Below are 57,671 nucleotides of genomic sequence, written 5' to 3' on the forward strand. Positions count from 1 at the left end.
TAGATCGAGGTCCATGTCGTTCACCTTCGTTCTCGGTGCTAATGACGGGTACAGCGGCCTGCCTGAAAGGTAGAGCACAGCGCAGTGAATCCGCGTGTCCCTGCCACTTACAGTCTCTTCGGGGACAGCCAGACCGGGGTGGTGAAACTTTGAGCGGCACGACACCGCGAGGACTACCATCACTCCCATGCGCGGGAATCCCTTGGGGCTTTACCTCACGGCGAAGCGCGCCCAGATTCGCCCTGTCGACGTGGGATTACCTTCCGGCGACACGCACCGTCGAGTTCAAGGCCTTCGTCGCGAAGAAGTCGCTGCACTTTCCGGCGTGAGCGCCCAGTATTACCTGCGGCTAGAGCAGGGCACGGACGATCACCCCTCCGCTCAAGTACTCGAAGCGATCGCGCGCGCTCTGCGGCTAGATCCCGCGTCGACCGATCACTTGTATCACCTAGCGCACAGCGCGCTCCCTGAGTTTGGCAGCCAGGCGGACGGTGAGATCGACGAAAGTGTACGGTGGCTTCTCGAGTCGTGGACAACGACGCCAGCCATCGTTCACAACCGTCACCTTGATGTCTTAGCCTCCAACTCGAGCGCTCGCGCATTGTCGGCCGAATTCGCCGAAGGCACTAATCTGCTGATCACGTTATTGCTCAGTCCTGCCCAACGGGAGTTTTACGAGAACTGGGAGGGGATCGCTGAGGGTGCCATAGCGTTTTTCCGAGCCCTCGTCGGCCCGGACACGGATGATCCACGACTCCAGCACATCGTCGATGAGCTGTCAGGGACGAGCGAGTTATTTCGGCGGGTATGGGCTCGGGGAGACGTCCGTTTCGCGTCTGCGGGGATCCACCGAATACGGCATCCCGCGATTGGTGCGCTTGAACTTCATCACCAGAATCTGGTTCTGACCGGAGGGCGCCGACAGTCGCTGTTCATTTACCACGCAGCACCCGGATCACCCTCTCAGCGCTCCCTCGCTTTGTTGAGTACAGGAATGTCTTAGCGTCGCGGGAGGATCTCGGCCCAGATTGGGGGCGTGACGCGTTGGGAATCTTGGCTTATCCTCGGGGCAGTTGAAAGTGTCCGTCTGGCTATGAAAGGTCTCGCAGCCAGATCACCTGAGGAGTCCTCGGGGCCTACCGAAGAATTCGCGTACACCACTCTGGTGAGGTCACGCAGATGCAAACGACGCAGAGATGACGACTCGCGTCGCTCCGCGCCCTGGCTGGCCCGGAGAGAGCGACTCCAGGTCGATGAACGTGCGGTCGCGTCGTGTTCGTGGGGGCCCGCGCACTGGCGCCAAGCACGCCATGCCCAGGAGCCGTTCGGTCGCTCTCAGGGGGCGTCATGCCCAACCGGTGACGTTCCGATGGGGCGCGCTTCGTGCGGCGTTTGCGATCGTGCTCGCAGCTTCCGGGGCTTTTGGGGTTGTCGCTCTGCCGAGTCACGGACTTTCTTCGGCGTTCGCAAGCACGTCCGGCGATCAGGAGTTGAGCGGCGCGCAGTCACTCACCGTCGGCGATTGGACTCGGCCGGAGTTTGACCGCGACACCTATTCGGCGACGAGCATGGCCGAGCTTCTCGCAGCGCGAGCGGCGGCTGCGGCGGCTGCGGCCGCTGAGGCTGCAGCCGCAGCCGCCGAAGCGGCGATAGCCGCCATGGAGAGCGCGAAGCTTGAGTCGGCTGTTTCGCAGGACACGCCAACACGGGACTCGGAGAGCCTCTCCGATCCGTATGACAGTGAGCTGAGCGCATTTCTCGTCGGCAGGTCGACGTCGTGGACTCGGCCGGTTGACGCTCCCATTTCCTCTCCGTACGGGCCCCGGGACATCATCTGCAACCCGGCGGGGTGTTCGAACGCGTTTCATGACGGTGTCGATTTCGGTGCAGCTTGCGGAACACCGGTTGCGGCTGTTTCGGCGGGACGCGTCGTCTTCGCTGGTCCTGCCGGTGGGTACGGCAATCGAGTGATCGTCGACCACGGTTCAGGGATCGAGTCAATCTATGGACACATTGGAGGGGACTCATACGCCGTCGCCGTCGGCGATCTCATCGAGACGGGCACGGTCGTGGGGGAGGTTGGAGTCACCGGCGTCACGACGGGGTGCCACCTGGACCTGAAGATTCGTGTGAACGGCGAATATCTCTCACCCCTGCACTACCTCCTCGCCCGGGGCGTCACGGTGTAGCGTCGGCGGTGTCTTCTTTGGGTGCGGAACCGGCGTGAGGCCGACTCCGCACCCGACGAGTGGCGGTAACGGATCAGAAGATGCGCATCCCGATCTCCGCTGGCGCATCGAGGAGGCCCTCAATCTCGTCGTCCAGCTTGACCAGAGTGAGCGAGAAGCCGGCCATGTCGAGCGAGGTGCAATATTCGCCGACGTAGCTCTTCGCCACGGTGATGCCCTTCTCGGCCAATTGCTTGTGCGCGTGACGGTAGGCGATATAGAGCTCGCTGATCGGGGTTCCTCCGAGACCATTGATCATGAGTGCGACGCGGTCGCCGCTCTCGAACGGCAGGTCACCGACGACAGGCTCGAGCAGGGTGTCGACGAGTTCGTCGCCGGGCATGATCTTCGCGCGCCTGCGACCCGGCTCACCGTGAATGCCGACGCCGATCTCGATCTCATCGTCGCCCAACTCGAAGAGGGGTGAACCCTTTGCTGGTGGCGTGCACGCGGTGAGCGCGAGTCCCATGGTGCGGGTCATCGAGTTGACCTTCTCGCCGATCCGCATGACCTCGTCGAGGTCGGCGCCCGCCTCCGACGCGGCACCGACCGCCTTGATCACGAAGAAGTTTCCGGCGACCCCGCGGCGGCCTACTGTCCACGTGGAGTCCTGCACAGCGACATCGTCGTCGATGAACAGGGTCTTCACGTTGACGCCGTCGGCGAGGCTCATTTCCTGCGCCATGTCGAACGCCATACGGTCACCCGTGTAGTTGTTGACGAGCAGAAGCACACCTTTTGACGAGTTCACGAGCTTGGTGGTCTCATAGACGTAGTCCATCGGGGGTGCCGAGAAGACGTCACCCGGACATGCCGCGTCGAGCATGCCCTTACCGACCGCCATGACGTGCGCGGGTTCGTGACCGGAACCAGACCCCTGAACGATCGATACTTTGTCGTCTCGCGGAGCATCCGTTCTCATGATGAGGTTGTATTCGGGGACATACCGGAGCGAGTCAGGGTTGGCCAGGGCGAGGCCCTCGAGCATCTCGGGGACGAAACGCTGCGGATCATTGACAATTTTTTTCATTCGTTCTTCTCCACTGTTGTTCGGGTGTTGCATCGGTGGGTCAGCGTGGGCCGCCCCGGGAATCCCAATTCGAGGCGATGGCCTCCAGAATGACGGCAACGGCCACGGCTCCCGCATCGGGCGAGCCGATGCTGCGCTCGCCGGTGTAAGAGGCGCGACCTCGACGAGCGATCATCGGCGTGGTGGCTTCAGCAGCGGCGCGGGCAGCTTCCGCCGCCGCTGACACGATTTCGGAAGTGGTGGTTCCTGCGATGAGTTCTGCCTCGATCGCATCGGTGAGTGGGGCGAGAGCATCAAGGAGTGTCTTGTCGCCAAGCTCGGCGTTGCCGCGCGCCATAATGCCAGTGATAGCGCTCCGGAGCATGGCGACCGCGTCGTCTCCGGTGATGTCTGTTTTCCCTTTAGCGACGGCCGCGGCCCGCAGGAATGCCGTGCCCCAAATTGGGCCGGATGTCCCACCGATCCGCCCGGTGATCGTGATGGCAACTTTCGAGAGGAAGGTGCTGATATCGGTGCGGTCGTAGGAGTCCCAGTCCTTCAGCACGATTTCAAATCCTCGGGCCAGTGAGTAGCCGAAGTCGCCGTCGCCAACGACGGCGTCGAGATCGCCGAAGTATTTCTCGTTGTCGACGGCCGTTTGTGCGATGGTGCGAACAACAAATTCGACGTCGGACATGTTCGTCATTGGTTCTCCTGAGTCGAGCGGGCCGTATGCGAAAGAATTGCGGTGAGGTCATCGAGAGAGACCTGGCTGCTCGGACTGATGCCCAGAGGGTCGGCGAGAACACGGGCCGGTTCGTCCCGGTCCCCGAGCGAACTGACGACCAAGGCAGCGCCCGTGAAGTCCTCATTCTCGGTGTAGGCGCTGACCGTGACGACCGTGGCCAGGCCAGCGTCGACGGCTGCCCTCATTCCGTTCGCGCTGTCTTCGACGACGATGGTGTCAGTGGACGAGGCACCGAGCTCGGAAAGGGCGAGTAGGTAGATGTCAGGGGCTGGCTTCTTGTGCGGCACGATGTCGCCAGCGAAGACGGAGAAACGGGCGGCGGCGTCGGGGCCCACCGCGTGCTCAAGCACGGCGCGGACTGATGCCTCAGCAGAGGTGGACGCTACCGCGAGCCTCCAGCCGGCTGATGCCGCCTCCTCGGCGATTCGAGAGATGCCGGGACGGCCGGGGAGCGCTCCGGTAGCCACGAGTTCGGTGTAGATCTCCGTTTTGCGGCGGTGCCAGCGAGCAAGCATGTCTCGCTGGCCATCCTCGTCGGTGGGAAGGTTGTGTGCGGCGACGAACTCGGGAGTCAACAGGCTCGCCATTCGTTCCTTGCCCCCGCCGATGAGTACCTTTTCTGCATACTCCGCGTCACTCCAGGTCACCGGCAGCCCAAACTCCGCGAACGTGCGGTTGAACGCGGGGAGGTGGCCGTTTCGCTCGGTGTCGGCCAGGACACCGTCGCAGTCGAAGATCAGGAACGGCACAATTACCACGCCTTTCCGGCGCTGCCGAACGTTGAGGCGAGGCCGGTGGTCAAATCGACGATGTGCTTCCGGACGTCCGCAAAGAGCGACGGCGGGTCCCACTTGTCACGCTGCTCAGCACTCTTCAGGAACGCAAGGCTGGACGTCATGAACTCGATCTTGAGCGCCGTTGAGATGTTGACCTTGGCGCAACCACGGGAGATGAGATCGGAGAACTGCTCGTCAGTCATCCCACTGCCGCCATGAAGCGCGATCGGTGTCGAGGTCGCTTCGACGAGGTCAGTCACGCGCTGAAAGTCCAGGTCCGGTGTCACGGAGTACACGCCGTGGGCGTTTCCGATGGAGGGCGCGAACACGTCGACACCGGTCGTCTCGATGAAGTCGACAGCTATTTCGAGGCTCTGGCGTCGAGTGGCTGTGTCCACTCCGATGCCGTCCTCGACACCCTGGATGGCCTCGATCTCTCCTTCGACGTGAGCGCCGTACCTGCGCGCTTCCGCCACGACCTCCACGGTTTGTCGTTTGTTCTCCTCGACCGGCATGGTGGAGGCGTCAAAGAGAACTGAGTTCCATCCGCGGGCGAGGCAGTCGCTGATGACTTGCCTTTCCGGGCAATGGTCGAGATGCAGTGTCACTGGCACGTCGATGTTTCGCGTCATCGACTCCCACATTGCGAACAGCACATCTACACCGATCGCTTTGACGGTCTTCACCGACGTTTGGACGATCACCGGTGACCGTGCTTCCACAGCCCCGGCAAGCACCGCTTCGAGAGTCAGGTCGTTCACGATGTTGATCGCGGGCACACCATATTTCTCGGCGAAAGCCCGATCCACGATCTCCTTCAGAGACACGACTGGCATGGCAACCTCCTTGACGCCCGGTTCCCTGAGCGTAGGCACCCGGGGGGAATTACCAATAGAAGGGCTTTCCCTACCCTGCGGTAGGGAATCCCCTCCGTGTCAGGATCGAGCGGCCAACCCGGCCAGCATCGTACGGTTCCGGGCGCCTGTCTTCCGAAGGATCGAACCGACGTGCTTCTCCACCGTTTTCACCGAGATGGACAGTTCCGTAGCGATCCGTTTATCTGGAAAGCCCTGTTCGACCAGCGCCCGGACTTCCCGTTCCCGGGCGGTGAGAGCATCCGCAATGGTGCGCGACCTCGGCGCGGACGTCAACGAGCTGAGGAATCCAGCCGGAATGAGGGAATCGCCCCGGGCCGCCGCAACGAGAGCACGCGCAAGCGCTCCGGCTTCCGTGTCGTTCTCGACGAAGCCGACAGCGCCGATTTGAGCGGCAGCGCGCACGCGATCGTCGGCGAAGGAATCGATGAGTAGAACGACGGCGACATGGTGGTCGATGGCCCGGAGGTATGACGTGAGCTGGGTGCCATCGATGCGGGGGAGCGCCAGATTCCCGAGCACGACATGCGGGTGGACCAGCTGGTAGGCGTCGACAGCATCCATGGCACTGGCGACTTCGCCCACCACCTGGATGTCAGGTTCGATCTGGCTGAGCATGCGAACAAGGCCCGCGCGCACAACAGCCCGTTCATGGACGATGAGTACGCGCCATCGAGAGCGCGACGTGTCGAGAGCCGCACCGGCCGCGTATGGCACCTCGGCGCGGATCCTGGTGCCCCACTCAGGTGTCGAGTCGACGACCAACGTGCCCCCGAGCAAGTGAGCGCGCGCGGCGAGACCCTGCAGGCCAAACCCACGAGTCGATCGAGCAGAGGGGTCGGTGGTCGAAGCCACATCGAAACCGACACCGTCGTCGTCGATCATCACCGAGACCTGCAGGGAACCATAAACCAGCCCGACCCGCACTGACCGCGCGCGGGCGTGCTCAACGACATTCGTGAGGGCTTCCTGCACGATTCGGAAAAGCTGGCGCGCCGTCTCCGGTGCGAGTGTTTGCGGTTCACCAGCAACCACCAGTCGTGTGTTCATTGTCGCCGTCGATTGCACCCACGCGAGCTCAAGTGCCACCGCCTCCTGCAGCGAGCGACCCTCCAACAGCGACGGGCCCAGCCCGAGTACGGTGCGCCGAGTTTCGACCAACGCAGAACGGGCCGCTGTGCGAGCGGAGCGTAGCGCGGTCGACGGGTCGCGAGCACCGCTCACCTCCCGTTCGGCGGCGTCGAGTTGCAGCAGCACGGTGGCAAGGCCACGGCCGACCGTGTCGTGGACATCACGAACCACGCGCTCTCGCTCCGCCATTCTCGCCGCGTCGCTTTCCTTCTCGGCGGCGCGGGCATGCAGCCGCGCGTTCGTCATGGCGATAGCGGCATGGGTGGCGAAGAGCTCCACGAGCCGCGCGTCGTCGGCCGAGAACTGCCTCCCCGGCTCCGAGCTGAAAACAACGCACGTCCCGATAATTGTGCCGTCCCAGCGAATCGGGACGCCGATGACCCCGTGCAGCCGACCGCGATCCTCCGCGCGAATGTGACCGCCGTGCACATCGGCGTACTCGGCGAACTGCACCGCGCGCCGCGCCCGAACGACCTCACCGGTCACACCCTCGTCAAGTGGAAAGGTTCTCCCCGAGAGACAACCCACGCCGATGTCGACCTCCTTGCGGTACGTTCCCGCGACCTCGTCGACCGTGCAGATCGATCCGTTCTCGCAGCCGAGCAGTGTGAGTGTGTGGCGCAGAATGCGTTCCAGCAGCGGAGCAAGGGCGAATCGCCCGGCCAGATCAGTGGCGAGGGCCGCCAGCGAGGTGAATCGCGCGTCGTTCTGCGCCGACACCGAAGTGCCCGATGTGGTGGTCATGTGCTCGATCCTCAGTGATTGAGTGCGGTGAACCCCTCGACCAGCCCATCATGGCCCGTCGAACGACTACGCGCCAGCATCGCGCTTCCGTCACCGCTGGCCGTCGTTCGACGGAACCAGCCGAAGCGTTGTGGCCGGTGCCTTCGGTCCGACGACCGTATTCACAATGCGCGGCCCGTATCTGTCGTATTTCTCGTGGTACGCCGCGTCGATATCTGATGAAACGGATGCCTCGGCATCGTTAAAGAGGACGTCTCTTTCCAGCGCTCCGGCGCGTATCCGTCCCGATCCGCTCCTCTTCGCGCGGACGAACCACGGGTTGCTCGCACCGTACGCCGAACGAACGTACACGTCATTCCCGGCCCGAACCACCCAAATGGTGACGAACGGGCGAAGGGTTCCGTCGGGCCGCCTCGAGGTGATCTGCAACTCATCTGCGGCGGCGAGCTGGGCAAGCTCGTCCTCGGTCCACTCAGTCATGGGTATTTCCGCCTTTCTCACGAGAGCCTCACGCTACGCCGGACAAGGCAGCGACGGGAGTGCTTGGCATGACCGGCCACGCCGCAGGCTACGGCCGACGGCGGTTACAACTTGATTGCGTGCGCATGGCGAATTCCGGCGGTGAGTTAGTCTCGGTGTATCGTCGCCGTGAACGTGACCCGAATAAGGAATGAACCATGCGTAGAAAATCCCTCGTCGCACCCCTGGCTCTCGCTGCAGCTGCGGCCTTCGTGCTGACCGGTTGTGTGAACAACGAAGAAGCTCCCACCGGTGGATCATCCGCTGGCGGCTCGGTCAGCGCAGACGACAAGCTCGCTGCGCTCCTGCCCGACGACGTCGCGAAGTCCGGCGTGCTCAAGATTGGCGTTGACGCCAGCTACGCCCCCAACGAATTCGAAGCAGACGACGGATCGGTCACCGGCTGGGACGCAGAGCTGGCTGAAGCGGTTGCTGCCAAGCTCGGCCTCAAGGTTGAGTGGGAGAAGTCCCTCTTCGACGCGATCCTTCCGAAGGTCGCAGGTGGAACCCTTGACCTCGGCTGGTCGAGCTTCACCGACAACCCCGAGCGCCAGGCTCAGGTCGACTTCGTCGACTACTACAACGCCGGTCTGCAGTTCGCCAAGGGTAAGGACGCCGAAGACCTCACCGAGTGGTGTGGGGTCACCGTCGCGATCCAGGCGTCGACCACGTCCGAACAGTACCTGCAGGACGCCAGCGACGCGTGCGTAGCTGAAGGTAAAGCGGCGGTCGACATGCTGAAGTCGGACGGCCAGGATGAGGCGACGAACAATGCGGTCCTCGGTCGCGCCGACTACCTGCTCGGTGACTCGCCCATCATTCAGTACGGCGTCGCACAGTCGGAGGACAAGCTTGTTCTCAGCGGTGACGTCTTTGACGCGGCACCGTACGGTGTGGTGATCGAGAAGGACGGCGACCTCCTTGAAGCCATCCAGGCGGCCATGCAGGCACTCATCGACGACGGAACCTACGAAGACATCCTCGCTGAGTGGGGTGTCGAGGGTGGAGCCGTCGACGAGGCAACGATCAACGCCGGCTAACGATCATGGACCCTGCAACAGAACCGATTAAGGCGGTCAAGCTCCGGCACCCGGTGCGCACGGCGTTTGCCGTCGTCATCGTGCTGCTCGTGGCCCTGTTCGTCTGGGATGCCGCGACGCGAGAGGCCTATCAATGGCCTCTTGTGGGGCAGTACCTGTTAGACCGTCGGATCAGCCAGGCGGCTGGCGTCACTCTCGCCTTGACCGTGCTTGCGATGATCCTGGCCATCGTGATGGGGCTCGTCCTGGCTGTCATGCGGCTCAGCGACAATCCGGTTCTGAAAGCCGTGTCCTGGTTCTACCTCTGGCTGTTCCGTGGCACCCCGGTGTACGTGCAGTTGGTGTTCTGGGGACTGCTCGGAACGATTTACCGCTCGGTCACGATCGGCATCCCGTTCACGAGTGTTGAGTTCTTCACGGTGTCGCCGTTCTCCGCCATCGATTTGTTCTGGCTCGCCGTGCTCGGTCTCGCCTTCAACGAGGCCGCGTACATGGCCGAGATCGTGCGGGGCGGAATCCTCAGCGTCCCCCGTGGCCAGGACGAGGCGGCACGTGCTCTGGGCATGAGCTGGCGGCAAACGATGCTGCGCATCGTTGTTCCGCAGTCGATGCGCGTCATCATCCCGCCGACCGGCAACGAGGTCATCTCGATGCTGAAGACGACGTCGCTCGTCACGGCGCTCGGTTTCTCGCTCGAGCTGTACGCGCGCACCCGGGCCATCTCGGCACAGATCTACGCGACAGTTCCACTGCTCATCGTTGCCAGTATCTGGTACCTGCTCGTCACGAGCATCCTGATGGTGGGGCAGTACTACCTTGAGCGCTACTACGGTCGCGGAGTAGCGCCACAGCGGGCACCTGAGAACGACCCTGACGTTGCCGACGCGGCAGGCGTCGACCCAACGACCGGATTGAGCGGCGATGAGATTGAGGCTGTCGCACCGCCGAAGAGGGAGCACCAATGACCGACGTCCCTATGGTCCACGCCGATCACATCGTCAAGAGCTATGGCTCACACCAGGTGCTCAAGGACGTGTCGGTGACCGTCAACCGCGGTGAAGTTGCCTGCCTGATCGGTCCGAGCGGTTCGGGCAAGTCAACGTTCCTCCGCTGCATTAACCACCTGGAGTCGATCAACGGTGGCCGCCTGTCTGTCGACGGCGAGCTGATGGGCTATCGCCAGCGCGGTGAGAAGCTCTACGAGATGTCACCGGCTGAGGTGTCCCGGCAGCGGGCGGACATCGGCATGGTGTTCCAGTCGTTCAACCTGTTTCCGCACATGACCGTGCTCGAGAACATCATTGAGGCGCCGACGCAGGTCAAGGGCATCAAGAAGGCCGCGGCGGTTGCCACAGCCATGGAGCTTCTCGACCGTGTCGGGTTGGCGCACAAGGCCAAGGCCTACCCGTCGCACCTCTCCGGAGGCCAGCAGCAGCGCGTCGCGATTGCGCGGGCACTTGCGATGAGCCCCAAGCTCATGCTGTTTGATGAGCCAACCAGCGCACTTGACCCCGAGCTCGTCGGCGAAGTGCTCGACGTGATGAAGGGTCTTGCGCGCTCCGGCATGACGATGATCGTTGTGACGCACGAGATCGGCTTCGCGCGCGAGGTCGGCGACTCGCTGTTCTTCATGGACGGTGGTGTCATCGTCGAGTCGGGTGACCCTCGTGAAGTGCTGACCAGTCCGAAGCACGAACGGACGCAATCGTTTCTCTCGAAGGTGCTGTAAGCATCCGTTCGAGAAGAAATGGTGCTGGCCGACTTAGCCGGCCAGCACCTTTCGGATGCGTTGCAACGACACCGTTTCGTTGGCACCGATGTTTTGCGCGAAGAGGCTGAGGCGCAGCTCTTCGATCATCCAGCGCGCATGAACGATGTGTGGGGCGGCAAACCGAGCGGGCGGCAATGTGCCCCCGGCTGCCTCGTAGAGCGCTGTTGCGGCCTGGACTTCGTTCATCCAGACACGGTCGCGGTTCGGGTTGTCGGCCAGCTTCTCCACGCGGTGCGTGATGCCGTTGAGGTAGCGGGGAACCTGCGCCAGCCGCTGCATTCCGGTTCGGGAAACGAAGCCGGGGTACACCAGGGCGGAAAGCTGCTGGGTGGCGTCTGACAACGCGGGGAGCAGGGCAAGGCTCGTTGCTTTCTTCACCGCTTTCTCGGCCGTTCGCGCCGCGGTCAGGACCTTGGCGACGAGCGACGCCGTGTCGAACATGGTGTTCATCATCGCCCCGGAGATGCGGTCTCGCACGGTCTCAAACTCGGCGCGCATGAAGATTGAGCCGTCAGGCTTCACCCGGAAAAGCACATCGTCGATGCAGGCCGCGAGGCAGTCATCGAACAACGCCTGCGTGGTCGGGTACGGGCTCGTGGCGAGGGTGAGCTTCTCTGCTGAGGTGAGGTGCTGCTGCACGTAGGACACCGGCGAGGGGAGGGCGAGGAGCAGCAGGCGTCGGATTCCGTCTGGCATGGCCTGTGCCTGGTCCTGTTCGGTGGCCATGATGCGGATAGCGACGGAACTGCCTTCGTCGACGAGCGCCGGATAGCCGCGAATCATGTTGCCCGCCTGTCGGGTGTCGACGTAGCGCGGCAGTTCGTCGAAGTCCCAGCGGGTGATGCCCGATCGCTCGAGCGCGTTCGGTGTGGCTTCGGCGATCTGCGCGACGCTCTGGCGGGTGCGGGCCTTCAGCCGGTGCTGCAGCTCCGTGAGGTCTTTGCCGTTCGCCACGTGGCGGCCCTTTTCATCGACCACCCGGAAGGTGACCTTCAGGTGGTCGGGGATGCGCGACAGGTCGAAGTCGCTCGCCTCGATCTGCATGTAGGAGAGCCGTTTCACAGCCATGGCGAGATGCGCGGTGAGCGTGTCTGCGTTGGTCGCCTCGGGCTCGGGAGGACCCGAAGGAAGCTCGGCCAGGAGGCGCCGGGCCCAGTCCGCAGCGGGGACGATGTTGCGCCGGATCGCCTTGGGAAGCGACTTGATCAGTGCCGTGATGAGTTCGTGCCGAAGGCCGGGAACCTGCCAGTCAAACCCGGCAGGGGAGAGGCGGGGAAGCAGCGCGAGCGGGACCTGTACGGTCACTCCGTCATCCTCGGCGCCCGGCTCGAACCGGTAGCGCAGGCTGAGCTTCTGGTCGCCCTGGCGCCAGATCGGCGGGAACTCGGTCTCGTCGACGTCGGGTGCATCGTCGGGAAGAAGATCCTCCTGGCGCATGGTGAGCAGGTCGGGGGTGTTCTGCTTCGCCTTACGCCACCACCCCTCGAAGGTTCGAGTCGAGAACACGTCGGCGGGGATCCGAGAGTTGTAGAAGTCGAAGACAGCCTCATCATCGAACAGGATGTCGCGGCGGCGGGTGCGCTCCTCGAGCTCGGCCAATTCCTTGCGAAGCTTTTTGTTGGCCCGGTCGAACGCTTGCGGGGAGTCCCATTCACCCTCGACGAGCGCGTGGCGGATGAATAATTCACGCGAGAGCTCGGGATCGATCTTCGAGTACTGCACCCGACGGCGGGGGATGATCGCCAGGCCGTAGAGCATCACTTTCTCCCACGCCACGACGGAACCCTGCTGCTTCTCCCAGTGCGGCTCGGAGTAGCTGCGCTTGACCAGGTCGCCGGCGATCTGTTCCGCCCAGGCGGGGTCAATCGATGCCGTTGTCCGCGCGAAGAGCCGAGACGTTTCGACGAGCTCAGCAGCCATGATGGCGTTCGGTTGCTTCTTCGCGAGGGCCGAACCCGGGAAAATGACAAATCTGGTCTGCCGCGCACCGATGTAGTCGCCCTTGCGGGGAGGACCAGGCCGGTTCGCAGCTTTACTGCCGCGCGCAGAGTTCGCCGCTGCCTGGGCCGCGTCCTTGATTCCGATATGCGAAAGAAGTCCGGCGAGTAGAGACCGGTGGATGCCGTCTGGGTTTGTCGTCCGCTCGCTGAGAGTCAGGCCGAGAGGTTTGGAGAGCTGGCGAAGCTGACGGAAGACGTCTTGCCATTCGCGGATACGCAAGTAATTGAGGAACTCGTTCTTGCACAGTCGACGGAATGCGCTTGAGCCCAGTTCCTTCTGCTTCTCTTCGATGTAGTTCCACAGGTTGAGCAGTGAGAGGAAGTCACTGGTCGGATCCGTGAATCGCGCGTGCTTCTCGTCGGCCTGCTGGCGTTTCTCCAGGGGGCGTTCGCGCGGATCCTGAATGGTGAGCGCCGCAACGATCGCCATGACCTCGCGCGACACGTTGTGCTTCTTTGATTCGATGACCATTCGCGCGAAGCGCGGGTCGATCGGAAGCCGGGCGAGGTCTCGCCCGATCCGGGTGAGACGGGGGGTGGCGCTTGGTTGCGCGTCGATGGCGCCAAGCTCGCGGAGGAGGTCAAGTCCGTCTTTGATTCCTCGTGAATCCGGCGGCTGAACGAACGGGAAAGCGGCGATGTCGCCGAGACCCAGCGACACCATTTGCAGGATCACGGCGGCAAGGTTTGTGCGCAGGATTTCCGGCTCGGTGAACTCGGGACGGGCAAGGAAATCCTCTTCCGAGTACAACCGAATGGCGATGCCCTCGCTGGTGCGCCCCGATCGACCGGAGCGCTGGTTCGCTGACGCCTGCGAGATCGCCTCGATCGGAAGTCGCTGGACCTTTGAGCGCACACTGTATCGGGAAATGCGCGCCGTTCCCGCGTCAACGACGTACTTGATCCCCGGTACGGTCAAGCTCGTCTCGGCCACGTTGGTGGCGAGAATGATGCGTCGCCGCACGCCAGCCTTGGTGCTGGGTTGGAAGACCCTGTGCTGGTCAGCGGAGCTGAGGCGACCGTAGAGGGGCAGGATCTCGGTGACACCGGCTCCGCCTTGGGCGTACCTGGCGTTCAGAGCGTCGGCCGTGTCACGAATCTCCGTCTCACCGCTGAGGAAGACGAGAACATCTCCCATCGACTCTCGGGCCAGCTCGTCGAGAGCGGCCGTGATGCCGTCGATCGGGTCCAGATCGGGCTGGGTGGGTTCGTCGCCATCATCGGCTTCATCGTCGTCACCGACTTTGTCCGCAACGAGGGGGCGGTAGCGAATCTCGACAGGGAATGTCCGACCGGAGACCTCGACGATCGGTGCGCCTCCGAAGTGACGCGAGAAGCTCTCCGGATCGATGGTCGCCGACGTGATGACGACCTTGAGGTCGGGACGTTTCGGCAGCAACTGCTTGAGGTAACCCAGGAGGAAATCGATGTTGAGGCTGCGTTCGTGCGCCTCATCGATGATGATGGTGTCGTACCCGCGCAAAAGGCGATCCCTGTGGATCGCATTGAGCAGAATACCGTCGGTCATCAGCTTGACCTTGGTGTCTTTGCTGGCCTGGTCGGTGAACCGGACCTGATAGCCAACCACGCCACCAAGTTCAACGCCGAGTTCTTCCGCAATGCGTTCAGCGATGGTGCGCGCCGCCAAACGCCGGGGCTGCGTGTGAGCGATTGACTCGCGTCCCAGTTCGAGGAGGATCTTCGGCAACTGGGTAGTCTTTCCCGAACCCGTCGCGCCGGCAACAATAACAACCTGGTTGTCCCGGAGAACTTCGGAGATCTCGTCCTTCATCTGGCTGACGGGCAGCTCGGGAGGGTAAGAGATCGTAAAAGACATAGCCCTCTATCGTAAGACACCGTGCACTGAGTTGTCCGAGCGCGGCGCAGTTCGTTCTCCGGTTCCGCTGAGGGCGAAGTGGTGGGGTGAAGGTTGGTTGTGCTTCCCGCCAAATGGTTAGCTGGAGTAATGGCACATCGAGGACCTGTCGAGTTCGAAACTGAACGTCGTTGACTTCGAACTGACCGAGCACGAGGTTGCCGCTATCCCGGCCCTTGAGCGCGATGGCCGCGTCGGCTCCCACCCGAGCGACGTGAACTAACAGAGGATGACTTCTATGGCAACGCCCGACACTTTTGATTCCGGCACCGACACCTTCACTGCCGACTGGGCCAGCTGGCACGAAGCGCGTGAACGCGGTACCGCATCGCCCTTCGGGCTGGCATCGCTCGTCGCGACGCACTGGCTGACCGGAGCGCCGGAACCTCTTGATGGCGTGTTTGGCACCTGGCACGCCGGCCTCGACGGGATCGTCGGAGAGGGCCATGAACTGGATGGGCTCACCGTTCTCCAAGGCGGCCGACCGGTGCGAGTGATCAGCGGCAGCACGGTCACGCTGACGAGCGGCCAGGACATCGAGTGGGGAGACCGTCGGTTGCGGTACTTTGAACGCGATGGAGCCCTTGCCCTGCGGATCCTCGACCCGGACGCCCCCACTCGCACACGACTTCGCGGTATCGACGTGTTCGCGCCTGACCCGTCGTGGGTGGTTGAGGGCAGCTTCAGCCCGGCCGCACAGGATTCGCGGATGGAAATCACCGCGATCGACGGACACGTGTCTGACGACACCCCCGCGGGCACGGTCGCCCTGGCATTCCCTGACGGGCTGGAAACGCTGACTGTCGTCTCCGAGCGCGGTGCGTTACATGCCGTGTTCGCCGATGAAACGAGCGGGGACGAGACCTATCGGTTCCGCTTCCTCGACATGCCGGCACCCGACGAGGACGGCCGTGTGAGGGTCGACTTCAACCGAGCGTACGTGCCGCCGTGCGTCTTCAGCGACTTCTACGTGTGCCCGCTCCCGCCCGCGGGCAACCGGCTGAGCCGACCGATCCGCGCCGGCGAGAAGAACGTAGTTCTCGAACCCTGATTGCCCATCCGTTACGCCGTGTTGCACCCCGACCGAGGGATGCCACGAAACCGGCGTAGCGTCGCAGCATGGTCGAGAACGCAGAACAGCAGCCGCTCCGGGTCGTTGCCGTATCCGGAAGCCTCCACGCGCCGTCGAAGACAAGTGCGCTCGTGCACGCGATCCTCGCTCGGATCGCCGAAGCGCAACCGGTCTCTGCGCATGTCATCGAGTTGAGTGAGATTGGGCCCGCATTTGCGGGAGCGCTGACCCGTGATCAGGTCGCTCCGAGCGTCGAGACCGAGCTTCGGCGCATCGAGGACGCTGACCTCTTGATCGTGGCCAGCCCGGTCTACCGTGGGTCGTTCACCGGCCTGTTCAAGCACCTCTTCGATTTCGTCGGTCAATACTCGCTCGTCGACAAGCCCGTGCTCGTCGCAGCCACCGGGGGAGGAGAACGCCACGCACTCATCCTCGAGCACCAGTTCCGTCCACTGTTCGGGTTCTTCCAGGCGCTGACCCTTCCGATTGGCGTCTACGCCTCAAACACGGACTTCACCGAGTACACGCTGACCAGCGAATCCGTCCGACAGCGGATCGACCTCGCCGTCGTGCGCGGGCTGCCGTTCGTGCGCAACCGAGTGCGAGACGCAGACACCGTTTCCGACTACGTGGGGGCATGGTAAGCGGGCGGCTTCCCCACGTAGGCTGAAGTATGGTCAACCGTCTCGCTTCAGCCATGAGCCCGTATCTTCGCGCCCACCGGGACAACCCGGTCGACTGGCGCGAGTGGGGGCAGGACGCGTTCGATGAGGCCAAGGCCCGCGACGTGCCGGTCTTCATCTCCATCGGATACGCCACCTGCCACTGGTGCCACGTGATGGCGCGCGAGTCGTTCAGCGATCCGGCCATCGCCGAGTTCCTCAACACAAATATGGTCAGCATCAAGGTTGACCGGGAGGAGCATCCCGCCGTTGACGCGAGCTACCTCGCCCAGGCGAGTGCCTTCACACAGCAGCTGGGCTGGCCACTGAGCATCTTCGCCACCCCGGGTGGTGCCGCCTTCTTTGCCGGAACCTATTTTCCGCCCGCGCCGGTCTCCGGGCATCCGTCATTTCATCAGGTTTTAGATGCGGTGATGGATGCCTGGACGAACCGTCGTGACGCCGCCAACGCGAACGCTGCGGCGATTGGCGCTGCCGTCACGGCGGTGGCTGAGCAGGTTTCGAACTCAGACCTTCCGTCTGCCGAACAGATCGCGACCGCCGTCGCGACGCTGGCTTCGTTCGAGGACCGTGAGTTCGGCGGGTTCGGCGGCGCACCGAAATTCCCGGTTGCCCCCATCCTGAGCTTTCTCCTCACGACGCCCACCGGGGCACCGCTGGGTGCTCGAACCTTGGAGACGCTGAGCCGATCGCCACTCGTCGACCCGGTTGATGGTGGATTCTTCCGGTACGGAACCCAGCGCGACTGGTCAGAACCACACTACGAGCGCATGCTCTATGACAACGCGCTGCTGCTCGAGGGGTACAGCGAGGCGTACCGTCAGGATCCGACGCGGGAGTGGGCTGCGATGACGGCTGACGGTATCGCTCGGTTCCTCACCGGCACACTCCAATTGCCGACCGGTGGGTTCGCGAGTGCGCAGGACTCGGAATCAACCATTGATGGTGTCCGGTCGGAGGGCGGCTACTACGCACGCGACGCTGAGGGTCGTGCCGGGCTCACGCCTCCGGCCCTGGACGAGAAAGTTCTCACGGGCTGGAACGGCCTCGCCATTCGCGCGCTGACCCGCGCCAGCGTGATCTTCGACCGGGCCGACTACCTGGAGTCCGCTCGGTGGGCCGCGGATTATCTGCTCGAGAACCACCGCAACGCCGACGACACCCTCGTGCGCGCATCGGTGGCCGAACGCAAGTCGACCGCGCGGGCCACGCTGGAGGACTACGGAATGCTCGCAGACGCCCTGCTCGAGCTTTCCCTGGCGACGGGTGAACTCGCCTACGCGCAGACCGCCCGCTTGCTCGTTGACGCGACGCTGGATGCTGGAACCCCGCTCGCTGTCTTCGGCGAACCGGGCGGTGGCGACCCGGTACTCACTGGGCAGGGCATCGCGCTCTCGGGTGACCCATCCGAAGGGGCATACCCCTCTGGCCTCAGCGCGACGGCAACGGCTGCCTGGCGGCTCTACCTGGTCACCGGCGCTCGCCGGTATGCCGAGGCGGCCGAGGCTGCACTCGCCCCGATCGGGCAGCTCGCTGTGGCGAACCCGATGTCATTCGGCGCATCGCTGCAGCTGATGGCCTCGATGGCTCGCGCCGGGAAACAGCTCGTGGTCGTGGCACCCGACGGCATCGATACGCCTGTGCCCGACAGCGTTCGACACAGTGCAGCGGACGTGGTCACAGTGGTGTCCGAGCGGCAGGCCCGCGAGTTCACCGCAGCGGGCTTCGAGCTGTTCGAGGCGCGGCTGCCCGTGAACGGCAAGCGCATGGCCTACGCCTGTGAGGCCTTCACCTGTCAGTTGCCGACCCCGGTGTAGCCGAGGCGTGCGAGTCAGCACTCGATGACGTTGACCGCGAGTCCGCCCTCGCTCGTTTCCTTGTACTTGCTCGACATGTCGACGCCGGTCTGCCGCATGGTCTCAATAACCGCGTCGAGTGACACGAGGTGGCTGCCGTCCCCGTGCAGCGCCAGGCGGGCCGCGCTCACAGCGGTTGACGACGCGATGGCGTTCCGCTCGATGCACGGCACCTGAACCAGCCCGCCGACCGGGTCGCAGGTCAGTCCCAGGTGGTGCTCCATCGCAATTTCGGCCGCGTTCTCCACCTGGCTGGTTGTGCCGCCGAGCACACTGCACAGCGCACCGGCCGCCATGGCGCACGCCGATCCCACTTCCGCCTGGCAGCCGCCCACCGCGCCCGAGATCGAGGCGTTGGCCTTGAACAGCGAGCCGATCGCGGTTGCCGTCAGCAAGAATCGCCGGATGCCATCTGCTGACGCCCCGGGAACGAAACGCAGGTAGTACGACGCTACTGCCGGAATGATGCCCGCAGCACCGTTGGTCGGTGCGGTCACCACTCGACCGCCGGCCGCGTTTTCCTCGTTGACCGCCAGGGCAAACGAGTGCAGCCACTCGGTGGGCAATTCGCGCCCGCTCTCGGCCTCGGCGAGCTCGAGGTGTTCCCGAACCGCTGCGGCACGCCGCTTCACGCGGAGCCCACCCGGGAGAATGCCGGACGCCGCGAGGCCGTTGGTGACCGATTCGTTCATGGCGGCCCAAATGGCGTCGAGCCCGCGGTCGACCTCGTCCGGGCTCCGTACGGACTCTTCGTTGCGACGGGCCACTTCGTCAATGCGCAGCCCATCGCGATCGCAGATCTCAAGGAGCGCAGCGCCGGTGGGAAAGGGGAGCGGATAGGTGATGACAGGCCGCTCGGCGGAGTCCTCGCCGTCGCGTCGGATGAAACCGCCCCCGATCGAGTAGTAGGTCTCGGCGACGAGGGGCTCGGCAGTCGTGCCGCTCCAGGCGGCGAGCGTCATGGCGTTGGGATGGCCGGGAAGTCGGGTGCGCGGTTCGAAGCTGATGTCACCCTGTTCGAAGGCAATGGCCCGTTCTCCGCCGAGAAGAAGTGTCGACCCTGGCGTCAGCCCCGACCACGACCCGTGAACCGCCGTCGGGTCGCACGTCTCCGGTGACAGGCCCTGCAGCCCGGCGACGACAGCGTCCGGAGTACCGTGCCCGATACCGGTCGAGCCGAGCGACCCATAGAGCACGCAGGTGACCCGGTCGATGGCGCCGAGGAGGCCCGCAGCGGTGAGGCGGGAGGTAAAGGCGAGGGCGGCGCGCATCGGTCCGACGGTGTGCGAACTTGAGGGCCCAATACCGATCGAGAAGAGCTCGAACGCTGAAACGTAGGCCGTCATGGGAACACTCCTTGCTCGATGCTGTCCTGCCACTATAGGCAGAGTCAGCGCGAGTCGAGCAGGATCTCGCGTCCACGCGCGTGCGCTCGCAACGTTCGTGCGAAAACGCTCAGTTAGAGCGGGTTAACTGCGATTCAGGTGAGTTGCTTCTTCGACGAAATCTGGCCGGTGTCGAACCCAAAGAGGTTGAGGCCGCCGTGGAAGCGGGCGTGCTCGACCTTGATGCAGCGGTCCATCACCACGGTGAGGCCGTGCTCTTCGCCGTAGCGAGCGGCCTCTTCGTTCCAGATACCGAGTTGTACCCACACGGTCTTCGCTCCCACGGCGAGCACGTCGTCGATCACAGACGGGATGTCGCTGGCCTTGCGGAACACGTCGACGATGTCGGGTACCTCGGGCAGCGAAGCCAGGTCGGGGTAGGCCTTCTGGCCGAGAATCTCAGTGGCGTTGGGGTTGACGAAGTAGACCCGGTATTTGCTCGACTGCTGCAGGTAGGTGCCGACGAAGTAGCTCGAGCGGGCCGGGTTTGGCGAGGCGCCGACGATCGCAACCGACTTCGCAGTCCGGAGAATGTTGAGTCGCGCTTTCGCGTCTGGTCCTACCCAGGTGCGCTGGGACTTGAGCAGCTTGGCGAGGGGCGAGTCCGATGGCAGTGAGCAGGTGAGCCCGTTCTGAAGCTGGGTGGTGACGAGTTCTGACATGGCTTAAACCTCCACTGCCTGGGCGAGTGCCTGGTCCAGATCGTAGATGATGTCGTCCGCATCTTCGATCCCCACACTCAACCGAACCACACCGGGGAGGACGCCCGCGTCGAGCAGCTGCTGTTCGGTGAGCTGCGCGTGGGTCGTCGACGCCGGGTGGATGATGAGAGTTTTGGTGTCACCGATATTGGCGACGTGGCTCGCGAGATCGACCGATTCGATGAGCTTTTGCCCGACCTCGCGACCGCCCTTCACGACAAAGCTGAACACGCTGCCGGGGCCCTTGGGAAGGTACTTCTCGGCGCGGGCGTGGTGCGGGTGCGAGTCGAGCCCGGCCCAGTAGACGGCCTCGATGCGCGGGTCCTGCTCGAGCCAGGTGGCGACGATCCGGGCGTTGTCGACGTGCGCCTGCATGCGGTAGGACAGTGTCTCGACCCCTTGCGCCAGCGTGGCCGCGGCCGTTGCCGCGAGCGAGGGGCCGATGTCGCGGAGCTGCTCGGCGCGGAGTCGGGTGAGGAACGCGTACTCGCCGAAGTTGCCCGACCACTCGAGTCCGCCGTAGCTCGGAACACTCTGTCCGAACAGCGGGAACTTGTCGCTGTGCCAGTCGAAACGGCCGCTCTCGACGACCACGCCACCGAGCGTGGTGCCGTGCCCGCCGAGGAATTTGGTGGCCGAGTGGGTGACGATGTCGGCGCCCCACTCAATCGGCCGGTTGAGGTAGGGAGTGGCAATGGTTGAGTCGATGACGAGCGGGATGCCGTGTGCGTGGGCGACGTCGGCGAGGGCCTCAATGTCGGCGATTTCGCCGGACGGGTTGGCGACGGTCTCGGCGAAGATCAGCTTGGTCTTGTCGGTGATTGCGGCCGCGTAGTCCTCGGCGTTGGCCGACTGCACAAACGTGGTCTCGACGCCGAACCGGCGGAGGGTGACATCAAGCTGGGTGATCGAGCCACCGTAGAGGTTCGCGGAGGCCACGATGTGGTCACCTGACCCGACCAGGCTGGCAAAGGTGATGTACTGCGCCGAGAGGCCCGATGCCGTCGCGACGGCGCCGAGGCCACCCTCGAGGCTGGCCACGCGTTCTTCGAAACTCGCCACTGTCGGGTTGGCCAGCCGCGAATAGATGTTGCCGTACTTTTGCAATGCGAAGCGGGCAGCGGCATCCGCTGTGTCATCAAAGACAAATGCCGTCGACTGGTAAATCGGAAGCGCACGCGCTCCGGTCGCCGGGTCAGGGATGTTGCCCGCGTGAATTGCACGCGTGCGGAAGCCGTATTCGCGATCTGCCATGGCCTCACGCTACCGGGTTGCTCGCGGCGCTCCGGCCGAGTGTCGTAACACAACGCAACGAGGGTGCGGGCTCAGGAGAACAGGTGTACGGCGCCGAGCGCGAGCGCCGCGATGAGCACCCACGACAGGAGCCCGACGGCGAGCGCGCGCCAGCCCGTTGAAACCAGTCGCTTGAGCTGGACGGCCGTTCCGAGGCCGAAGAGAGCCAGTGCGAGCAGGGCGGTCTGGAGCCCATCGAGGACGCCGAGTACCGGCTGCGGAATGTCGAGGAAGGTGCGCAGCAGGATCGCGGTGAGAAAGCCGACGACGAACAGGGGAACGAGGGGCGGCTTCGTGCCGGTGGTCGCCGCGGCGAACCGGCGGCGCTCAACCACGGCGGCAACGGCGACCATGGGGGCGAGCATCACCACGCGGGTGAGCTTGACGACGAGGGCGACCGCGAGCGCACTTCCACCGGCGATCTGGGCGGTGGCAACGACCTGCCCGACATCGTGCACGCTCGCACCGACCCAGTGACCGTATTGGACAGTGTCCAAGGTGAGCGGATGCCAGAGGGCTGGCAGGACAGCGATGGCGAGCGTTCCGCAGAGGGTCACCAGGGCGACCGGTTGCGCCTGTTCCGACCGACCGGCTCGGACGACGCCCGACATCGCGCCGATGGCGCTTGCCCCGCAGATGGCGAAGCCCGTTGCGATGAGCAGCGGTTCGTGTCCGGGGAGGCGGAACGCTCGACCGAGCAGCCAGGTGCCGCCGAAAGTGACCAGCACGATGGCGACGGTCGAGAGGAAGACGCCCCAGCCGAGCGAGGCGACGTCGAACAGGGAGAGTTTGAATCCGAGCAGCACGACGCCGATGCGCATGAGCCGGCGGGAGGCCAGGGCGAGCCCGGGGGCAAGGACACCGCTGAGCAACGGTTGGGCCGCGGGGATCTGGGCGACCACGATGCCGAGTACAACGGCGGCTGTGAGCAGCGGAACGGCTGGAACGAGCGTTGAGATCGCCCAGGCGACTGCGGCGGCTCCGGCGGCGGCCGCGACCCCGGGAAGCCAGGCCGGGCGGGTCAGACCCATGACGGTAACCAGGAGTGAAGTGTCCAGAACCAGAACGGCACGGTGGTCGCGCTCCAGAGCGGGTACCAGAACACGCTCAGGGCGCTGGCCAGAACAAGGAACACAGCGGTGAGGGCTACGCCACGGGTGCGTTCATAGCGTGGGTCGGTGCGGCTGCCGAGGACGAGCCCAATAACGAAGGTCAGAGCGAGCACGAGGTAGGGCTCGAACGCGATGGTATAAAACTGGAACACCGTGCGCTCGGTGTACATCAGCCAGGGCAGGTAACCGGCGGCGACACCCATGAGGATGAGGCCGATCTGCCACTGTCTGGTGCGCACGAGCCGGTAGACGAGATAGAGCATGGCGGCGACCGCTGCCCACCAGATCAGCGGGTTCGCGATCGAGGTAATGGCCTGCGAGCACGGCGCGAGTGCGCAGCCTGCTGTGCCGGTGGCGGGTGAGTCGTACCACATGCTCGTCGGGCGCAGCATCGCGAGCCAGCCGAGCGGATTGGCGGAGTACGGGTGGGGTGCGGCCAGGCCGACGTGGAAGTTATAGATCGACTGCTGGTAGAAGAAGAAACTCTGCCACACCGACGGCACCCAGGAGAAGAAACCGGTCCAGGCGTTGCCCGCTTGTTCGGCCCAGTGTCGGTAGTAGCCGTTGTCGGTCACAAACCAGCCGGTCCAGCTGGCCAGGTAGACGACGATGGCGACCGGGACGAACAGGAGGAAGGTGGCCGGTCCCTGCTTGAGGACGGCTGCCGAGAACCAGGCGTCGAGCCCCAACCGCCGCCGGGCCAGGGCGTCGACGACGATGAGGTAGAGCCCGAATGCTGCGAGGAAGTAGAACCCCGACCACTTCACTCCGGCCGCGAGGCCAAACGCCAGCCCAGCAGCGATCAGCCACGGCCTCGCCCAGATCACCGGGCCCCAGTCGGATGCTCGGCCGCGCTGCCGCTGCTCGGCCAGGCGCTCGCCGAGTCGGTGTTCGTGCCAGCTGCGGTCGGCGAGAACGCAGGCAAAACCGAGCAGGGTGAAGAACATGAGGGAGTTGTCGAGGATCGCCACGCGCGACATCACGATCGCGTGCCCGTCGATGGCGAAGATGAACCCGGCGATGACGGCCAAGAGTGTTGAGGCGAAGAGTTTGCGGGCCACCAGGGTGAGCACCAGGACGGCGAGGGTGCCGATCACCGCCGTTGAGATGCGCCAGCCGAAGCTGTCGGTGGCGCCGAAGGCCGCGAGGCCCAGGGCGATGAGCCACTTGCCGAGCGGCGGGTGAACCACATAGGCCGGGTCGGTGAGGTAGCCGTTTACCTGGCCAGCGTTGAAGTCCGGGTCGGACTCGGCGGGCCAGGATGACTCGTAACCGTGCTGCAGCAGGGTCCAGGCATCCTTGACGTAAAAGGTCTCGTCAAAGACCAGGGCGTGCGGTGTGCTGAGGTTCCACATCCGCAGGACAGCGGCCAGGAGGGTCACAAGTAGCGGTCCACCCCAGTACCAGAGCCGGCGACGGGCCGGGGTGGAGAGCAGTCGGCCCCACCAGTCGTCGAGTCTCGAGCCGCGAGGTTCGAGGTCGGCCGGGCTCTGGGTCGCCGCGCCACTCACCAGTTGGGAGAAACTTTCACGGGAAGGCACGGGCACCCTGCAATGCTAGCGACCCGGGTGCGGCGGAGCGCTGCCGGGCGGCGTCGCCGGTGAGGCTGGCCGCGAGTGGGAGACTGACAGCATGATCATTTTGGCGGCAACACCCATCGGAAACCTCGGGGATGCGTCGACGCGACTCATCGACGCGCTGAGCACGGCCGAGGTGGTTGCGGCCGAAGACACGCGAACCACCATCAAGTTGCTCAAAGGTCTCGGCATCACACACAAGCCCCGCCTGCTCAGCCTGCACGACCACAATGAGCGGGAGAAGTCGGCCGAGCTGGTCGAGTTCGCTCGGGACGCCGACCTGCTGGTGCTCAGCGACGCCGGCATGCCGACGGTCTCCGATCCCGGCTACCACCTCGTGGTTGCTGCGGTCGACGCCGGTGTTGCGGTCACCGTTATCCCCGGTCCGAGCGCCGTGATCACGGCGCTCGCCGTATCCGGCCTTCCGACGGACAGGTTCAGCTTTGAGGGATTCCTCCCTCGAAAGCAGGGCGACCGCCTGGCCACCCTGGCCTCACTCGAACACGAGCGCCGGACGATGGTGTTCTTTGAATCTCCCAATCGGTTGGCGTCCTCTCTCGCGGACGTGGCATCCGTTCTGGGAAACGATCGTCGTACGGTTGTCTGCCGGGAGCTGACGAAGATGTTCGAAGAGGTCAAGCGGGGTACCGCAGCAGAACTGGCGGAGTGGGCGTCGGAGGGAGTGCGCGGGGAGATCTGCATCGTCGTCGCCGGAGCTGAGAAACGCGAGTTCAGTTTGCAGGACGGTGTTGTCGAAGTGCTGGAGCGGGTAACGGCGGGGGAGCGGTTGAAGGATGCCGCTGGCTCGGTTTCGGAGGCGACCGGGCTGAGCAAGCGCGAGCTGTACCAGGCCGCGCTTGCCGCGAAGAAGTAGCAGCGTCGTCTCGTAACCGGGCGGGAGAGGTGCGGCGGCGGCCATAAGATTGACAGCATGGCCAGCGGTAACTCTTTCTACATCACGACGCCCATCTTCTACGTGAACGATGCGCCCCACATCGGGCACGCATACACGGAGGTGGCTGCTGACGTTGTTGCGCGCTGGCACCGGCAGGCCGGGGATGACACCTGGTCGCTCACCGGAACCGATGAGCACGGTGAAAAGATCCTGCGCACGGCAACGGCCAACGGTACGACCCCGAAGAAGTGGGCGGACAAGCTGGTGACCGAGGCGTGGAAACCGCTGCTCGAGACCATCAACATCGCGAACGACGACTTCATCCGCACCACCGATGAGCGGCACGAGTCGAGCGTGCAGTTGTTCCTGCAGCGCCTCTACGACGACGGCTACATCTACTCGGGCGAATATGAAGCGCTGTACTGCGTGGGCTGTGAAGAGTTCAAGCCGCAGTCGGAGATCGTAAACGGCACGGGGCCGTTTGAAGGCCAGAAGGTGTGCGCGATCCACTCCAAGCCGCTCGAGCTGCTCAAGGAGAAGAACTACTTCTTCCGGATGAGTGACTTCACCGAGCGCCTGCTCGCCCTCTACGAGGAGCGTCCTGACTTCGTGCAGCCGGAATCGGCCCGCAATGAGGTCATCCAGTTCGTGCGGCAGGGGCTCAGCGACCTCTCGATCTCGAGGTCCAGCTTCGACTGGGGCGTCAAGGTGCCGTGGGACGACAGCCACGTCGTTTACGTCTGGTTCGACGCGCTGCTCAACTACATCACCGCGGTCGGCTATGGCCAGGACGAATCGAACTTTGACCGGCGCTGGCCGGCCACGCACATTGTGGGCAAAGACATCCTCCGCTTCCACGCGGTCATCTGGCCCGCCATGCTCATGGCTGCCGGGCTCGAGGTGCCCAAGCAGGTCTTCGGCCACGGCTGGCTGCTCGTCGGCGGCGAGAAGATGTCGAAGTCGAAGCTCACGGGCATTGCGCCGACGGAGATCACCGACACGTTCGGCTCTGACGCGTTCCGTTACTACTTCCTCCGCGCCATCGCCTTCGGCCAGGACGGCTCGTTCAGCTGGGAAGACCTGTCTGCGCGCTACCAGGCTGAACTGGCGAACGGCTTCGGCAACCTCGCCTCGCGGGTCATCGCGATGGTCACGAAGTACTTCGACGGAGTCGTTCCGGCTCCAGCCGAATACACCGACGTGGACCTCGCTATCCAGGCGGTCGTGCAGAAGGCCGCGGAAGACGCCGACCGGTCGATCAACGCGCTTGCTATCCACGATGCGCTCGCGTCGATCTGGACGATTGTCGATGAGCTCAACGGGTACATCACCGATTCGGAGCCATGGGCCCTCGCCAAGGACCCGGCGAACGCCGCACGTCTGGGTACCGTGCTCTACACCGCGCTCGATGGGCTCCGTGCGCTCGCCGTGCTGCTCTCGCCCGTACTGCCGCAGGCCACCGACAAGCTGTGGGAAGCCCTGGGCGCGGCCGCGACCCTCGGTGCACTCGTCGACCAGCCCCTCCGCGAGGCCGGTCGGTTCGAGCAGCTGCCGGAGGGGAGCACCGTCTCCGCGCTGCAGGCTCTGTTCCCGCGCATCGAACCAGCCGTCGCCTGACCGGCGTTTCGAATGCTCTCAGTCGCGGTGAGGTAGCGTCGAGATATGACTGAATCCGCCCACGTGCGCAAGCGCGACGCTGGGGAGCGCAAGGACATCAGCTTCCCTCCGCTGCCGGAGAGCCTCGCCGTCTCGGTCTACGACAACCACACGCACCTCGAAATCGCCGACGGTGACATCGCGCTCGATTACCGCGAGCACCTCGATCGAGCGTCGAGCGTCGGGGTTCGCGGAGTCGTGCAGGTCGGCACCGACGTTGCAACGTCGATCTGGAGCGCAGAGACGGCAGCAATCGAGCCGCGCATGCTCGCCGCCGTCGCCCTTCACCCCAACGAGGCACCGGATCTGGAACGGGCCGGCACCCTCGACGACGCGCTCGCCGTGATCGCTGAGCTCGCCACCCGCCCGCGGGTTCGTGCTATCGGCGAGACCGGGCTCGATTTCTTCCGCACGCAGGAAGACGGCCAGGCCGCCCAATACACGTCCTTTGAGGCGCACATCCAGATAGCGAAAGAGAACAACCTCGCCCTGCAGATCCACGACCGCGACGCCCACGCCGAGGTGATCGCTACGCTGAAGCGCGTCGGCGCCCCCGAGCGCACCGTCTTCCACTGCTTCTCCGGTGACCGTGAACTTGCCGAGATCTGCACCGAGAACGGCTGGTACATGTCGTTCGCGGGGACGTCGACGTTCAAGAACGCAGCCAACCTGCGGGAAGCCCTCGCCGTCGCACCGCGCAGCCTGCTGCTCATCGAGACCGACGCCCCGTACCTCACCCCCATGCCGTATCGCGGCCGACCCAACGCGCCCTACCTGATCCCGCACACGCTGCGGTCGATGGCCGCGACGCTCAACACCGACCCGTCAATGCTGGCGGCCCAGATTTCGTCGAACACCGAGTACGTGTACGGCCACTGGGACGACGAGCCCGTCGTCTCCCCACCAAACCCCTATGAGGATGTACGCGCATGACGCTTCTTGGCCCCGCCGAGATCCGCGACCTCGCTGAACTGCTGAACGTCCAGCCGACCAAGAAGCTTGGACAGAACTTCGTCGTCGACGCCAACACGGTGCGCCGCATCGTGAAGGTCGCCAAAGTCGCCGCCGGCGAACAGGTCGTCGAAGTCGGCCCCGGCCTGGGGTCGCTGACCCTCGGACTGCTTGAGGTCGGTGCGAGCGTCGTTGCGGTCGAGATCGACACCCGGCTGGCCGAGCAGTTGCCCCGTACCGTGTCGCTGCTGCAGCCGGATGCCGACCTGACCGTGGTCACGGCCGATGCGCTCCGCATCACCGAACTGCCCGGCGATCCCACTCGGCTGGTCGCGAACCTGCCCTACAACGTCTCGGTCCCTGTGCTGCTGCACCTGCTCGAAAACTTCTCCTCGTTGTCAGCGGGCGTTGTGATGGTGCAGGCCGAGGTCGGTCACCGCCTCGCCGCCGAACCGGGTTCGAAGGTGTACGGAAGCCCCAGCGTGAAGGCTGCATGGTACGGAGCATGGCGAACAGCCGGCAATGTGTCGCGCCAGGTGTTCTGGCCGGTTCCGAACGTCGACAGTGTACTTGTGGCCTTCGAACGGCGAACGGATGCCCTGGGTACGGAAGATGAGCGGCTGACGACGTTCCGCCTCGTCGACGCGGCGTTCCAGCAGCGGCGCAAGATGCTGCGCCAGTCGCTCGGACAGATCCTCGGCGGATCGCAAGCGGCGACGGATGCCATGGTGGCCGCCGGTATCGCACCGACGGCACGCGGTGAAGAGCTGACGGTACATGACTTCCTCGCGATCGCGAGGAAAATCGGGAACGTGACCGAGGCATCCGCTCATGACGATCTCTGAACAGACGTCAAGCGTGAACGACGAAGCGGTACTTCGAGCGACCGGACGAACCCGCAGCACCTGGCATGAACTCCTCAGCACCGCGGGTGCTCACGACTGGAACCATTTCGATACGGCCGCGTGGCTGGTGCGTGAACACGGCGTTGACGGCTGGTGGGCGCAGGGCATCAGCGTCGGCTACGAAAAGCAGACCGCGCGGCGTAAGCCCGGGCAGCGCGCCGACGGGAGGTTCGAGGTGACGGTGAGCCGTCGGGTTCCGCTCGACCAGCAGGAAGCGCTGCACGCGGTCATCGCACGGGTGGGGAACGAAATCGGTGCTGATCCCACCTCGACCCGGGCGAAGACCAAGTACGTCACAGCGAAGTGGAAGCGCGAGGGGGGAGTGATCACGGCGCGCGTCGCCCCGAGCGAGAACGGGAAATCACCGATCGCCCTGGCGATGACCGTCGCATCCGACACCGACCTGCCCGCCGCAAAGGCCCTTCTGACGAGCTGGCTGCCCGAAGCCTGACGTTCGTGGGGCGTGAACTCGAGGGATTAGGTTGGAATCATGACGGAACCGGTAGGCCTGCACTTCGCTCACGCCAGGGCACCGGGAAAGATCAACGTCTTCCTCAAAGTCGGGCAGTTGCAGAGCGACGGTTATCACGAGCTCGCGACGGCGTTCCAGGCCGTCTCGCTCTATGAGGACGTTCGTGCCTACCCGGCCGCTGACTTCTCCGTCTCCTTCTCCGGGAGTATCGACACCACAGCGCTGGTCACCGACGGGTCGAACCTGGCCATCAAAGCGGCTCGTCTTCTCGCTAAAAAGACCGGCTATCGCGGCGGGGTGCGCCTCGAAATCGAGAAGAACGTGCCCATCGCGGGCGGGATGGGTGGCGGGTCCGCAGACGCGGCGGCAACGCTCGTGGCCTGTGATGCTCTCTGGGGCACGGCGGCATCCCGCGACGAGCTGGTGTCTCTCGCCGCCCAGCTCGGAGCCGACGTGCCGTTCGCTCTCTCCGGCGGAACCGCGATCGGAACCGGACGCGGCGACCAGCTCAGCCCGGCCCTCGCCAAGGGACGATTCCACTGGGTTCTCGCGATCGCCGAGTTCGGCATGTCGACACCCGAGGTGTACTCGGCGCTTGACCGGCACCGCGAGAAGCACGCGCAGGACATTTACCCGGCCACTCTGCAGCCGGTCGTCGACACCGAGGTCCTGCAGGCTCTCCGTGCCGGCGATGCCCGGCAGCTCGCGGAAGCGCTGCACAATGACCTGCAGGCGCCCGCCCTGGGGCTTGCCCCTGGCCTGGGTCGAATCCTCGAGCTCGGTGAGCAAATGGGTGCACTGGCCGGGATCGTCTCCGGGTCAGGACCGACCCTCGCGTTCCTCGTGCCCGACGCCGACAGCGCCCTTGAACTGCAGGTCGCGTTGAGCGCGTCCCGGTTGACTGCCCTGCGCGTGACCGGGCCGGTCCACGGGGCACGGCTCGTTCAGGAGTGGTGAGCACCAGCCTCCCGGGCGCATAGTCTTAAACCGTGGCCCATCTACTCGGAGCTGAACAGCTCCACCTTGAATACCCGACGCGTGTGATCTTCGACTCCGTGACCGCCGGGGTGAACGAAGGAGACAGGATCGGCGTCGTCGGCCGCAACGGTGACGGCAAGTCGACCCTGCTGTCCCTCCTTGCCGGTCGTCTTGAACCCGATGGTGGCCGGGTGACGCGCCGCCGTGGAATTACCGTTGGCGTCCTCGACCAGAGGGATGAGCAGCCGGATGACCTGACTGTCTCGGCCGCCATCGTCGGAACCACCGAAGAGCACGAGTGGGCGGGTTCCGCACGCGTCCGCGATGTCATTGCCGGGCTCGTGCAGGACATCCCATGGCACGCCACCATTGGTTCCCTGTCCGGCGGCCAGCGTCGCCGGGTCGCCCTGGCAGCCCTGCTGGTCGGTGACTGGGACGTCATTTTCCTCGACGAGCCGACCAACCACCTCGACGTTGAGGGAATCGCCTGGTTGGCCGGCCACCTCAAGAAGCGGTGGGCGTCGAACGCCGGTGGACTCATCGTCGTCACACACGACCGGTGGTTCCTCGACGAGGTCTGCACGGCAACGTGGGAAGTTCACGACCAAATCATCGAGCCGTTCGAAGGCGGATACGCCGCGTACATCCTCCAGCGCGTCGAACGCGACCGGATGGCTGCGGCAAGTGAGGCGCGTCGACAGAACCTGATGCGCAAGGAGCTCGCCTGGCTCCGCCGCGGCGCCCCCGCACGCACGACCAAGCCCAAGTTCCGGATGGACGCTGCGTTTGAACTCATTGCCAATGAGCCGCCGCCCCGCAACACCGTCGCACTGACCCAACTGGCCACCTCCCGCCTCGGCAAGGACGTCGTCGACCTGTTGGACGCGGGAGTCGTCTACCCGGATCCCGAGTCGGACACCGGGTTCAAGACGGTACTCAAGGATGTTGAGTGGCGGATCGCCCCGGGGGAGCGCACCGGAATTCTTGGCGTTAACGGTGCGGGTAAGTCCACCCTGTTGGGCCTGGTTACCGGAGACGTCACCCCGACCTCCGGGAAGGTGAAGCGGGGAAAGACTGTCAGGATCGCAAGCCTGACCCAACAACTCGATGAGCTGAAGGAGATCGAGCACGAACGGGTCTCCACCGTCGTTGGTATGCAGAAAGCGGCATATGTCGCCGGTGACAAAGAGCTCACGCCAGGTCAATTGCTCGAACGACTGGGCTTCACCAGCGCTCAACTGTCCACTCCGGTAAAGGATTTGTCGGGCGGACAACGCCGTCGGCTTCAGCTTCTGTTGATTCTTCTCGACGAGCCGAACGTCCTCATCCTCGATGAGCCCACCAATGACCTGGACACCGACATGCTCGCGGCGATCGAGGATCTCCTTGACTCCTGGCCAGGAACGCTGCTCGTCGTCTCGCACGACCGGTACCTCCTGGAGCGCGTCACCGATCAGCAGTACGCAGTGCTCAACGGACACCTGCGACACCTGCCCGGTGGGGTGGACGAATATCTCGCGCTGCGGTCGGGGCAGGAGGTTGCTCCACTCATTGCACCGCTCGCCGGCGACGTGGCGTCCGGACAGGTTAAGGCGGCGAAGCTCGGCGGAGCGGACCTCCGTAACGCTCAGAAGGAGATCGCTTCCATCGAGCGCAAGATTGAGAAAGCACGCCACAAGGTGGCAACGACGCACGAGTTGTTGGCTAACGCCGACCAGAGCGACTATGTCGGGCTAGGCGAACTGACGGCGACGGTAACCGAAATGGAATCCACCATCGCTGATCTCGAAACACGCTGGCTCGAGCTCTCAGAATTGCTCGAGTAGTCGCCTTCTGACTGGGCTGTGCGCTTGGCTTCGGTGGAAACACCGGAGCCAAGTGGTCGCCTCCATGCCCGCAAGTGGCTCTGCCCGCTGATCAGTCGTGTGCACAATGCAAAAAAACACCGGCCCCGCCGGACAACCATTTCTGGTCGGTCCGTGCGGGGCCGGTGTTCAAATAATTACAGCGAAAGCCGAAGCCACCAGAGTAATAGTTTTAGTTACAGCGGGCGGATGTTCTCAGCCTGCAGGCCCTTGGGGCCCGTTGCGGTTTCGAATTCAACCTTCTGGTTCTCTTCGAGCGTGCGGAAGCCGCTGGAAGCGATGGCCGAGAAGTGAGCGAAAACGTCGGCGCTTCCGTCATCGGGAGCGATGAATCCGAAGCCTTTTTCTGCGTTAAACCACTTGACGGTTCCTGTTGCCATGATGATCTCCTTAGGAGTCTTGCGTGGATGTCGACTGTCGACATCCCAAAGTGCGGCGTACCTGTCCGCTCCTACAAGAAACGGCGGCTCTTCAGATGAAGGAACCGCCGTAAATCAATCACTGCGTAACACTACTACTGCGGTTACAACCGTAGCCCAGAGGTCCGCTCAAAGCAAGGCCGAGTTTCGAGACACTGTGTATATGCCGAAATACGAGTCATTTTCCACTAATGGAATGGACTCTCCCGTAGTCTCGGACCATCCTGGGCATATGCCCGATTTTCAACTCTCACGGCTGGGAAGTCGAGCTTAACCCTTTTTGGAGGTGCCTTGACTGTTACAGCAACACTGGGCCCTGTTCGTAAAACATCTGCACGCCTCACCGGGCTGGAAAACCCGACAAATACTTTCTCCTCTCTGCTGAAGACTGTCCGCGAGGCCGGGCTGCTGCAGCGCCGCCGAGGGTTCTACCTCGCAACTCTCGCGGTCCTGACCGTGGCCCTGGTGGGCCTCGGCGTCGGGTTCGTCTTGCTGGGCGATTCCTGGTTCCAGTTGCTGATCGCAGCCGGTCTGGGGATCATCTTCACGCAGTTCGCCTTCGTCGCCCACGAGGCATCACATCGCCAGGTGTTCGAGTCCGGACCCGCAAACGACCGTCTGGGTCGCATCCTCGCCGACGCTGTCGTCGGCATCAGCTACGCCTGGTGGATGACCAAGCACACGCGGCACCACGCCAACCCCAACACGGTCGGTAAGGACCCGGATATCGAGATCGACACGATCTCCTTCATCGAAGAGGATGCGGCAACGGCCAAGGGGCTGCGTGGCTTCATTACCCGGCGGCAGGGTTATCTCTTCTTTCCGCTGCTGACGCTCGAAGGCCTCAATCTCCACTTCCGTTCCATCGTGACGCTTTTCACCGCCGAGAAGGTCGACAAGCGCTGGTTGGAACTGACGCTCATTGCGCTCCGGCTTGGTATCTACCTCGCGATCCTCTTCACGTTCCTCCCGCTCGGAATGGCGTTTGCCTTCCTCGGCGTGCAAATGGCTGTCTTCGGCGTCTACATGGGAGCGTCATTCGCTCCGAACCACAAGGGAATGCCTTTGATTCAGGAAGGCGCGAAGATTGACTTCCTCTCCAAGCAGGTTCTCACCTCGCGAAACATCCGCGGCTTGGGCATGAGCTACTTCATGGGTGGACTTAACTACCAGATCGAGCACCACCTGTTCCCCAGCATGCCGAGGCCGCACCTCAAGCACGCACGAGAGATCGTCGTTGAGCACTGCAAGACGCTCGGCATTCCGTACACCGAGACAACGCTGGTCAATTCCTACGCGATCGTCATTGACTACCTCAACCGTGTCGGTTTGTCCGCGCGCGACCCGTTCGATTGCCCCATGGTGAATCAGTTCCGTCGCCCGTAAGCGCCGCTGAACCAAAAGATACCCCCGCGGACCAAATAGGTTCGCGGGGGTATTGCTCTATCTCTACATCGATGTAAAGCTGTAATCCCTCACGAAGGAGTGTCGGATGCACGGACAGTATTTTTCGTCGAATTCTCCACTTACGCGTCGATCCGTCTTGCTTGGCGGTGCCGCGGTGCTCGGTGGCGCCGCGCTTGCTCCCGCCCTCTCTGGGTGTGCTGCCGCCGGCGCCGGTGAGACCACCTACCCGCTCAAGTTCTGGCATCTGCTGTCCGGCGGTGACGGAATCGTCATGGCCGGTATGGTTGACGCCGCCAATGAAGCCAATCCGGAATTCTTTGCCTCGCAGACGGTTCTCGCCTGGGGTACGCCGTATTACACCAAGCTCGCCATGGCATCTGTGGGCGGCCGTGCTCCCGACGTTGCGATTATGCACGCGTCGCGACTGCCCGGATATGCGCCTGGCGGACTCCTCGATCCCTGGGACACTGATCTTCTGGCTGAGTTTGGGGTCACGGAACAGGACTTCCCGCCTCGCGTGTGGGAGAAGGGGGTCGTCGATGGGAAGCTTTACTCCGTCGCTCTGGATGCGCACCCGTTTATCCTCATGTACAACACGGACGTGGCGGAGAAAGCCGGAGCGCTCGGACCCGATGGGCAACTCGTCGAGATCACCTCGCCGGAGCAGTTCTTAGACGTCGCGTCAGCCATGCAGGCCGTCACGGGAAAGCACGGACTGTCCTACGGATACCTGGGTGACGGTGCTCAGATGTGGCGCCTGTTCTACACCTTCTACAAGCAACTCGGCGCGGAGATGGTCCTCGAAAACGGGAAAGAAGCTCAGGTCGATGAGGAAGCCGCGGTCACCGCATTGTCCTTCATCCAGCAGCTGCTCGACGACACCATCGCCACAAAGAGCGGTGACTACGCCACAGCCGTTGCTGAGTTTGTGAACGGTGAGAGTGGCATGTTCTTCACCGGCGTGTGGGAACTGCCCACCGCGAAGAACTCAGGCATTCCCTTTGACGCCCAGCCCATCCCGACACTGTTCGGAACCCCCGCAGCGTATGCCGATTCGCACGCATTCGTGCTCCCGCACCAGTCAGCTCCCGACGAGAACAAGCGAAGGGAGGTGTACCGGTTCGTGTCAGAACTCTTCAAGGGATCTATTGACTGGGCAGGCGCGGGACACATTCCCGGATACCTACCCGTTGTGGAGAGCGACGAATACTCCGAACTGATACCGCAAGCGCACTATGCCTCGGCCGCAGACGTGCTCAATTACGATCCATCGGCCTGGTTTACGGGTTCAGGATCGGACTTCCAAACCTATTTCGCAGAAAACGTGCAGGGCGTCTTCCTCGGCGGCGACGATCCTGCCGAGGGCATCCGCGGATTCGTTCGGCGGCTGAACGTCCTCCTGGCCAAACCCAACCCGGTCGCCAAAGGCTGAGAGAGGAGCTCAACGTGACGACATCAGCGGTAAGCAACCGAGCGCAGGCCACCACCGGGGCCAAAGGCGACACGAAAGCCGCGCGCAGACGTAAGGACAATCTTGCCGGCTGGGCATTTGTGGCTCCGTTTGGTGTGTTCTTCGCGTTGTTCCTGATCTGGCCCATTCTTTTTGGTCTCTACTTGAGCTTCACCGGCACCACCCTCACGGGAGCTGGGGGTTCGTTCGTTGGCTTCGCCAACTATGCCGAGGCGCTCGGCAGCAGTGACATGTGGCGTGCCATGCTCAATACGGTGTGGTTTACGGTCCTGTCGACCATTCCGCTCGTCGTCATCGCTCTGGTTATGGCACTGCTTGTCGATCTCGGTCTTCCCGGTCAGTGGCTCTGGCGTCTGTCCTTCTTTATGCCGTTCCTCCTGGCGTCGACCGTTGTCTCCCTGTTCTGGATCTGGATGTTCAACCCCCAGCTGGGATTGATCAACGAAATGCTCAAGCCGTTTGGAGTCGCGCCGATCGCCTGGCTTCAGGACCCGCAGTGGGCGATGCTCGGTGTGGTCATCGCAACGGTCTGGTGGACGGTTGGATTCAACTTCCTCCTGTACCTCGCGGCTCTTCAGAACATCCCCGAGCAGCAATACGAAGCGGCCGCGCTCGACGGTGCGGGGAAATGGCGCCAGCTCTTTTCCATCACCATTCCGCAACTCGCTCCAACGACCGCGCTTATTTTGATCCTGCAAGTTCTCGCGTCGCTCAAGGTCTTCGACCAGATCTACCAGATGACGCAGGGTGGTCCCGCTGGCACCACCCGAACCGCTGTCGTCTACATCTTCGACACTGGCTTTACCGGATACCGCTTCGGCTACTCAGCAGCGGTCTCGTTTATCTTCTTCGCCCTGATCATCCTGGTTTCGCTTGTCCAGTTCACGTCTCGAAAGGGGGCGCGGTCATGACCACAGTCGAGCTGCCGCCGGAAGCACGCGTCGCCGAGTCACGCCCACAGGTGCCACACCGGCCGGGCGAAAAGCGTTTCGGCGCGGGCCGGGTCATTGCCCTCATCATTCTCATTGTCATGGCCGTCTCGTGGCTGCTTCCCTTCGCCTGGGCACTGGTCACCTCGCTTAAGACCGAAGCGGATGCCGGCGCGACGCCGGTCAGCTGGCTCGCGCCGCACGGTTACACACTCGAGGCGTACGCCAACGTCCTGGCCGAGGGAAATATCCCAATTTGGGCGCTCAACAGCCTGTTGAGTTCGACGATTATCACCATTCTCACGGTGGCGACGTGTGCGTTGGCCGCCTACGCGTTTTCTCGACTGGACTTCACCGGTCGCAGGTGGCTGTTCTTCGTCGTCATCGCTTCCATCATCATTCCGCCGCAGGTACTGATCATCCCGTTGTTCTACGAGATGCTCGCGTTCAACATGGTTGACACCTATTGGGGCCTGATCCTCCCACAGGTCGTTGCGCCGCCGATGGTGTTCATTCTGAAAAAGTTCTTCGACCAGATTCCGATCGAACTTGAGGATGCCGCTCGAGTTGATGGGGCGAATCGCCTTCGGATCTTCTGGACGATTGTGTTGCCCCTGTCCCGTCCGATCCTTTCCGCCGTATCAATTTTCGTTTTCATCGGAGCCTGGAACAACTTCCTCTGGCCGTTCATCATCATCAACGACACCTCGCTGATGACCCTTCCCGTCGGGCTGCAGACGGTCAAGAGCGCATACGGCGTGCAATACGCACAGAACATGGCCATGGCGCTCCTCGCAGCGGCGCCCTTGATCATCATCTTCCTCTTCTTCCAGAGGCAGATCATCAAGGGGATCGCGACGACTGGCTTTGGTGGCCAGTAGTTCAGACGAGCGAGAAACGGACACGATGACTTCCTGCCGCATCACCCTCGACCGAGACTTCATCGTCGGCGACGTCCCCCACCGGCTGTTTGGCTCTTTCGTCGAGCACATGGGCCGCTGCGTCTATACAGGCATCTACGAACCAGGCCACCCGACAGCCAACGAATCGGGCTTTCGTACCGACGTCCTCGACCTGGTTCACGAGATGGGACCGACGGTCGTGCGGTATCCCGGCGGAAACTTCGTGTCCGGATACAACTGGGAGGACGGGGTTGGCCCGGTCGACCAGCGTCCCCGCCGGCTGGATGGCGCCTGGCACACCCTCGAAACCAACGAATTCGGCTTGCACGAGTTCATGGAGTGGTCGAAGTTGGCCAACGTCGAGGTCATGCAAGCGATCAACCTCGGAACGCGGGGAGTGGACGCCGCGCGCGAACTGGTCGAATATGCCAACCACCCGGGCGGGACCTACCTCTCCGATCTGCGCCGAAAGAACGGCGCAGACGACCCGTTCGACATTCGGCTGTGGTGCCTCGGTAACGAACTGGACGGCCCGTGGCAGATCGGTCACAAAACACCCGAAGAGTACGGCCGCCTCGCCAAGGAAGCAGCCAAGGCGATGCGATACGTCGACCCGACGATCGAACTCGTCGCTGTCGGCAGCTCGAACTCAGGGATGCCGACCTTCGGTGAATGGGAACACACCGTCCTGACCCACGTGTACGAGGAGGTCGATTTTATCTCGTTGCACGCCTATTACCAGGAGCACGACGGTGATGCTGCGAGCTTCCTGGCCTCTGCGCTCGACATGGATCACTTCATTGAGTCGGTGATTTCTACGGCCGACGCCGTGCGGGCGCGCGGGCGACACAACAAACACATCAACCTCTCCTTCGACGAATGGAACGTCTGGTACCAGCGCGGTCGCAACACCGAGGATCAGGAGCATCGGGTCAAAGAGTCGGGATGGCGAGAGCACCCGCGGTTGATCGAGGATGAATACACGATGACGGATGCTGTCGTGGTCGGCACATTCCTCAACTCACTTCTTCGACATGGAGACCGGGTCCACATCGCTAATCAGGCGCAACTGGTGAACGTGATTGCTCCGATTCGCACTGAAGAGAATGGGCCCGCGTGGAGGCAGGCCACCTTCTGGCCATTCGCGCGAATGGCTGCTGTAGCGAGGGGCAAGATTCTTCGAACAGCGGTGACAAGCGACCGGATCCCGACCGCCCACTACGGCGACGCGGATGTCATTGATGTCAGCGCGACGTGGGACGAAGAGAACGGCCGTGTAGCGCTCTTCCTGGCCAATCGGAGTCTGGACGATGCCGCCGACGTCCAGGTGGCGTTGCACGGCCTTCGCGGAGACCGCGTTGTGCGGGCCGAGGTGCTCGAAGCTCCCGACGGTGCCGACCGGCACGTTTCCAATACCGCCAAGGCCGAACGGGTCTCGCTCACACATCTTGCCGGGGTCTCGGTGTCAGAGGCAGGTGTGGCCCTGTCCCTCCCGGCATTGAGCTGGGCGGTCATCGAAGTGACCGTTTCGTCGGTCTAAGGGGAAATCAACCAAAGTCGATTCGGAGTCCTTCACACTCGCGGATCTTCCTCGAGCCTGCCGCGAGCGCGCAGATAATCCGCCCAACCGGCGCACCGCCGAAGAATCTGTTACGAACGGTGACGCTCCGTCTCGCGCACGACAGAAAACGCGGATATCTTAATTCTGTGCCCCGGTGCTGGGAGCACGGATCCCTTCCTTCATAACGCTTCGTTTTCCGGAGCGTTAGTTTCCGTGCCCTGCACTCCCGAGGAGACACACACACAGCGAAGAGGAATCACCGTGAAGAAATCCAACCTGAAGAGCGCACTCGCCGCCCTCGCCATCCTGCCCGTGGCTGCACTGCTGGCGGGCTGCGCCGGCAGCGCAGGTTCTTCGAGCGAAGGCAGCGAGAACGAGACCGTCAAGATTGGCGTTGTCGGAGCGAGCGACCCGTACTGGGAAACGTACGTCGACGCTGCGGCCGACGAAGGCATCACCGTCGAACTCGTCGACTTCTCTGACTACAACCAGCCCAACCCGGCGCTCGCCGAGGGTGAGATCGACCTCAACCAGTTCCAGCACATCATCTACCTGGCTGACTATAACGAGGCGAACGGGCAGGACCTCGTACCCGTTGGCGCGACGGCAATCTACCCGCTCGGTCTTTACTCTGCGAAGTATGACTCGGTCGAGGAGATCCCCGATGGCGCCACCATCGCGATCCCGAATGACGCCACCAACCTGTCGCGTGCGCTCCTCGTGCTGCAGTCGGCCGACCTCATCACGCTGAAGGGTGGCGGAAGCGCTTACTCGACCGTGTCGGAGATTGACGAGGCGAAGTCACGGGTTACGGTCACGGAACTGGACCCGACGCTCACCGCTACGTCGCTGCCCGACGTCGCTGCCGCCATCGTCAACAACGACTTCATCGTTGATGCGGGACTCGACGCCAACGACGCGATTGCGCAGGATGACCCGTCCGACCCCAATGCTCTTCCGTACGTCAACATCTTTGCCGCTCGTGCCGAAGACAAGGACAACGAGACCTACGCGAAGCTCGTGGAGATATATCAGGACACTCAGGCCGTCACCGACGGCGTCATCGAGAACTCGGGTGGAACGGCGGTTATGGTGAAGACTCCGGTCGCTGACCTGGTCGAATCGCTCAAGACCGTCCAGAAGCAGATCGCCGAGCAGGGCTAGGCCCAGCTGAAGCACCACGTGTAGCAAAGGCGCCGGAGTTCACAACTCCGGCGCCTGTTCGCGTCACCGAGAGGAAACCCCGTGAGCATCGTCAGCATGACGGATGTCGTCAAGTCATATCCACCGTCCCAGAAGGGCGGTGACCCGGTCGTCGCCATCGATGGGGTGAGCATCGAGGTGGAACACGGTGATGTCTACGGGATCATCGGATACTCGGGCGCCGGCAAGTCCACTCTGGTTCGGCTCGTGAACGGTCTCGAGAAGGCCACGTCGGGCAGCATCGTGGTCAACGGCACCGAGATCACGTCGCTCAAGGAACGGTCGATGCGCACGGTGCGCGGTGACATCGGCATGATTTTCCAGCAGTTCAACCTGTTCAACTCGAAAACCGTGGCGAAGAACGTGGCATACCCGCTCGAGGTTGCCGGTCGCCCAGCTGCGGAGATCACCGCCAGGGTCACCGAAATGCTCGCCTTCGTTGGATTGAGCGACAAGGCAAAGAACTATCCCGACCAACTTTCGGGCGGACAAAAACAGCGGGTGGGAATTGCCCGTGCGCTGGCGACATCGCCGTCGCTGTTGCTCGCGGATGAAGCCACCAGCGCCCTGGACCCGGAGACGACGAGCGAGGTCTTGTCGCTCCTCGACCGGGTGAACCGGGAACTCGGCGTCACGATCATTCTGATCACCCATGAGATGGACGTCATCCGGAGCCTCGCCACGAAGGTGGCTGTGATGGATGGCGGACGTATCGTCGAGCGCGGCGATGTCTTCGACGTGTTCTCCCGTCCGCAAAACCCGGCATCGGCGCGATTCGTGTCGACGGTTGTGCAGGGTGTTCCATCGCCCGTCGAGGTGCAGACGCTCCGTACCCGTCATGACGGTCGAATCGTCACCTTCTCTTTCCGCGACGGCAATAACTCGCAAGCGCAGGTTTTTCTCGATCTCGCAGCCACAGGCATCCGTTTCGAATTGGTTTATGGCGGCATCAATGACATTCGTGGCCGCGCATTCGGCCACCTCACCCTTGCCCTGCAAGGCGAGTACGCAGCGATCGACGCCGCGCTGGCCCGCATTGGCAGCTACTCAGAAGTGACGGAGGTGCACTGATCATGGAGAAACTTCTCGATCTTCTGCCCCAGCTCGGCGAAGCCGCCTGGGAGACGCTCTACATCGTTGCCGCGAGCCTGGTTTTTGGTGGCATCGCCGGACTGCTCATCGGGCTGGGTCTGTATGTCACCCGGCCGGGCTCGATTCTTGAGAACCGGGTCGCTTTCACGGTAATCAATGTGCTCGTCAACATCTTCCGGCCGATTCCATTCATCATCTTCATCGCGGCGATCCAGCCGCTTGCCCGGCTGGTGCTCGGGACAGGCATCGGTAACGGCGCTCTCATTTTCGCGATCTCTATCGGTGCGGCGTTCGGTATCAGCCGTATCGTCGAGCAGAACCTGCTCACCGTGTCACCGGGAGTGATTGAGGCGGCGCGAGCGGCCGGAGCAGGGCCGCTCTACATCGTTCGCACCGTGCTGCTGCCGGAAGCGCTCGGCCCACTGATCCTCGGCTACACCTTTGTGCTGGTTGTGCTCGTCGATATGACGGCGGTCGGCGGCTACATCGGCGGCGGTGGCATCGGTAACTTTGCCATCCAGTACGGCTACCGGCAGTTCAACCCGATCGTGACCTGGGCCGCCGTGCTCGTTGTGATCGTTTTCGTGCAGCTCATCCAGTTCTTCGGCAACGCCCTGGCGCGGAAGATCATGCGCCGCTAGAACTCGGTCGGCCCTGCCGCGTCGAAGTCGAGGCTGAGCTTGCGCAGCAGGGACGCGAGTCTTTGCTGGTCGGCCGGGGAGAGCGACGCGAGGATTTCGGACTCGGCGTCGACGAGCCGCGTGATGGCCGCGTCGACCCGGGTCAGGCCGGTCGGTGTCATCACGACGAGGATGCCACGGCCGTCACCGGGGTCGGCCTTGCGTTCGGCCAGCCCTGAGGCGACGAGCCGGTCAATGCGGTTGGTCATAGTGCCGCTTGAGACGAGTGTCTGCTGCAGCAACTGCTTGGGGCTCAGCGTGTACGGCTCACCCGCACGGCGGAGCGCGCTCAGCACGTCGAATTCCCACGACTCAAGCTTCGAGCGGGTGAACGCGGTCTTGCGGGCACGGTCAAGGTGCCGGGTCAGCCGACCCACCCGTGAGAGCACCTGCAGCGGGGCGAAGTTGAGGTCAGGGCGTTCGCGCTCCCACGCCTCGACAATGCGGTCGACTTCGTCACTCTTTTCGGGCATTTCCTTATTATCCCGTGTGAGAGCGCACGGGCCCGCGGTCATTATCTGGCAGACTTGACTCGTGCGTACGTTTCGGCGGGCGCGGTCCGCCTTAGTGTAATGGCAGCACGGCAACCTTTGGAGTTGTTCGGTCCAGGTTCGAGTCCTGGAGGCGGAGCGGAACGGACGGCTCCCAGCCGACGGAACACTACGAACAACATCGAGTCAGCTCGATTCAATCTCCGGGGGACCCGTGGCAGATACTCAACTCGCGATCGTTGTCCTGGCGGCCGGCCAGGGAACCCGGATGAAATCCGCAACCCCCAAGCTGTTGCATCCGCTCGCGGGCGTGCCGATGATCGGTCACGTGCTGGCCACGGCCCGCGCACTGGAGGCCGAGCACGTCATCGCGGTCGTGCGCCATGAGCGTGACCGACTGGTTGAGGTCATCTCCGCCGAGCTGCCCGAGAGTGTCATTGTCGATCAGGACGAGGTTCCCGGCACGGGGCGTGCGGTCGAGCAGGCCGTGGCAGCGATTCCGGAGAGTTTCGACGGCGACGTCCTCGTGATCAACGGTGACGTGCCTCTCCTCGACGCCGACACCCTCGCCACCCTCCTCGCGCGTCACCGCGCCGAAGGCACTGCCGCAACGCTCTTGTCGGCGATCCTCGACGACGCCACCGGCTACGGGCGCATCATCCGCACGGCAGACGGCACCGTCGACTACATCGTCGAGCAGAAGGACGCGTCCGACGCCGAGCGCGCGGTCGCCGAAATCAATGCTGGGGTCTACCTCTTCACTGTCGGTGCTCTTCGCCAGCAGCTGGCGAAGCTCACCACCGACAATGCGCAGGGCGAAAAATATGTGACGGATGTTGTGGGCCTGCTTCGTGCGGAGGGACTCAACGTCTCGGCACTGCCGGTTTCGGAGCCGTGGCTCGTCGAGGGCGTCAACGACCGCGCCCAACTGAGCGCGCAGGCTGCCCGACTGAACGCCATGATCATCCGCGGCTGGCAGTTGGCCGGCGTCACCATCCAAGACCCGTCGTCGACGTGGATCGACGTTAAGGCAACGCTCGCGCCCGACGTCACCGTCAAGCCCGGCACCCAGATTCTCGGCGCGACCGCGATCGCCACCGGTGCGGTTGTGGGCCCTGACACCACTCTGGTCGATTGTGAGATCGGCGAGAACGCCGAGGTGAAGCGCACAGACGCAACCCTCGCTGTGATCGGTGCCGGAGCATCCGTTGGTCCGTTCTCCTACCTCCGGCCCGGCACAATCCTGGGCGCTGACGGGAAGATCGGTACGTTCGTTGAGACCAAAAATGCCCGCATCGGGACGGGCAGTAAGGTGCCACACCTCTCCTACGTCGGCGACGCCGAAATCGGTGAGGGCTCGAACATCGGCGCCGGAAGCATCTTCGCCAACTACGACGGGGTCAAGAAGCACTCCTCGGTGGTCGGCTCACACGTTCGCACCGGCTCACACGGCGTCTTCGTGGCGCCGGTTAGAATTGGTGACGGCGCGTACACCGGCGCCGGGACCGTCGTTCGCAAAGACATTCCTGCCGGGGCTCTCGCTATCAGCGTTGCTCCGCAGCGCAACATGCCCGGCTGGGTCGAGAAGAACCGACCCGGTACCGCGGCAGCGGAAGCTGCCCTCGCGGCCCAAGACTCCAACCCCCACGAAGAAAACTAAGCAGTACAACGCCGGTTCGACCGGCAGGAAGCGGGCTACGTGTCTGGCATCAAAATGAGCGGAGAAAAGCGACTCGTTCTCGTATCGGGTCGTGCTCATCCACAACTGGCCGCAGACATTGCCGCAGAGTTGGGGTCCGACCTGGTCCCCACCGACGCGAGGACCTTCGCCAACGGTGAGCTCTACGCACGTTTCGACGAGAGCGTTCGCGGGTCGGATGCGTTCGTCATCCAGTCGCACACGGCCCCCATCAATGAGTGGCTCATGGAGCAGCTCATCATGGTCGACGCGCTGAAGCGGGCATCCGCCAAGCGGATCACCGTTGTGGCACCGTTCTACCCGTACGCCCGCCAGGACAAGAAGGGCCGCGGCCGTGAGCCGATCTCCGCCCGCCTCGTCGCCGACTTGTTCAAGGTCGCCGGCGCCGACCGAATCATGTCGGTCGACCTGCACGCCGCCCAGATCCAGGGCTTCTTCGACGGCCCCGTTGATCACCTCTTCGCCATGCCTGTGCTGCTCAACCACTTCCGCGAGAAGCTCGACCCGGAAACTCTGACGATCGTGTCTCCCGATATGGGCCGTGTTCGCGTCGCCGACATTTGGAGCGACAAGCTCGGCGTTCCACTCGCGATCATCCACAAGCGCCGCGACCCGCTGGTTCCCAACCAGGTGTCGGTGCACGAGATCGTCGGTCAGGTGGAGGGTCGCGTGTGCCTCCTCGTCGACGACCTCATCGACACGGGCCGCACCATCGTCCGCGCGGCGGAAGCCCTCAAGGCTGCTGGCGCGCTCGGCGTTGTCGTCGCGGCGACCCACGCGGTCTTCAGCGACCCGGCCACCGAAATCCTTCAGAGCGACTTCATCGACTCGGTCGTGGTGACGGACACGCTTCCAATTCCGGAGGAGAAGCGCTTCGAACGGCTCACGGTGCTGCCCATCGCCCCGTTGCTCGCTCGCGCAATTCACGAGGTCTTCGAAGACGGCTCCGTGACGAGCATGTTCGACGGCGCCGCATAGCCTTTAACGTGAGGGAGGACGGGATATCCCGATTATCCCGTCCTCCAAGGCCCTCAGGTCTGACCCGGCGTCCGGGTGCTCTCAATAGCACCTAAGCGGGTCATCTCGGGGAGGGCCTTATACCTCAAGTGTAGAAAAGCGTTGTCAAGCCCGGCGAGGGCTTGACAACGCTTCGTGGTAGGTGTTCCTAGCTCGAATACCCGTCGGCGTCCGAACCGGCGATGCGTTTCGCCTGTTCCAGCAGGTCATCCTCAGAAATAGCGATACCCGCGTCGGCGAATCGTTGGCGAAGCGCCTCGATGATTTCGGTTTCCTCGTGGCCGGCGAGATCCGCTTCTTCCTGGATCAGGATTCCAGCGACTTTCTCATCGAGCGGTTGCGGGTGCTGGTCCTGGACGGGCACCGTTGTGTCTCTTGCAGGTGTGTTGTCGACATCCGACATAGTGGCCTCCTCGAATCGTTCATTCCATTCTGGCGGTACCGGATGGCGTTCGGCAGAGGCACTCGCTCAGTAGAGGAAGATTGCCAGCCAATCGCGATTGTGCGCGTGCAGGAGTACCAGGAAGAGAACGAAGTCGAACAACAGGTGCACGCTCACGATGTAGCTCAGTGACTTCGTCTGCCGGAAAATCCACCCTTGCAGGACGGCAAAGGGGTAGATGAGGAACGGACCCCAAGAGTGGAAACCCAGCTCCCAGAGGAACGACGTAAACAGAACGGCCTGCAGCAGGTTGGCTTGCCAGTCAGGAAAGTGACGGCGCAGCAGTGCGAATGTCGTGCAAATGAAGAACAATTCGTCCCAGATCCCCAGTGCATTCGTTCCCAGGAAAAGTCGGGCGATGCTTCCAGGGTCGGATGCTGCCGGCCAGTTTTCGTAGACACCGGTCGGAATCATATAGACCGGAAGCAGGAACCAGCCGAGGATCACGACAGCAACGAGGTAGCCGAACTCGAATCGAGACCATCGTTTTCCGGTCCACACCGGGAAACGGATGGCGTGATCGCGGTAGACGAACCGGGAGATGAGGTAGGGGAGGAGCACCGCGGCCGCGAGGGCGGCTCCCATCAGGAGCATGTGGCCCCACTCGATGTCAGTGTTGATCGGCACGAGGCTGATCGCCGTGAGCCCGATCGCGATGAGCAGCAGATCTTTCGCGAGGGCTCGATCGATGGCCACGGCCGCAACTAGGCTCACGGCGAGGGTGAGGTAACCGGCGGGGCGCTCGTCTAGTCCGAACAAGAGAAACCCGGATGCGGCGAGCAGAATTCCGGGAAGGAGGTTCCAGCTCACCAGCGGTCGAGCGGGGGCGTGAGCGGCGGTTGGGCGTGGCGTCGTCATGACTCTGCATTCCTCGGTGAACTCGGGGCTACGTTCGAGGCTACAGGGGGTTGCCGTGTCGTTCGAGCGGGGCGTTCCCCGACGCGACCAGAAATGGACCCCTCGCAATGCGAGGAGTCCATTCCTGTAACTCGTGTATTGGTGGTGCTTAGTGGGTGTCCACGGCTTCGATCTCGGTGCGGTCACCGGACCAGAGGGTGTGGAAGGTGCCTTCGGCGTCGACCCGGCGGTACGTGTGTGCTCCGAAGAAGTCGCGCTGGCCCTGAACCAGGGCAGCGGGGAGGCGGTCGGCGCGCAGCCCGTCGTAGTACGAAAGCGATGACGAGAACGCGGGCGAGGGGATGCCGGCCTGCGCCGCAGCGACGACAACTCGGCGCCAGGCGTCCTGCGCCTGCGAGACGGCGTCGGTGAAGTACGGTGCGGTCACCAGCGCGACGAGCCCGGGGTTCTCGTCGTATGCCTCGGTGATGCGGTTGAGGAACTGGGCACGGATGATGCAGCCGCCGCGCCAGATCTTCGCGATGTCGCCCTTCTTGATGTCCCAGTCGTACTGCTCAGCACCGGCGACGATCTCGTCGAAGCCCTGGCTGTATGCGATGATTTTCGAGGCGTAGAGTGCCTGGCGAACGTCCTCGACGAACGCGTCGGCGTCGTCGACGGTCCACTCCGACGAGGGGCCGGGAAGGTCGGACGCTGCCGCACGTTGCGCGGGCTTTGACGAGAGGGAGCGGGCGAAGACGGCTTCGGCGATCCCGGAAACCGGGATGCCCAGGTCGAGGGCGGTTTGCACGGTCCACGCGCCGGTTCCCTTTGCTCCGGCCTGGTCGACGATGACGTCGACGAGGGGCTGACCTGTCTTGGCGTCGACCTGGCGAAGAACCTCTGCGGTGATTTCGATCAGGTAGCTCTCGAGTTCGCCCTTGTTCCACTCGGTGAAAATGTCAGCGATCTCGGCGGGGGACTTGCCGGTGCCTCTGCGGATGAGGTCGTATGCCTCGGCGATGAGCTGCATGTCGGCGTACTCGATGCCGTTGTGGATCATCTTGACGAAGTGTCCGGCTCCGTCGGTGCCAACGTGTGTGACGCACGGCTCGCCCTCGGCGATAGCGGCGATCGACTTGAGGATGGGGCCGAGGGTCTCCCAGGCTTCTGCGGAGCCACCGGGCATGATGCTCGGGCCCTTGAGAGCGCCCTCTTCACCGCCGGAGATTCCGGCGCCAACGAAGTTGATTCCGGTCTCACGAACGGCCTTCTCACGGCGAATGGTGTCGGTGAACAACGCGTTACCACCGTCGACGATGATGTCACCCGGCTCGAACACCTCGGTGAGTTGCTCGATGACCGCGTCCGTGCCCGCGCCCGCCTTCACCATGATGATGGCGGTTCGGGGCTTGGTCAGGGATGCGGCGAAGTCCTCGATGGACTCGGAAGCGACAAAGCCGGCCTCAGGGAACTCGGAGACGACCGCACGCGTCTTCTCAGCGGAGCGGTTGTAGATGGCGACGGTGTTGCCTTCGCGGCTCGCGAGGTTTCGAGCAAGGTTCGATCCCATCACCGCCATCCCGATCACGCCGATGTTTGCCTGTGCCTGGGCCATGAAGGTCTCCTCTAGTGTCATGCAGTGGTTCGGGAAGAAAAACTGGGAGCGGTGTCGTCAGGAGTAATACCGAATCGGGAGAAACATCCGCTCGACACAACGCTAGCAAAGTCCGTATGTCGCATCAGGGAGATGACGGCTCCGGCGGTGAGCTACAGGCGGGTACCGAAGGTGTCGCACCAGACGTTGTCGTTGAACGTTCCGGTGAAGCCGGACGTGCCCGTCATTTTCGCAACAGTGGCCGCGATCGCTTCGCGGCTGGGCGCATAGGAATGAATGACGGTCTTCACCATCGGCACATCGATCAGGTGATTGGGCTGAGCCAGGGAGACGAAGATCGTGGGAATCTCGGTCACATACCAGGGAATCTCGGCTGCCATCGGCGTCGACCAGTGAATCCGCACCGTCGCCTCCTGCGCGAAGCCGGTGACGTTGGCGAAAATGATGGCTGCGTCGTACTTCTCGGCGTATTGTTCGTTCGCCTCGTCGGCCATCACCGTGTGGAAGTACACCCCTTCCTCGCCGTCGGCCTTGCGCTGGACGGCGTCGCGGAACACGTGCACCTCAAAGCCGGCGTTCTCCAACTCCTGCCTGGCGATGTCGAGAAACCCGCTCGGGTCTGTGCCGGTGAAATCGGCCTGGCCAGAAATGCCGTACAACCGAATTCGCTTGTGGGTCTGTGGAGACAACGGCAGGTTGTTCTGGGTGTCCTTGACGAGGGTGACGTTCTTGTCGGCAACGGCCGCCGCGATGGCCAGGTGCTCCTCGCTTCCGATCACGTCGAGCGCTTCCGGGCCCGGGACAAGTTGGTCGCGCGGGATCGTGTGCAGGCCGATGGAGGCCTTCAGCCCCAGGATTCGAAGGAGCGCGTCGCGAAGTCGTTCCTCGGTGATGACGCCCGAGCGGTAGCCCTCGAGCATGTAACGGAAGTCTTCGTCGGCGTTGCGGAAGAAGAGGAACATATCGCAGCCTGCAGCGATCGCCGCTGGCACCAGATCCTTGCGCTTCATGGCCTGGGTCATACCGATCATGGCTGAGGCGTCGGTGAGGATGAGCCCGTTGAAGTTCAGTTCTCCTCGCAACAGGTCCTGGAGAAGTTCAGGGGCAAGGGTGGCGGGCATGATCTCGGAATCGGCGATGCCGGGACGGAAACGGCGCGACAGCTCCGGCGCACCGATGTGGCCGACCAGGATCGACTGCACGCCGTGATCGATCAGCTCGCGGTATACCCGACCGTAGGTCGAGTTCCACTCGTCGTACCCGAGCGTGTTATACGTGGTGACCACATGCTGGTCTCGTTCGTCCATGCCGTCGCCGGGAAAGTGCTTCATGGCGGCAGTGGATCCGGTCTCACTGAGCCCGTCAAAGTAGGCCTTGGCCCGCTCGATCACGACATCGGGGGTGTTCCCGAACGACCGGGTGCCGATCACCGTGTTACGCCAGTTGTAGTGGATGTCAACGATGGGAGCGAACGCCCAGTTGCAGCCCAGGGCTGCCGTTTCACGCCCGCCTACGTAGCCGAGGTCGCGTGCGATGGAGGCATCGGGGTGGCTGCCGGCGCCGAGGTGGGTGGTGACCAGGGTCCCATCGTTGATGCTGCCCGCTCCGCCCATCTCGGGGTTGGATGCGATGAGCAGCGGAACCTTGGACTTCGACTGCGCGTAGCGGATGTGGCTCTGCACGGTCGCGGAATCAGCACCCATGTAGCGCATCCCGCCCACATGGAAGTTGTCGAGAACGTTGTCGAGATAGCTCGGCTCAAACGAGGTGTTGAGGTTAATGAAGAGCTGACCGATCTTTTCCTCAATCGAGAGTGAGGCAAGCGTCGTTTCGACCCACTCGACGCCAGCGGCGTCAAGGTTAAACGGGTGTGCTGTCAGATCGACCATGGGACGTCCTTGTTCTCGGGAAAAACGGGCGCGACTGTGCATCCGTCGCACTCCTATGAGACACCGCGGAGCGCAGTTTTGTCAACCGGTTGCCAAATCCGTCCTCGTCCACCTAGAGTGAATCATGCCCGCGGACTGGCTCCACCGGGTTCCCAATGAAGCGAACAGACGTAAGGCGGCACTGAAGCAATGACGATCGGAACCGACACAGTTACCTGGACCCTCTCCGGCTTCGGCGATGAGATCGATACTGACCCGCGAATACAGATCGCCGTCCTCAAGGCGCTCGGCAGCGAACACATCGAGGTTCGCAGCGCGTGGGGCACCAACGTCGTCGACCTGGATGATGACCAGCTGGCTGCGCTCGCCACGCTTCTCTCCTCCGAAGGGATGAAGGCTTCCGCGGTCGCGTCGCCGATCGGCAAGGTCGACGTTTCACTCGACGCCGACCTCGAGGTCGCCCGTCTTCGCCGAATCATCAGAGTGGCTCACGCGCTGAACACTCCGAACATCCGTATCTTCTCCTTCTTTCGTGCCGAGGGCGTGCCCGTCGCCGACATCCGCGACGACGTGATGACTCGAATGCGCCTTCTCGCTGACGAGGCGGAACGCGAGGGCGTCGTTCTCCTCCACGAGAACGAGAAGGACATCTACGGCGACACTCCGGAGCGTGTCCTCGACCTCGTCGAGTCGGTCGGGTCGAGCGCACTTCGACTTGCCTGGGACAGCGCCAACTTCGTTCAGGTCGGTGTCACCCACCCGCATGATGCGGGCTACGCCATGCTCCGCCCCTACCTCGATTACCTGCAGATTAAGGACGCGGATGCCGCGAGCGGCTCGGTCGTTCCTGCCGGCCAGGGTGACGGCCAGGTGTTGGCCACCCTCACCGCGCTTCGTGACGATGGCTACACCGGTTTCGCTTCGTTGGAGCCGCACCTCGATGAAGCTCACACGCTGGGCGGCTTCTCCGGCCCGACCGCATTCGGCCAGGCCGCTCGCGCATTCGACGGACTGCTGCGCAGCATTGGAGTGTCCACCAAGTGAGTACCGCTCTTCGCGTGGCCGTCATCGGCTGCGGTGACATTTCCGCGCTGCACTTCGCCGCCATCGCCGGCCAGGACAGTGCGACACTCGTCGCGGTGTGCGACGTCGATGAGGGCCGTTTGAGCAGCGCGAGCGAATTACACGGTGTTCCCGGTTTCACCGACCACCGGCAGATGCTCGACCAAGTCAGGCCCGACGTTGTCCATATCTGCACCCCGCACAACACCCACGCGGCGCTGGCAATCGACGCGCTCGATCGCGGCGTCTCGGTTGTGCTCGAGAAGCCGGTCGCGCACACGCGAGACGAGGCCACACGGCTCGTCGAAGCCGCCGGTCGAAGCGAGGCCTCCATCGCAGTCTGCTTCCAGAACCGATACAACGCCCCGGTCCAAGCGGCGGCCGAGATGCTCGCGAGCGGGGCGGTCGGCACCGTGCACGGCGCCGCGGCGACGGTGATCTGGCACCGCTCGGCGGAGTACTACCTGGATCGCCCCTGGCGCGGACGCTGGTCGACCGGCGGTGGCGGGCTGCTGATGAACCAGGCCATCCACACCCTCGACCTGGTGCAGTGGCTGATGGGACCGGTGACAACGGTTCGGGGCAGCGCGAGCACACGCTTCCTCGATGATGTCATTGAGGTCGAGGACACGGCCGACATGGTCCTCACCCACGAGAACGGCGCGCGATCGGTGTTTTACACCACCCTCGCCCACGTCACCAACGCTCCGGTCACCCTGGAGATCGTGGCAGAGAACGCCACGCTGCGCCTGTGTGGAGACCTCACGGTGAGCTGGGCGGATGGCCGCGTCGAGACGGTGCACGAACGCGCACTCCCAACCGGCGAGCGCGCCTACTGGGGTGTCTCACACGAGCTTCTCATTGCGGACTTCTACGAGCACCTCACGGCGGGATCGTCCTTCTGGATTGACGCGGCCGAGGCGCGTAAATCCCTCGACATCATTCAAGACGTATATGACCAGTCCTTCCCGGAACGAGCCGGGCGGACACAACCGACAACAGAACGGAAAGCTTTTTCATGACACAGAAAGTGCGCTTGGGAATCATCGGCCTGGGAACCCAGGGATCGATGTACGCCAAATTCATCGCTGACGGCATGGTGCCCAACATGGTCGTCACGGCCATCGCCGACACTGACCCGGCCAAGGCCACGGTTGTGCGGGACACCTACCCGGATGCCCACTTCTACGACGACCACATCGCCCTGCTCGAGAGCGGAGACGTGGACGCTGTCGTCACGACGGTTCCGCACTTCCTGCACCCTCAAATGGGAATCGACGCTCTCTCGCGAGGCGTGCACGCTCTCGTCGAGAAGCCGGCTGGCGTCTATACCAAGCAGGTTTCCGAGCTGCTGGCCTTCGCCGAAACGGTGCCGCAGCTGAGCTTCGGGATCATGTTCAACCAGCGCAACAACCCGCTGTATCGACGCCTGAAGGAGATCGTCGATGCCGGCGAAATTGGGGATATCCGCCGCACCAACTGGATCATCACAACCTGGTGGCGTCCGCAGGGGTACTACGACCAGAGCGAATGGCGGGCAACCTGGGGCGGCGAGGGCGGGGGAGTCCTTGTGAACCAGGCGCCGCACCAGCTCGACCTGTGGCAGTGGATTTGCGGAGTTCCCGAGAAAGTCTTCTCGAAGGTGGCCTACGGCTTCCGTCGCAACATCGCCGTTGAAGATGAAGTCACTGCGGTTGTCGACTATGGAAACGGCGCAACCGGTGTCTTCGTGACCGCGACGCACGACCTGACCGGAACCGACCGGTTTGAGATCCTCGGTGATGCCGGCAAGATCGTTGTCGAAAACAGCAAGACCGCAACGGTTACCCGCCTGAAGAAGCCCGAACGCGAGTTGTCCGAGAGCATGAGCATGCAGGATGTCGGCAAGCTGTTCATGGGTCAGCTCGACCCGACTGAGTACTACACGACCGAAACCATCGAGTTCGAGTCGGCTTGGGGTGACCAGCACTCAGGGGTGCTGGAAAACTTCGCCGCCAACATCCTGGACGGCACTCCGTTGCTCGCACCGGGGTCCGATGGCATCAAGGGCGTGCGTCTCGCCAACGCTATCCACCTCTCGAGCTGGACGGGCAAAGAGGTTTCGCTGGACTTCGATGAGGACGAGTACCTCGCCGAACTCAACAAGCGAATCGCCGACGAGGCCAAGTTCCCCGTCCGCGCCTAGATGAATCACGAAGGCCCCGCAGCTCGCGCTGCGGGGCCTTCGCCGTGTCACGCGCCGCCTACTGGTCGCCCGAGGGGCAATCGATTGCATAGCTGGTTTACGGGGTTGTGACGTCACTTTGTAACTATTTTGACAATCGGTTGCCAAATGACAAGATGCCGATTAGTGTGGTCCCCAGATCGGAAGCCAAGCGTCACTCAGATATCGGCAACCGGTTGCACTCAGAGTCGAGCATCCCTCCCAAGGAGACAACAATGAAGTTTGGTCCCCGTGCGACGTCCGTCGCCATCGTCGCCGCGACAGCCGTCGCCCTCGTCGGATGCTCCTCAGCAGCCGGCGGAAAATCCGGCGGCGGTTCAGCCGTAGACACACTGTCAATCGGTTCCCTCTCGAACATCCTGTCCTTCGATCCGGCCCAAGCGCACCTGGGCCACCAGATGCCGCTGTACCAGGCCGCGTACGACACCCTGGTTCTGCGCAAGCCCGATGGATCGTTCGCTCCAATGCTCGCTACCGAGTGGGAGTACAACGACGACCAGACCGTCCTCACCGTCGACCTCCGCGATGACGTCACGTTTACCGACGGCGAGAAGTTCGATGCGGAAGCAGCGAAGGCGAACCTCGATCACTTCAAGAGTGCAAACGGACCTGACGCTGCGCAACTGGGGTCGGTCAGCGCCGTGGACGTCGTCGACGAAGACACCATCGACATCACGCTCGCAGCAGCAGACCCCGCACTCGTGTATTACCTCAGCCAGGCCCCCGGCCTCATGGGCAGCCCGAAGGCGCTCGGAACCGAGGAGATCAAGACGGTTCCCGTGGGATCCGGCCCCTATGTCCTCGACGCCAAGAGCTCGGTCAACGGCTCGCAATTCGTCTACACGGCCAACGAGGACTACTGGAACAAGGATCTTCAGAAGTTCGCAAAGGTCACCATCAAGGTCCTCACCGACATCACGGCGCGAACCAACGCCGTCGTGTCCGGGCAGGTCAACGCCACACTGCTTGACGCAAAGAACGGCAAGCAGGCTGAAGGTGCCGGTCTCAAGGAAGTCTCGTACCCCGTTGACTGGAACGGCCTCTTCCTCTTCGACCGCGACGGGCAGAACACGCCAGCACTCGGCGACGTCCGCGTCCGCCAGGCCATCAACTACGCCTTCGACCGCGAAACCATGCTCGAGCAGCTCTCGCTCGGACACGGAGAAGTCACCGCGCAGATCTTCGGCAAGACGACTGATGCCTATATCCCGGAACTTGACGACGCATACGCGTACGACCCCGAGAAAGCCAAGTCGCTCCTCGCCGAAGCCGGATACGCCGATGGCTTTGAGTTGACCCTCCCGGTCCTGCCCGGCACAGAGGCCATCATGGCAATGGTGCAGCAGCAGCTTGCCGACGTCGGGATCACCGTCAAGCAGGAAGCCGTTCCCCAGGCCAACTACGTCACCGACCTCCAGGCAGCCAAGTTCTCGGCAGCATGGTTCTCCGTCTTCCAGGGCGAGCCGTGGGTTGCAATCAAGCAGGCGATTGGCCCGCAGGCCGCATACAACCCGTTCAAGACGACAACTCCTGAACTCCAGGCAGCAATCGATGCCGTCCAAACGGGCGGCGACAAGAGCGGCGAACTGGCGAAGGACGTCAACGAGTACGTGACCGAGCAGGCCTGGTTTGCTCCGTGGTACCGCATCGACCAGATGTTCTACATCGACGACAAGATCACCGTTGAGCCTCAAGCCCAGCAGGCAGTGCCGAGCATCTACAACTACGCTCCGGCATCCTGACCCACCGCCAGGGGGAGGGGCAGCACGCGCCCTTCCCCTGGCGTCACACCACCGCGAATTACATCAACACCGGAATGAGACCATGGTCACCTTCATCCTGAAGCGGATCGGATCGGGACTTGTCGTACTCGCGGCGATCTCCTGCCTGACCTTCTTCCTCCTGTACTTCTCAAGCACGAACATCGCCCGCAATATCCTCGGCGAGTACGCAACACCCGAGCAGGTCGCTGCCAAGCAGTCCGAACTCGGGCTCGACCAGCCCATCCTCACCCGCTTTGCAACGTGGGTGGGCAACGCCCTCACCGGCGACTTCGGGACCTCATGGTTCACCAACGAACCCGTCGTCCAGTCGCTTCTGACCCGACTTCCGGTCACCCTCGCACTCGTTGTTACCTCCATCCTGATCATCGCCGTCCTGTCGACACTCATCGGCGTTGCTGCCGCGGTGAAGCGGGGATGGATCGACCGCGTCGTGCAGACCGCCGCGGTCATCGGAGACGCGATTCCCAACTTCGTCCTCGCGATCGTCTTCGTCACGATTTTCGCCATTCAGCTCGGGTTCTTCCCGGCCACAAGCAGCATCCAGCCCGGCGCAGACGCCGGAGCCTGGGTCGCTTCCCTCACCCTTCCGGTAATCGCCCTCGTGATCAGTGGGCTGACCAGTGCTGCCCAACAGGTTCGAAGCGCCGTCATCAAGCAGCTCGAAAAGGACTACGTGAGGACGCTCCGCAGCCGCGGCATCTCTGAAGGCGTGATCCTCTTCAAACACGTTTTGCGCAGCGCTGCGCCGGCCGGTCTCACCGTGTTGAGCCTTCAGTTCATCGGAATGCTCGGCGGTGTCGTCATCATCGAGCAGATCTTCGCCCTCCCCGGGATGGGCGCCCTCGCCGTTCAGTCGACCACCCTCGGGGATACCCCCCTCGTGATGGGCGTCGTGCTCTACACGGTCATCATCGTCATCATCGTCAACCTGCTCGTGGACCTCGCGAACGGCTGGCTCAACCCCAAGGTGCGTGTCTCATGAGCGAACCCGTTGAAATCAAGGCAAGTACGGCCACTCTGGCCAGGACAAACGTCTTCAAGCGCATACTCAAGAACCCCCTGGGCATCTTCGCGGTCGCCGTTCTCACGATCATGGTTCTCGTGGCCATTTTCGCGGGCTGGATCGCCCCCTTTGGTGAGAACGCCGCCAACATCGGCAAGACCCTGTCAGGGGCCGACTCGGTCAACCTGCTCGGAACCGACAGCGCCGGCCGAGACACCTTCAGCCGCCTGGTTTACGGTGCCCAAACGACGCTGCTGTCGGCGCTACTCTGTGCAGCGGTCGCCATTGCGATTGGGCTGCCAGCTGGCCTCATCGCCGGCTACTACTCCGGTCCGTTCGACTCCGCTGCGAACTGGGTCGTCAACGTCCTGATGGCGCTGCCCGGCATCATCGTCCTGCTCACCATCCGCGCGGCCTTCGGACCGTCGGTGTGGATCTCGATGATCGCATTCGGCATCCTCATCAGCCCCGGCTATTTCCGCCTCACCCGGACCGCCGTGCAGTCGGTGCGCAACGAACTGTATGTTGACGCCGCCCGGGTCTCCGGACTGAGCGACGCTCGAATCATCACCCGCCACATCTTCTCGGTGGTGCGCGCACCGATCATCATCCAGACGGCCATCGTCTGTGGTGTCGCAATCAGCATCCAATCAGGACTGGAATTCCTTGGACTCGGTGACCCGACGGTCGCGACCTGGGGCGTCATGCTGAGCGAGGGGTTCAAGAACGTCTACCTCGCTCCCACGCTGCTGCTCTGGCCGGCTCTCGCCATTGGCCTCGCGGTCGGCTCGCTCGTGCTCCTCGGCAACGCCGTGCGCGATGCCCTCGAGGACCGTGAGAAGGTCACGGTCTCCAAGCGCAACGACCCGCCAACGGTTGCCCTGCAGATGCAGCGCGGTCCGCGGAAGAAGAAGGCGGCGAATGTCGAGGTCGGTACCGAGAAGCACCTCGTCAAGGTGTCACACCTCGCCATCGGTTACCCGCAGGCGAACGGGACTCTGAAGCCCGTCGTGAACGATGTCTCCTTCACGGTCGACCGAGGTGAAGTGCTGGGGATCGTCGGCGAGTCCGGATCCGGTAAGTCACAGACCGCCTTCTCCATCCTCGGGCTGCTCCCGCCGGAAGCGCGGATCATGTCCGGCAGCATCCAGTTCGACGGTGAGTACACCGTTGAGCCGGGGGAGGACACCGTAAACCAGGGCCGCCTCTCCGCGCTCCGCGGGAAGCGCATCTCCTACATTCCGCAGGAGCCGATGTCGAACCTCGACCCGGCATACACGATCGGTTCCCAGCTCGTCGCTCCGATGGTGACCGTGCTGGGCATTTCGAAGGCGGAAGCCAAGAAACGTGCACTCAAACTGTTGTCCGACGTCGGCATCGTCGACCCGGCGCGCACCTTCGGCGCGTACCCGCACGAGGTCTCCGGCGGAATGGCGCAGCGCGTACTCATCGCGGGTGCGATCAGCTGTGAGCCGGACCTCATCATTGCCGACGAGCCGACAACCGCGCTCGACGTGACCGTGCAGGCAGAAGTGCTGGATCTCATCCGTGACCTTCAAAAACGACTCGGTGTCGGTGTCATCCTTGTGACCCACAACTTCGGCGTCGTTGCTGACCTCTGCGACCGTGTCGTCGTCATGCAGGCCGGTCGCCTCGTCGAGGGCGGACAGGTGCGCGAGATTCTCGGCGCGCCGCAGGACCCGTACACGATCACCCTCCTCGACTCCATGCTCGAGAACAAGAAGCCCATGACGATGCTCGTCAGCCAGGGAGGAACCACATCATGACCGGTGCATTTCAGGACGACTTGCTCGTCGTCGACG

Annotated in this window: 51 protein-coding genes and 1 tRNA gene (2 of these 52 only partly in view); 33 read left to right on the forward strand and 19 right to left on the reverse strand. The window is 63.3% G+C overall.

The window, feature by feature from the left end; translation table 11 throughout:
• A protein-coding gene (locus L1277_RS01400; RefSeq protein WP_253374572.1) for an SDR family NAD(P)-dependent oxidoreductase crosses the window boundary here: on the reverse strand, nt 1-15 show its start. The gene continues 780 nt to the left of window position 1, outside the view; only the first 15 of its 795 coding nucleotides appear in the window; it begins with the start codon at nt 13-15; its stop codon lies beyond the left edge, outside the window.
• Between the two features lie 172 nt (nt 16-187).
• On the opposite strand from L1277_RS01400, the gene L1277_RS01405 reads away from it, so the two are divergent.
• Nucleotides 188-1,003: a helix-turn-helix transcriptional regulator gene (locus L1277_RS01405; RefSeq protein WP_253374573.1), complete on the forward strand. Its 816-nt coding sequence runs from the start codon at nt 188-190 to the stop codon at nt 1,001-1,003.
• 355 nt (nt 1,004-1,358) lie between these two features.
• Nucleotides 1,359-2,189 carry a peptidoglycan DD-metalloendopeptidase family protein gene (locus tag L1277_RS15725; RefSeq protein ID WP_253374574.1) on the forward strand — a complete coding sequence of 277 codons (831 nt, stop codon included), beginning with the start codon at nt 1,359-1,361 and terminating at the stop codon, nt 2,187-2,189.
• A 73-nt stretch (nt 2,190-2,262) separates the two neighbouring features.
• Here L1277_RS15725 and dhaK read toward each other — a convergent pair whose 3' ends face one another.
• From dhaK to L1277_RS01440, 6 genes are all read right to left on the reverse strand, one after another.
• Complete coding sequence (dhaK, locus tag L1277_RS01415) at nt 2,263-3,258, reverse strand: dihydroxyacetone kinase subunit DhaK (protein ID WP_253374575.1); 996 nt, start codon at nt 3,256-3,258, stop codon at nt 2,263-2,265.
• A 40-nt stretch (nt 3,259-3,298) separates the two neighbouring features.
• Nucleotides 3,299-3,943 carry a dihydroxyacetone kinase subunit DhaL gene (gene dhaL / locus L1277_RS01420; protein ID WP_253374576.1) on the reverse strand — a complete coding sequence of 215 codons (645 nt, stop codon included), beginning with the start codon at nt 3,941-3,943 and terminating at the stop codon, nt 3,299-3,301.
• Nucleotides 3,940-4,734 carry an HAD-IA family hydrolase gene (locus tag L1277_RS01425; protein ID WP_253374577.1) on the reverse strand — a complete coding sequence of 265 codons (795 nt, stop codon included), beginning with the start codon at nt 4,732-4,734 and terminating at the stop codon, nt 3,940-3,942. Before L1277_RS01425 ends, dhaL begins: the two co-directional genes overlap by 4 nt.
• 2 nt (nt 4,735-4,736) lie before the next feature.
• A complete protein-coding gene (locus L1277_RS01430; RefSeq protein ID WP_253374578.1) occupies nt 4,737-5,597 on the reverse strand; it encodes a class II fructose-bisphosphate aldolase in 861 nt (286 codons plus the stop codon).
• Between the two features lie 99 nt (nt 5,598-5,696).
• Nucleotides 5,697-7,511, reverse strand: coding sequence for a GAF domain-containing protein (locus L1277_RS01435; protein ID WP_253374579.1), 1,815 nt, complete (start codon nt 7,509-7,511; stop codon nt 5,697-5,699).
• A gap of 90 nt (nt 7,512-7,601) precedes the next feature.
• Nucleotides 7,602-7,991, reverse strand: a complete 390-nt coding sequence (locus L1277_RS01440) for a DUF2255 family protein (RefSeq protein ID WP_253374580.1) — start codon at nt 7,989-7,991, stop codon at nt 7,602-7,604.
• A 197-nt stretch (nt 7,992-8,188) separates the two neighbouring features.
• Between L1277_RS01440 and L1277_RS01445 the strand changes: the two genes are divergently transcribed.
• Genes L1277_RS01445 through L1277_RS01455 form a run of 3 tightly spaced genes read left to right on the forward strand, consistent with a single transcriptional unit; the run spans nt 8,189 to nt 10,799 of the window.
• Nucleotides 8,189-9,070, forward strand: coding sequence for an ABC transporter substrate-binding protein (locus tag L1277_RS01445; RefSeq protein ID WP_253374581.1), 882 nt, complete (start codon nt 8,189-8,191; stop codon nt 9,068-9,070).
• A gap of 5 nt (nt 9,071-9,075) precedes the next feature.
• Nucleotides 9,076-10,035 carry an amino acid ABC transporter permease gene (locus L1277_RS01450; protein WP_253374582.1) on the forward strand — a complete coding sequence of 320 codons (960 nt, stop codon included), beginning with the start codon at nt 9,076-9,078 and terminating at the stop codon, nt 10,033-10,035.
• The gene (locus L1277_RS01455; protein ID WP_305884276.1) at nt 10,032-10,799 is read left to right on the forward strand and encodes an amino acid ABC transporter ATP-binding protein; all 768 of its coding nucleotides are present in this window, start codon (nt 10,032-10,034) and stop codon (nt 10,797-10,799) included. Before L1277_RS01450 ends, L1277_RS01455 begins: the two co-directional genes overlap by 4 nt.
• A 33-nt stretch (nt 10,800-10,832) precedes the next feature.
• Here the strand turns inward: L1277_RS01455 and hrpA are convergent, their stop codons facing one another.
• A complete protein-coding gene (gene hrpA, locus L1277_RS01460) occupies nt 10,833-14,678 on the reverse strand; it encodes an ATP-dependent RNA helicase HrpA (protein ID WP_253374583.1) in 3,846 nt (1,281 codons plus the stop codon).
• Nucleotides 14,679-14,955: 277 nt separating this feature from the next.
• On the opposite strand from hrpA, the gene L1277_RS01465 reads away from it, so the two are divergent.
• The 3 genes from L1277_RS01465 (at nt 14,956) to L1277_RS01475 (ending at nt 18,289) form a co-directional block, all read left to right on the forward strand.
• The gene (locus L1277_RS01465; RefSeq protein ID WP_253374584.1) at nt 14,956-15,768 is read left to right on the forward strand and encodes a DUF1684 domain-containing protein; all 813 of its coding nucleotides are present in this window, start codon (nt 14,956-14,958) and stop codon (nt 15,766-15,768) included.
• A 68-nt stretch (nt 15,769-15,836) separates the two neighbouring features.
• Nucleotides 15,837-16,433 (forward strand): FMN reductase, encoded by a 597-nt coding sequence (gene msuE, locus L1277_RS01470; protein ID WP_253374585.1) that lies wholly within the window; start codon nt 15,837-15,839, stop codon nt 16,431-16,433.
• A gap of 29 nt (nt 16,434-16,462) precedes the next feature.
• Entirely contained in the window at nt 16,463-18,289 is a 1,827-nt protein-coding gene (locus tag L1277_RS01475; RefSeq protein WP_253374586.1) for a thioredoxin domain-containing protein, read from the forward strand.
• Between the two features lie 14 nt (nt 18,290-18,303).
• Here L1277_RS01475 and L1277_RS01480 read toward each other — a convergent pair whose 3' ends face one another.
• The 5 genes from L1277_RS01480 to L1277_RS01500 form a co-directional block, all read right to left on the reverse strand.
• On the reverse strand, nt 18,304-19,674 hold the full coding sequence (locus tag L1277_RS01480; RefSeq protein ID WP_253374587.1) for an L-serine ammonia-lyase: 1,371 nt from the start codon (nt 19,672-19,674) through the stop codon (nt 18,304-18,306).
• A 134-nt stretch (nt 19,675-19,808) separates the two neighbouring features.
• Nucleotides 19,809-20,375 carry a CoA-binding protein gene (locus L1277_RS01485; RefSeq protein ID WP_253374588.1) on the reverse strand — a complete coding sequence of 189 codons (567 nt, stop codon included), beginning with the start codon at nt 20,373-20,375 and terminating at the stop codon, nt 19,809-19,811.
• A gap of 3 nt (nt 20,376-20,378) precedes the next feature.
• Nucleotides 20,379-21,668 carry an O-acetylhomoserine aminocarboxypropyltransferase/cysteine synthase family protein gene (locus tag L1277_RS01490; protein ID WP_253374589.1) on the reverse strand — a complete coding sequence of 430 codons (1,290 nt, stop codon included), beginning with the start codon at nt 21,666-21,668 and terminating at the stop codon, nt 20,379-20,381.
• Nucleotides 21,669-21,739: 71 nt separating this feature from the next.
• On the reverse strand, nt 21,740-22,738 hold the full coding sequence (locus L1277_RS01495; RefSeq protein WP_253374590.1) for a YeiH family protein: 999 nt from the start codon (nt 22,736-22,738) through the stop codon (nt 21,740-21,742).
• Entirely contained in the window at nt 22,729-24,333 is a 1,605-nt protein-coding gene (locus L1277_RS01500) for a phospholipid carrier-dependent glycosyltransferase (protein WP_256481379.1), read from the reverse strand. Before L1277_RS01500 ends, L1277_RS01495 begins: the two co-directional genes overlap by 10 nt.
• 118 nt (nt 24,334-24,451) lie before the next feature.
• Between L1277_RS01500 and rsmI the strand changes: the two genes are divergently transcribed.
• From rsmI to L1277_RS01535, 7 genes are read left to right on the forward strand one after another with little or no spacing between them, the layout of a single operon-like run.
• Nucleotides 24,452-25,270: a 16S rRNA (cytidine(1402)-2'-O)-methyltransferase gene (gene rsmI / locus L1277_RS01505; protein ID WP_253374591.1), complete on the forward strand. Its 819-nt coding sequence runs from the start codon at nt 24,452-24,454 to the stop codon at nt 25,268-25,270.
• Between the two features lie 57 nt (nt 25,271-25,327).
• Nucleotides 25,328-26,908, forward strand: a complete 1,581-nt coding sequence (gene metG, locus L1277_RS01510) for a methionine--tRNA ligase (RefSeq protein WP_253374592.1) — start codon at nt 25,328-25,330, stop codon at nt 26,906-26,908.
• 45 nt (nt 26,909-26,953) lie between these two features.
• Complete coding sequence (locus L1277_RS01515; RefSeq protein ID WP_253374593.1) at nt 26,954-27,880, forward strand: TatD family hydrolase; 927 nt, start codon at nt 26,954-26,956, stop codon at nt 27,878-27,880.
• Entirely contained in the window at nt 27,877-28,743 is an 867-nt protein-coding gene (gene rsmA / locus L1277_RS01520) for a 16S rRNA (adenine(1518)-N(6)/adenine(1519)-N(6))-dimethyltransferase RsmA (RefSeq protein ID WP_253374594.1), read from the forward strand. Before L1277_RS01515 ends, rsmA begins: the two co-directional genes overlap by 4 nt.
• Entirely contained in the window at nt 28,730-29,254 is a 525-nt protein-coding gene (locus L1277_RS01525) for a hypothetical protein (protein WP_253374595.1), read from the forward strand. Before rsmA ends, L1277_RS01525 begins: the two co-directional genes overlap by 14 nt.
• Nucleotides 29,255-29,293: 39 nt before the next feature.
• Complete coding sequence (locus L1277_RS01530; protein WP_253374596.1) at nt 29,294-30,232, forward strand: 4-(cytidine 5'-diphospho)-2-C-methyl-D-erythritol kinase; 939 nt, start codon at nt 29,294-29,296, stop codon at nt 30,230-30,232.
• Nucleotides 30,233-30,264: 32 nt separating this feature from the next.
• A complete protein-coding gene (locus L1277_RS01535) occupies nt 30,265-32,079 on the forward strand; it encodes an ABC-F family ATP-binding cassette domain-containing protein (RefSeq protein ID WP_253374597.1) in 1,815 nt (604 codons plus the stop codon).
• A 215-nt stretch (nt 32,080-32,294) separates the two neighbouring features.
• Here the strand turns inward: L1277_RS01535 and L1277_RS01540 are convergent, their stop codons facing one another.
• Entirely contained in the window at nt 32,295-32,498 is a 204-nt protein-coding gene (locus L1277_RS01540; protein ID WP_253374598.1) for a cold-shock protein, read from the reverse strand.
• Nucleotides 32,499-32,828: 330 nt separating this feature from the next.
• Between L1277_RS01540 and L1277_RS01545 the strand changes: the two genes are divergently transcribed.
• From L1277_RS01545 to L1277_RS01580, 8 genes are all read left to right on the forward strand, one after another.
• Complete coding sequence (locus L1277_RS01545) at nt 32,829-33,923, forward strand: fatty acid desaturase (protein ID WP_374110142.1); 1,095 nt, start codon at nt 32,829-32,831, stop codon at nt 33,921-33,923.
• Between the two features lie 106 nt (nt 33,924-34,029).
• Complete coding sequence (locus L1277_RS01550; protein WP_253374599.1) at nt 34,030-35,376, forward strand: extracellular solute-binding protein; 1,347 nt, start codon at nt 34,030-34,032, stop codon at nt 35,374-35,376.
• A gap of 14 nt (nt 35,377-35,390) precedes the next feature.
• Nucleotides 35,391-36,326, forward strand: a complete 936-nt coding sequence (locus tag L1277_RS01555; RefSeq protein WP_374110143.1) for a carbohydrate ABC transporter permease — start codon at nt 35,391-35,393, stop codon at nt 36,324-36,326.
• Complete coding sequence (locus L1277_RS01560; protein WP_253374600.1) at nt 36,323-37,225, forward strand: carbohydrate ABC transporter permease; 903 nt, start codon at nt 36,323-36,325, stop codon at nt 37,223-37,225. Before L1277_RS01555 ends, L1277_RS01560 begins: the two co-directional genes overlap by 4 nt.
• A 25-nt stretch (nt 37,226-37,250) precedes the next feature.
• Nucleotides 37,251-38,786, forward strand: coding sequence for an alpha-N-arabinofuranosidase (locus L1277_RS01565; RefSeq protein WP_253374601.1), 1,536 nt, complete (start codon nt 37,251-37,253; stop codon nt 38,784-38,786).
• A 276-nt stretch (nt 38,787-39,062) separates the two neighbouring features.
• Nucleotides 39,063-39,971 carry a MetQ/NlpA family ABC transporter substrate-binding protein gene (locus L1277_RS01570; protein WP_253375255.1) on the forward strand — a complete coding sequence of 303 codons (909 nt, stop codon included), beginning with the start codon at nt 39,063-39,065 and terminating at the stop codon, nt 39,969-39,971.
• 81 nt (nt 39,972-40,052) lie between these two features.
• A complete protein-coding gene (locus L1277_RS01575; protein WP_253374602.1) occupies nt 40,053-41,081 on the forward strand; it encodes a methionine ABC transporter ATP-binding protein in 1,029 nt (342 codons plus the stop codon).
• Nucleotides 41,082-41,083: 2 nt separating this feature from the next.
• On the forward strand, nt 41,084-41,743 hold the full coding sequence (locus L1277_RS01580) for a methionine ABC transporter permease (RefSeq protein WP_253374603.1): 660 nt from the start codon (nt 41,084-41,086) through the stop codon (nt 41,741-41,743).
• On the opposite strand, the gene L1277_RS01585 is transcribed toward L1277_RS01580, so the two are convergent.
• Nucleotides 41,740-42,255, reverse strand: coding sequence for a MarR family winged helix-turn-helix transcriptional regulator (locus L1277_RS01585; protein WP_253374604.1), 516 nt, complete (start codon nt 42,253-42,255; stop codon nt 41,740-41,742). The genes L1277_RS01580 and L1277_RS01585 overlap by 4 nt on opposite strands.
• Before the next feature lie 85 nt (nt 42,256-42,340).
• Here L1277_RS01585 and L1277_RS01590 point away from each other — a divergent pair.
• From L1277_RS01590 to L1277_RS01600, 3 genes are all read left to right on the forward strand, one after another.
• Nucleotides 42,341-42,412: transfer RNA gene (locus L1277_RS01590), tRNA-Gln, on the forward strand.
• A 75-nt stretch (nt 42,413-42,487) separates the two neighbouring features.
• On the forward strand, nt 42,488-43,933 hold the full coding sequence (gene glmU, locus L1277_RS01595) for a bifunctional UDP-N-acetylglucosamine diphosphorylase/glucosamine-1-phosphate N-acetyltransferase GlmU (RefSeq protein WP_308215065.1): 1,446 nt from the start codon (nt 42,488-42,490) through the stop codon (nt 43,931-43,933).
• Nucleotides 43,934-43,972: 39 nt separating this feature from the next.
• Entirely contained in the window at nt 43,973-44,950 is a 978-nt protein-coding gene (locus tag L1277_RS01600) for a ribose-phosphate diphosphokinase (RefSeq protein ID WP_308215066.1), read from the forward strand.
• Between the two features lie 187 nt (nt 44,951-45,137).
• On the opposite strand, the gene L1277_RS01605 is transcribed toward L1277_RS01600, so the two are convergent.
• The 4 genes from L1277_RS01605 to L1277_RS01620 form a co-directional block, all read right to left on the reverse strand.
• Nucleotides 45,138-45,392 (reverse strand): hypothetical protein, encoded by a 255-nt coding sequence (locus L1277_RS01605; protein WP_253374605.1) that lies wholly within the window; start codon nt 45,390-45,392, stop codon nt 45,138-45,140.
• A 66-nt stretch (nt 45,393-45,458) separates the two neighbouring features.
• Nucleotides 45,459-46,289: a CPBP family intramembrane metalloprotease gene (locus L1277_RS01610; protein ID WP_253374606.1), complete on the reverse strand. Its 831-nt coding sequence runs from the start codon at nt 46,287-46,289 to the stop codon at nt 45,459-45,461.
• Between the two features lie 148 nt (nt 46,290-46,437).
• Entirely contained in the window at nt 46,438-47,886 is a 1,449-nt protein-coding gene (gene gndA, locus L1277_RS01615; protein ID WP_253374607.1) for an NADP-dependent phosphogluconate dehydrogenase, read from the reverse strand.
• A gap of 152 nt (nt 47,887-48,038) precedes the next feature.
• Nucleotides 48,039-49,775, reverse strand: coding sequence for a glycoside hydrolase family 3 protein (locus L1277_RS01620; protein ID WP_253374608.1), 1,737 nt, complete (start codon nt 49,773-49,775; stop codon nt 48,039-48,041).
• Between the two features lie 189 nt (nt 49,776-49,964).
• Between L1277_RS01620 and L1277_RS01625 the strand changes: the two genes are divergently transcribed.
• The 7 genes from L1277_RS01625 to L1277_RS01655 form a co-directional block, all read left to right on the forward strand.
• Nucleotides 49,965-50,819 (forward strand): sugar phosphate isomerase/epimerase, encoded by an 855-nt coding sequence (locus L1277_RS01625; protein WP_253374609.1) that lies wholly within the window; start codon nt 49,965-49,967, stop codon nt 50,817-50,819.
• Nucleotides 50,816-51,859, forward strand: coding sequence for a Gfo/Idh/MocA family protein (locus L1277_RS01630; RefSeq protein ID WP_253374610.1), 1,044 nt, complete (start codon nt 50,816-50,818; stop codon nt 51,857-51,859). Before L1277_RS01625 ends, L1277_RS01630 begins: the two co-directional genes overlap by 4 nt.
• Complete coding sequence (locus L1277_RS01635; RefSeq protein ID WP_253374611.1) at nt 51,856-53,022, forward strand: Gfo/Idh/MocA family protein; 1,167 nt, start codon at nt 51,856-51,858, stop codon at nt 53,020-53,022. The genes L1277_RS01630 and L1277_RS01635 overlap by 4 nt, the downstream gene beginning before the upstream one ends.
• A 254-nt stretch (nt 53,023-53,276) precedes the next feature.
• Nucleotides 53,277-54,803 (forward strand): ABC transporter substrate-binding protein, encoded by a 1,527-nt coding sequence (locus L1277_RS01640; protein WP_253374612.1) that lies wholly within the window; start codon nt 53,277-53,279, stop codon nt 54,801-54,803.
• A gap of 82 nt (nt 54,804-54,885) precedes the next feature.
• Nucleotides 54,886-55,827, forward strand: a complete 942-nt coding sequence (locus tag L1277_RS01645; protein WP_253374613.1) for an ABC transporter permease — start codon at nt 54,886-54,888, stop codon at nt 55,825-55,827.
• Nucleotides 55,824-57,635 carry a dipeptide/oligopeptide/nickel ABC transporter permease/ATP-binding protein gene (locus tag L1277_RS01650; RefSeq protein WP_253374614.1) on the forward strand — a complete coding sequence of 604 codons (1,812 nt, stop codon included), beginning with the start codon at nt 55,824-55,826 and terminating at the stop codon, nt 57,633-57,635. Before L1277_RS01645 ends, L1277_RS01650 begins: the two co-directional genes overlap by 4 nt.
• Nucleotides 57,632-57,671, forward strand: partial view of an ATP-binding cassette domain-containing protein gene (locus tag L1277_RS01655; protein WP_253374615.1) — the 5' portion only. Its footprint extends 836 nt past the window's final position; only the first 40 of its 876 coding nucleotides appear in the window; it begins with the start codon at nt 57,632-57,634; its stop codon lies beyond the right edge, outside the window. Before L1277_RS01650 ends, L1277_RS01655 begins: the two co-directional genes overlap by 4 nt.

Origin of the sequence: Okibacterium sp. HSC-33S16 (assembly GCF_024171565.1) — a bacterium.
GTDB lineage: Bacteria > Actinomycetota > Actinomycetes > Actinomycetales > Microbacteriaceae > Mycetocola_A.

Bases quoted from the DNA above. Each gene is read 5' to 3' on its own strand.
- L1277_RS01475 (WP_253374586.1), top strand. From the start codon at position 16,463: ATGGTCAACCGTCTCGCTTCAGCCATGAGCCCGTATCTTCGCGCCCAC.
- metG (WP_253374592.1), top strand. From the start codon at position 25,328: ATGGCCAGCGGTAACTCTTTCTACATCACGACGCCCATCTTCTACGTG.
- L1277_RS01580 (WP_253374603.1), top strand. From the start codon at position 41,084: ATGGAGAAACTTCTCGATCTTCTGCCCCAGCTCGGCGAAGCCGCCTGG.
- L1277_RS01610 (WP_253374606.1), bottom strand. From the start codon at position 46,289: ATGACGACGCCACGCCCAACCGCCGCTCACGCCCCCGCTCGACCGCTG.
- rsmA (WP_253374594.1), top strand. From the start codon at position 27,877: ATGACGCTTCTTGGCCCCGCCGAGATCCGCGACCTCGCTGAACTGCTG.
- L1277_RS01495 (WP_253374590.1), bottom strand. From the start codon at position 22,738: ATGGGTCTGACCCGCCCGGCCTGGCTTCCCGGGGTCGCGGCCGCCGCC.
- gndA (WP_253374607.1), bottom strand. From the start codon at position 47,886: ATGGCCCAGGCACAGGCAAACATCGGCGTGATCGGGATGGCGGTGATG.
- L1277_RS01585 (WP_253374604.1), bottom strand. From the start codon at position 42,255: ATGCCCGAAAAGAGTGACGAAGTCGACCGCATTGTCGAGGCGTGGGAG.
- L1277_RS01515 (WP_253374593.1), top strand. From the start codon at position 26,954: ATGACTGAATCCGCCCACGTGCGCAAGCGCGACGCTGGGGAGCGCAAG.
- L1277_RS01605 (WP_253374605.1), bottom strand. From the start codon at position 45,392: ATGTCGGATGTCGACAACACACCTGCAAGAGACACAACGGTGCCCGTC.
- L1277_RS01560 (WP_253374600.1), top strand. From the start codon at position 36,323: ATGACCACAGTCGAGCTGCCGCCGGAAGCACGCGTCGCCGAGTCACGC.
- L1277_RS01440 (WP_253374580.1), bottom strand. From the start codon at position 7,991: ATGACTGAGTGGACCGAGGACGAGCTTGCCCAGCTCGCCGCCGCAGAT.
- L1277_RS01635 (WP_253374611.1), top strand. From the start codon at position 51,856: ATGACACAGAAAGTGCGCTTGGGAATCATCGGCCTGGGAACCCAGGGA.
- L1277_RS01450 (WP_253374582.1), top strand. From the start codon at position 9,076: ATGGACCCTGCAACAGAACCGATTAAGGCGGTCAAGCTCCGGCACCCG.
- dhaL (WP_253374576.1), bottom strand. From the start codon at position 3,943: ATGACGAACATGTCCGACGTCGAATTTGTTGTTCGCACCATCGCACAA.
- L1277_RS01625 (WP_253374609.1), top strand. From the start codon at position 49,965: ATGACGATCGGAACCGACACAGTTACCTGGACCCTCTCCGGCTTCGGC.
- L1277_RS01465 (WP_253374584.1), top strand. From the start codon at position 14,956: ATGGCAACGCCCGACACTTTTGATTCCGGCACCGACACCTTCACTGCC.
- L1277_RS01455 (WP_305884276.1), top strand. From the start codon at position 10,032: ATGACCGACGTCCCTATGGTCCACGCCGATCACATCGTCAAGAGCTAT.
- L1277_RS01430 (WP_253374578.1), bottom strand. From the start codon at position 5,597: ATGCCAGTCGTGTCTCTGAAGGAGATCGTGGATCGGGCTTTCGCCGAG.
- dhaK (WP_253374575.1), bottom strand. From the start codon at position 3,258: ATGAAAAAAATTGTCAATGATCCGCAGCGTTTCGTCCCCGAGATGCTC.
- L1277_RS01485 (WP_253374588.1), bottom strand. From the start codon at position 20,375: ATGTCAGAACTCGTCACCACCCAGCTTCAGAACGGGCTCACCTGCTCA.
- hrpA (WP_253374583.1), bottom strand. From the start codon at position 14,678: ATGTCTTTTACGATCTCTTACCCTCCCGAGCTGCCCGTCAGCCAGATG.
- msuE (WP_253374585.1), top strand. From the start codon at position 15,837: ATGGTCGAGAACGCAGAACAGCAGCCGCTCCGGGTCGTTGCCGTATCC.
- L1277_RS01550 (WP_253374599.1), top strand. From the start codon at position 34,030: ATGCACGGACAGTATTTTTCGTCGAATTCTCCACTTACGCGTCGATCC.
- L1277_RS01480 (WP_253374587.1), bottom strand. From the start codon at position 19,674: ATGACGGCCTACGTTTCAGCGTTCGAGCTCTTCTCGATCGGTATTGGG.
- L1277_RS01490 (WP_253374589.1), bottom strand. From the start codon at position 21,668: ATGGCAGATCGCGAATACGGCTTCCGCACGCGTGCAATTCACGCGGGC.
- L1277_RS01565 (WP_253374601.1), top strand. From the start codon at position 37,251: ATGACTTCCTGCCGCATCACCCTCGACCGAGACTTCATCGTCGGCGAC.
- L1277_RS01620 (WP_253374608.1), bottom strand. From the start codon at position 49,775: ATGGTCGATCTGACAGCACACCCGTTTAACCTTGACGCCGCTGGCGTC.
- L1277_RS01645 (WP_253374613.1), top strand. From the start codon at position 54,886: ATGGTCACCTTCATCCTGAAGCGGATCGGATCGGGACTTGTCGTACTC.
- L1277_RS01650 (WP_253374614.1), top strand. From the start codon at position 55,824: ATGAGCGAACCCGTTGAAATCAAGGCAAGTACGGCCACTCTGGCCAGG.
- rsmI (WP_253374591.1), top strand. From the start codon at position 24,452: ATGATCATTTTGGCGGCAACACCCATCGGAAACCTCGGGGATGCGTCG.
- L1277_RS01530 (WP_253374596.1), top strand. From the start codon at position 29,294: ATGACGGAACCGGTAGGCCTGCACTTCGCTCACGCCAGGGCACCGGGA.
- L1277_RS01405 (WP_253374573.1), top strand. From the start codon at position 188: ATGCGCGGGAATCCCTTGGGGCTTTACCTCACGGCGAAGCGCGCCCAG.
- L1277_RS01640 (WP_253374612.1), top strand. From the start codon at position 53,277: ATGAAGTTTGGTCCCCGTGCGACGTCCGTCGCCATCGTCGCCGCGACA.
- L1277_RS01525 (WP_253374595.1), top strand. From the start codon at position 28,730: ATGACGATCTCTGAACAGACGTCAAGCGTGAACGACGAAGCGGTACTT.
- L1277_RS01540 (WP_253374598.1), bottom strand. From the start codon at position 32,498: ATGGCAACAGGAACCGTCAAGTGGTTTAACGCAGAAAAAGGCTTCGGA.
- L1277_RS01435 (WP_253374579.1), bottom strand. From the start codon at position 7,511: ATGACCACCACATCGGGCACTTCGGTGTCGGCGCAGAACGACGCGCGA.
- L1277_RS01445 (WP_253374581.1), top strand. From the start codon at position 8,189: ATGCGTAGAAAATCCCTCGTCGCACCCCTGGCTCTCGCTGCAGCTGCG.